Source organism: Pseudomonas sp. NS1(2017), from assembly GCF_002269425.1.
Taxonomy (GTDB): Bacteria; Pseudomonadota; Gammaproteobacteria; order Pseudomonadales; family Pseudomonadaceae; genus Aquipseudomonas; species Aquipseudomonas reactans.
Map to the genome: position 1 here is coordinate 6,315,611 of NZ_CP022960.1, position 56,900 is coordinate 6,372,510.

Annotated in this window: 54 protein-coding genes, 1 tRNA gene and 1 pseudogene; 27 read left to right on the forward strand and 29 right to left on the reverse strand. The window is 60.0% G+C overall.

From position 1 onward, the window contains the following. Positions 1–48: 48 nt before the first annotated feature. Positions 49–1,473, reverse strand: coding sequence for a PLP-dependent aminotransferase family protein (locus CI807_RS29320; protein ID WP_095017244.1), 1,425 nt, complete (start codon positions 1,471–1,473; stop codon positions 49–51). 160 nt (positions 1,474–1,633) lie between these two features. Between CI807_RS29320 and CI807_RS29325 the strand changes: the two genes are divergently transcribed. Genes CI807_RS29325 through CI807_RS29345 form a run of 5 tightly spaced genes read left to right on the forward strand, consistent with a single transcriptional unit; the run spans position 1,634 to position 7,122 of the window. Next, the gene (locus CI807_RS29325) at positions 1,634–2,527 is read left to right on the forward strand and encodes a DMT family transporter (protein ID WP_177409649.1); all 894 of its coding nucleotides are present in this window, start codon (positions 1,634–1,636) and stop codon (positions 2,525–2,527) included. Between the two features lie 41 nt (positions 2,528–2,568). Then, positions 2,569–4,431 carry a molybdopterin-synthase adenylyltransferase MoeB gene (gene moeB / locus CI807_RS29330; protein ID WP_095017246.1) on the forward strand — a complete coding sequence of 621 codons (1,863 nt, stop codon included), beginning with the start codon at positions 2,569–2,571 and terminating at the stop codon, positions 4,429–4,431. 15 nt (positions 4,432–4,446) lie between these two features. Further along, positions 4,447–5,361, forward strand: coding sequence for a PLP-dependent cysteine synthase family protein (locus CI807_RS29335; RefSeq protein WP_025999978.1), 915 nt, complete (start codon positions 4,447–4,449; stop codon positions 5,359–5,361). Positions 5,362–5,398: 37 nt separating this feature from the next. Beyond that, positions 5,399–6,391: a serine O-acetyltransferase gene (locus CI807_RS29340; RefSeq protein WP_016979255.1), complete on the forward strand. Its 993-nt coding sequence runs from the start codon at positions 5,399–5,401 to the stop codon at positions 6,389–6,391. 2 nt (positions 6,392–6,393) lie between these two features. Next, complete coding sequence (locus CI807_RS29345; protein ID WP_095017247.1) at positions 6,394–7,122, forward strand: alanyl-tRNA editing protein; 729 nt, start codon at positions 6,394–6,396, stop codon at positions 7,120–7,122. Positions 7,123–7,196: 74 nt separating this feature from the next. Here CI807_RS29345 and CI807_RS29350 read toward each other — a convergent pair whose 3' ends face one another. The 7 genes from CI807_RS29350 to CI807_RS29380 all read right to left on the reverse strand — a co-directional run bounded on the left by CI807_RS29350 (position 7,197) and on the right by CI807_RS29380 (position 16,588). Continuing rightward, positions 7,197–8,108 carry a hypothetical protein gene (locus tag CI807_RS29350; RefSeq protein ID WP_157742089.1) on the reverse strand — a complete coding sequence of 304 codons (912 nt, stop codon included), beginning with the start codon at positions 8,106–8,108 and terminating at the stop codon, positions 7,197–7,199. 156 nt (positions 8,109–8,264) lie between these two features. After that, positions 8,265–9,749 (reverse strand): 2-methylcitrate dehydratase, encoded by a 1,485-nt coding sequence (prpD, locus tag CI807_RS29355; RefSeq protein ID WP_095017249.1) that lies wholly within the window; start codon positions 9,747–9,749, stop codon positions 8,265–8,267. Positions 9,750–9,824: 75 nt separating this feature from the next. Continuing rightward, the gene (gene prpF / locus CI807_RS29360; protein ID WP_095017250.1) at positions 9,825–11,015 is read right to left on the reverse strand and encodes a 2-methylaconitate cis-trans isomerase PrpF; all 1,191 of its coding nucleotides are present in this window, start codon (positions 11,013–11,015) and stop codon (positions 9,825–9,827) included. A 9-nt stretch (positions 11,016–11,024) separates the two neighbouring features. Next, complete coding sequence (acnD, locus tag CI807_RS29365) at positions 11,025–13,619, reverse strand: Fe/S-dependent 2-methylisocitrate dehydratase AcnD (protein ID WP_095017251.1); 2,595 nt, start codon at positions 13,617–13,619, stop codon at positions 11,025–11,027. Between the two features lie 197 nt (positions 13,620–13,816). After that, complete coding sequence (gene prpC / locus CI807_RS29370; RefSeq protein WP_095017252.1) at positions 13,817–14,944, reverse strand: 2-methylcitrate synthase; 1,128 nt, start codon at positions 14,942–14,944, stop codon at positions 13,817–13,819. A gap of 40 nt (positions 14,945–14,984) precedes the next feature. After that, the gene (prpB, locus tag CI807_RS29375) at positions 14,985–15,878 is read right to left on the reverse strand and encodes a methylisocitrate lyase (protein ID WP_028617524.1); all 894 of its coding nucleotides are present in this window, start codon (positions 15,876–15,878) and stop codon (positions 14,985–14,987) included. Continuing rightward, the gene (locus tag CI807_RS29380; RefSeq protein ID WP_095017253.1) at positions 15,878–16,588 is read right to left on the reverse strand and encodes a GntR family transcriptional regulator; all 711 of its coding nucleotides are present in this window, start codon (positions 16,586–16,588) and stop codon (positions 15,878–15,880) included. Before CI807_RS29380 ends, prpB begins: the two co-directional genes overlap by 1 nt. Positions 16,589–16,860: 272 nt before the next feature. On the opposite strand from CI807_RS29380, the gene CI807_RS29385 reads away from it, so the two are divergent. The 6 genes from CI807_RS29385 to CI807_RS29410 all read left to right on the forward strand — a co-directional run bounded on the left by CI807_RS29385 (position 16,861) and on the right by CI807_RS29410 (position 22,240). Continuing rightward, positions 16,861–17,397, forward strand: coding sequence for an ATP-dependent zinc protease (locus tag CI807_RS29385; RefSeq protein ID WP_028617525.1), 537 nt, complete (start codon positions 16,861–16,863; stop codon positions 17,395–17,397). A 5-nt stretch (positions 17,398–17,402) separates the two neighbouring features. Next, positions 17,403–18,938, forward strand: a complete 1,536-nt coding sequence (locus CI807_RS29390; protein WP_095017254.1) for an inactive transglutaminase family protein — start codon at positions 17,403–17,405, stop codon at positions 18,936–18,938. Continuing rightward, the gene (locus CI807_RS29395; protein ID WP_016979244.1) at positions 18,938–19,924 is read left to right on the forward strand and encodes an alpha-L-glutamate ligase-like protein; all 987 of its coding nucleotides are present in this window, start codon (positions 18,938–18,940) and stop codon (positions 19,922–19,924) included. The genes CI807_RS29390 and CI807_RS29395 overlap by 1 nt, the downstream gene beginning before the upstream one ends. 84 nt (positions 19,925–20,008) lie before the next feature. Continuing rightward, a complete protein-coding gene (pabB, locus tag CI807_RS29400; RefSeq protein ID WP_095017255.1) occupies positions 20,009–21,352 on the forward strand; it encodes an aminodeoxychorismate synthase component I in 1,344 nt (447 codons plus the stop codon). Between the two features lie 229 nt (positions 21,353–21,581). Further along, the gene (locus CI807_RS29405; RefSeq protein WP_095017256.1) at positions 21,582–21,884 is read left to right on the forward strand and encodes a type II toxin-antitoxin system HigB family toxin; all 303 of its coding nucleotides are present in this window, start codon (positions 21,582–21,584) and stop codon (positions 21,882–21,884) included. Further along, positions 21,884–22,240: a type II toxin-antitoxin system HigA family antitoxin gene (locus CI807_RS29410; protein WP_095017257.1), complete on the forward strand. Its 357-nt coding sequence runs from the start codon at positions 21,884–21,886 to the stop codon at positions 22,238–22,240. The genes CI807_RS29405 and CI807_RS29410 overlap by 1 nt, the downstream gene beginning before the upstream one ends. Before the next feature lie 12 nt (positions 22,241–22,252). Here CI807_RS29410 and thrH read toward each other — a convergent pair whose 3' ends face one another. After that, complete coding sequence (gene thrH, locus CI807_RS29415) at positions 22,253–22,870, reverse strand: bifunctional phosphoserine phosphatase/homoserine phosphotransferase ThrH (protein WP_095017258.1); 618 nt, start codon at positions 22,868–22,870, stop codon at positions 22,253–22,255. A gap of 153 nt (positions 22,871–23,023) precedes the next feature. Between thrH and CI807_RS29420 the strand changes: the two genes are divergently transcribed. From CI807_RS29420 to CI807_RS29430, 3 genes are all read left to right on the forward strand, one after another. Then, positions 23,024–23,758, forward strand: coding sequence for a phosphoadenylyl-sulfate reductase (locus CI807_RS29420; RefSeq protein WP_095017259.1), 735 nt, complete (start codon positions 23,024–23,026; stop codon positions 23,756–23,758). A gap of 344 nt (positions 23,759–24,102) precedes the next feature. Next, entirely contained in the window at positions 24,103–25,629 is a 1,527-nt protein-coding gene (locus tag CI807_RS29425; protein WP_095017640.1) for an NCS1 family nucleobase:cation symporter-1, read from the forward strand. A gap of 14 nt (positions 25,630–25,643) precedes the next feature. After that, a complete protein-coding gene (locus tag CI807_RS29430) occupies positions 25,644–26,372 on the forward strand; it encodes an aspartate/glutamate racemase family protein (protein ID WP_095017260.1) in 729 nt (242 codons plus the stop codon). A 54-nt stretch (positions 26,373–26,426) separates the two neighbouring features. Here CI807_RS29430 and CI807_RS29435 read toward each other — a convergent pair whose 3' ends face one another. Then, positions 26,427–27,353, reverse strand: a complete 927-nt coding sequence (locus CI807_RS29435) for a LysR family transcriptional regulator (RefSeq protein ID WP_095017261.1) — start codon at positions 27,351–27,353, stop codon at positions 26,427–26,429. 126 nt (positions 27,354–27,479) lie between these two features. Between CI807_RS29435 and CI807_RS29440 the strand changes: the two genes are divergently transcribed. Further along, the gene (locus CI807_RS29440) at positions 27,480–28,226 is read left to right on the forward strand and encodes a 3-oxoacyl-ACP reductase family protein (RefSeq protein WP_033901224.1); all 747 of its coding nucleotides are present in this window, start codon (positions 27,480–27,482) and stop codon (positions 28,224–28,226) included. Positions 28,227–28,314: 88 nt separating this feature from the next. On the opposite strand, the gene CI807_RS29445 is transcribed toward CI807_RS29440, so the two are convergent. After that, the gene (locus CI807_RS29445; protein ID WP_095017262.1) at positions 28,315–29,001 is read right to left on the reverse strand and encodes an HAD-IA family hydrolase; all 687 of its coding nucleotides are present in this window, start codon (positions 28,999–29,001) and stop codon (positions 28,315–28,317) included. Between the two features lie 153 nt (positions 29,002–29,154). Here CI807_RS29445 and CI807_RS29450 point away from each other — a divergent pair, with 153 nt between their 5' ends. The 8 genes and pseudogenes from CI807_RS29450 to CI807_RS29485 all read left to right on the forward strand — a co-directional run bounded on the left by CI807_RS29450 (position 29,155) and on the right by CI807_RS29485 (position 36,162). After that, positions 29,155–29,682 carry a sigma-70 family RNA polymerase sigma factor gene (locus tag CI807_RS29450; RefSeq protein WP_095017263.1) on the forward strand — a complete coding sequence of 176 codons (528 nt, stop codon included), beginning with the start codon at positions 29,155–29,157 and terminating at the stop codon, positions 29,680–29,682. Further along, complete coding sequence (locus tag CI807_RS29455) at positions 29,675–30,616, forward strand: FecR family protein (protein WP_095017264.1); 942 nt, start codon at positions 29,675–29,677, stop codon at positions 30,614–30,616. Before CI807_RS29450 ends, CI807_RS29455 begins: the two co-directional genes overlap by 8 nt. A 94-nt stretch (positions 30,617–30,710) precedes the next feature. Further along, positions 30,711–33,449, forward strand: coding sequence for a TonB-dependent receptor (locus CI807_RS29460; protein ID WP_095017265.1), 2,739 nt, complete (start codon positions 30,711–30,713; stop codon positions 33,447–33,449). A gap of 72 nt (positions 33,450–33,521) precedes the next feature. Further along, on the forward strand, positions 33,522–34,316 hold the full coding sequence (locus CI807_RS29465) for an energy transducer TonB (RefSeq protein WP_095017266.1): 795 nt from the start codon (positions 33,522–33,524) through the stop codon (positions 34,314–34,316). A gap of 216 nt (positions 34,317–34,532) precedes the next feature. Next, complete coding sequence (locus CI807_RS29470) at positions 34,533–34,859, forward strand: helix-turn-helix domain-containing protein (protein WP_095017267.1); 327 nt, start codon at positions 34,533–34,535, stop codon at positions 34,857–34,859. 123 nt (positions 34,860–34,982) lie between these two features. Further along, positions 34,983–35,561, forward strand: a complete 579-nt coding sequence (locus CI807_RS29475; protein ID WP_095017268.1) for a DUF4337 domain-containing protein — start codon at positions 34,983–34,985, stop codon at positions 35,559–35,561. Between the two features lie 118 nt (positions 35,562–35,679). Then, positions 35,680–35,799, forward strand: a pseudogene (locus tag CI807_RS31990) ((Fe-S)-binding protein); the annotation flags it as partial. 9 nt (positions 35,800–35,808) lie between these two features. Next, positions 35,809–36,162, forward strand: coding sequence for a gamma-glutamylcyclotransferase family protein (locus CI807_RS29485; protein WP_016979229.1), 354 nt, complete (start codon positions 35,809–35,811; stop codon positions 36,160–36,162). A gap of 82 nt (positions 36,163–36,244) precedes the next feature. On the opposite strand, the gene CI807_RS29490 is transcribed toward CI807_RS29485, so the two are convergent. Beyond that, positions 36,245–36,334, reverse strand: a tRNA-Ser gene (locus CI807_RS29490). A 336-nt stretch (positions 36,335–36,670) separates the two neighbouring features. Here CI807_RS29490 and CI807_RS29495 point away from each other — a divergent pair. From CI807_RS29495 to CI807_RS29505, 3 genes are all read left to right on the forward strand, one after another. Then, positions 36,671–37,363, forward strand: coding sequence for a crotonase/enoyl-CoA hydratase family protein (locus tag CI807_RS29495; RefSeq protein WP_015885385.1), 693 nt, complete (start codon positions 36,671–36,673; stop codon positions 37,361–37,363). 212 nt (positions 37,364–37,575) lie between these two features. Next, entirely contained in the window at positions 37,576–38,322 is a 747-nt protein-coding gene (locus tag CI807_RS29500) for a 1-acylglycerol-3-phosphate O-acyltransferase (protein ID WP_095017269.1), read from the forward strand. A 42-nt stretch (positions 38,323–38,364) separates the two neighbouring features. Then, entirely contained in the window at positions 38,365–39,336 is a 972-nt protein-coding gene (locus CI807_RS29505) for a magnesium and cobalt transport protein CorA (RefSeq protein ID WP_016979227.1), read from the forward strand. On the opposite strand, the gene CI807_RS29510 is transcribed toward CI807_RS29505, so the two are convergent. The 3 genes from CI807_RS29510 to CI807_RS29520 form a co-directional block, all read right to left on the reverse strand. Continuing rightward, positions 39,333–40,058, reverse strand: a complete 726-nt coding sequence (locus CI807_RS29510; RefSeq protein WP_095017270.1) for an amidotransferase — start codon at positions 40,056–40,058, stop codon at positions 39,333–39,335. The two genes, CI807_RS29505 and CI807_RS29510, sit on opposite strands and share 4 nt — an antisense overlap. An 83-nt stretch (positions 40,059–40,141) precedes the next feature. After that, complete coding sequence (locus CI807_RS29515; RefSeq protein WP_095017271.1) at positions 40,142–42,289, reverse strand: 3-hydroxyacyl-CoA dehydrogenase NAD-binding domain-containing protein; 2,148 nt, start codon at positions 42,287–42,289, stop codon at positions 40,142–40,144. Between the two features lie 16 nt (positions 42,290–42,305). Then, entirely contained in the window at positions 42,306–43,511 is a 1,206-nt protein-coding gene (locus CI807_RS29520; RefSeq protein WP_095017272.1) for an acetyl-CoA C-acetyltransferase, read from the reverse strand. Positions 43,512–44,158: 647 nt separating this feature from the next. Between CI807_RS29520 and CI807_RS29525 the strand changes: the two genes are divergently transcribed. Continuing rightward, positions 44,159–44,965, forward strand: a complete 807-nt coding sequence (locus CI807_RS29525) for a cytochrome c (RefSeq protein WP_095017641.1) — start codon at positions 44,159–44,161, stop codon at positions 44,963–44,965. Between the two features lie 96 nt (positions 44,966–45,061). Here the strand turns inward: CI807_RS29525 and CI807_RS29530 are convergent, their stop codons facing one another. From CI807_RS29530 to CI807_RS29595, 14 genes are all read right to left on the reverse strand, one after another. Next, positions 45,062–45,844 (reverse strand): transglutaminase family protein, encoded by a 783-nt coding sequence (locus CI807_RS29530; RefSeq protein WP_095017273.1) that lies wholly within the window; start codon positions 45,842–45,844, stop codon positions 45,062–45,064. Beyond that, positions 45,841–46,791, reverse strand: a complete 951-nt coding sequence (locus tag CI807_RS29535; protein WP_095017274.1) for an alpha-E domain-containing protein — start codon at positions 46,789–46,791, stop codon at positions 45,841–45,843. Before CI807_RS29535 ends, CI807_RS29530 begins: the two co-directional genes overlap by 4 nt. A 4-nt stretch (positions 46,792–46,795) precedes the next feature. After that, entirely contained in the window at positions 46,796–48,205 is a 1,410-nt protein-coding gene (locus CI807_RS29540; protein WP_034108288.1) for a circularly permuted type 2 ATP-grasp protein, read from the reverse strand. 415 nt (positions 48,206–48,620) lie between these two features. Next, positions 48,621–48,962, reverse strand: coding sequence for a ribonuclease E inhibitor RraB (locus CI807_RS29545; RefSeq protein WP_010208429.1), 342 nt, complete (start codon positions 48,960–48,962; stop codon positions 48,621–48,623). 212 nt (positions 48,963–49,174) lie between these two features. After that, positions 49,175–49,411, reverse strand: coding sequence for a hypothetical protein (locus CI807_RS29550; protein ID WP_025999984.1), 237 nt, complete (start codon positions 49,409–49,411; stop codon positions 49,175–49,177). 103 nt (positions 49,412–49,514) lie between these two features. Beyond that, positions 49,515–50,120 (reverse strand): START domain-containing protein, encoded by a 606-nt coding sequence (locus CI807_RS29555; RefSeq protein ID WP_095017275.1) that lies wholly within the window; start codon positions 50,118–50,120, stop codon positions 49,515–49,517. Between the two features lie 55 nt (positions 50,121–50,175). Next, positions 50,176–50,430: a YkgJ family cysteine cluster protein gene (locus CI807_RS29560; protein ID WP_016979374.1), complete on the reverse strand. Its 255-nt coding sequence runs from the start codon at positions 50,428–50,430 to the stop codon at positions 50,176–50,178. A gap of 162 nt (positions 50,431–50,592) precedes the next feature. Next, on the reverse strand, positions 50,593–51,078 hold the full coding sequence (locus CI807_RS29565; RefSeq protein WP_095017276.1) for a translation initiation factor 2: 486 nt from the start codon (positions 51,076–51,078) through the stop codon (positions 50,593–50,595). A 104-nt stretch (positions 51,079–51,182) separates the two neighbouring features. Then, on the reverse strand, positions 51,183–52,622 hold the full coding sequence (locus CI807_RS29570) for a PLP-dependent aminotransferase family protein (RefSeq protein WP_015885400.1): 1,440 nt from the start codon (positions 52,620–52,622) through the stop codon (positions 51,183–51,185). A gap of 276 nt (positions 52,623–52,898) precedes the next feature. Further along, positions 52,899–53,714: an OmpA family protein gene (locus CI807_RS29575; RefSeq protein ID WP_095017277.1), complete on the reverse strand. Its 816-nt coding sequence runs from the start codon at positions 53,712–53,714 to the stop codon at positions 52,899–52,901. Further along, positions 53,711–54,073, reverse strand: coding sequence for a DUF4398 domain-containing protein (locus tag CI807_RS29580; protein ID WP_095017278.1), 363 nt, complete (start codon positions 54,071–54,073; stop codon positions 53,711–53,713). The genes CI807_RS29575 and CI807_RS29580 overlap by 4 nt, the downstream gene beginning before the upstream one ends. Positions 54,074–54,082: 9 nt before the next feature. Further along, positions 54,083–54,898, reverse strand: coding sequence for an ABC transporter substrate-binding protein (locus CI807_RS29585; RefSeq protein ID WP_095017279.1), 816 nt, complete (start codon positions 54,896–54,898; stop codon positions 54,083–54,085). A gap of 70 nt (positions 54,899–54,968) precedes the next feature. Next, positions 54,969–55,898, reverse strand: a complete 930-nt coding sequence (locus CI807_RS29590; RefSeq protein WP_016980004.1) for an electron transfer flavoprotein subunit alpha/FixB family protein — start codon at positions 55,896–55,898, stop codon at positions 54,969–54,971. 2 nt (positions 55,899–55,900) lie between these two features. Next, complete coding sequence (locus CI807_RS29595; RefSeq protein ID WP_028617555.1) at positions 55,901–56,650, reverse strand: electron transfer flavoprotein subunit beta/FixA family protein; 750 nt, start codon at positions 56,648–56,650, stop codon at positions 55,901–55,903. Positions 56,651–56,900: the final 250 nt, after the last annotated feature.

The window sequence follows — 56,900 nt, forward strand, 5'->3', positions numbered from 1 at the left end:
GCTTCGCAGCCCAACGCGGGGCAAGCCCGCTCGCCACAACAAACCCTGCTACAGCTGAAACCGCCCCCCACCCTGCCCCAGCGCCGTGGCCAACGCATCAAACCCCGCCCGCAGCAACTGATCATCCCCCGACGTATTGCAGATGCTCGCCCGAATAAATTGCGGCACGGCCGTCTGGCCCACGGCAAACGCTTCGGCGGTGGCGATCAGGTAATTATTCTGCTTGAGCTCCGCCTCGATTTCCGACGCCCGCCACGGCTCCGGTACTTCAATCCAGAAATGTGGGCTGTTGAGGTGGGTGCGGTACTCCAGGCCAATCAGTAGGTCACGGACCAGGGCCTTGCGCCGGCTGATTTCATTGATCTGCTGACGCAGCAGGTACTCCGCCGTGCCGTTTTCGATCCACTGGGTAGCAAGCTCCAAGGTGACGGGCGTAGCCATCCAGCAAGTCGAACGCAGCGCCGCCGAAATACGGCTGACCAACGCCGGCGGCGCATGTACATAGCCCACACGCAAGCCGGCCGACACGGCTTTGCTGAGGCTACTGATCAAAATCGTACGCTCGGGGGCGAAATGGCTGAGGGGCGGCGGTCGGTCCTCGACCAGTACACCGTGGGCCTCGTCCTCAAGAATCAGCAGGTTGTGCTCGCGACACACTTTGACCAAGGCTTCGCGGTGCGCCACCGAAAGTACCGCCGTGGTCGGATTCTGGATCGTCGGTGTGCAGTACAGCGCTGAAACCCGGTGATTTCGACAGACTTCGTCCAGCGCGCTCGGCAGAACGCCCTCTTCGTCCATCTCCAGGCCGATCAACCGAATCCCCAGCATCCGCGCGGCGGTAATCAGGCCGGGGTACGTCAGTTGCTCGGTGACCACCGTGTCGCCGGCCCGCAACAGCGCCATCATCGAGCACAGCAAGCCGTGCTGGCCGCCATTGACGCAGATGACCTGCTCGGGGATCGGATGAAAATCACGCTGCACCAGCCATTGCGCGCCCGCTTCACGGTAGCGCGGCAGGCCGGCGTCCGGGGTGTAGGCGCTGATGTCCTGGAGGAATTTGGCGTTGGTCGACAGGGTCTGGAAGCTCTGGGCCAGGAACACGGTTTCCTGTCCGGGGATGTGCATATTGCGGCTCATGTCGAAGTACTGGCGCGGCTCTTCGCTGAAGTTGCGAAAACCTTCATCGCGCTGGCGCTCCATCCCACGTTTGCGTACGAACGTGCCGTCACCGACTCGCGCCACCACCAGCCCAAGGCGTTCCAGTTCACCGTAGGCCCGGCTGATGGTGCCGATGGTCACGCCCAGATTGTCGGAAAGCACCCGATGGGGCGGCAGTTTTCGTCCTGGCTCAATCAAGCCTTCGAGGATGCCCCGTTCCATGACATCGGACAGCCGCTTGTACTTCACGCCCTGACCGTTGGACAACCCCTCACGCATAATTGACACCATGTCAATATTTGTTTTGACAGCCATCTTTCGCCCTAATAGTGTGCTTTTACGGGTTCAATCGCCGGATTTTACAACTCATTACAAGCTCAATATAGAGTTCAATTTCGGCTCAGGGAAGCAATAAACGATGCCAATGTCCGCCGTTCTCGAAAACACCACCAAGACAAAAAACCAAAAACAGTGGCTGGCCGGGCTGATCACCAGCGTGATGTTCCTGATCGTGTGCCTGAGTTGGGGCACCACGTGGCTGGGGATCAAGATTGCCGTGGAGAGCGTGCCACCATTGACGTCCGCCGGCCTGCGCTTCCTGATCGCCTTCCCGCTGTTCCTGTGTTTTGCCATGGTGCGCCGCGAGCCCATCCTGTTTCCCCGTGAGAGCCGCTGGTTCTTCGTGTTCGTGACCCTGTCCTACTTCAGCGTGCCCTACTACCTGCTCAACTACGGCGAGATGCATGTCTCGTCCGGCCTGACCGCGCTGCTGTTCAGTTGCATGCCGGTGTTCATCCTGATTTTCTCCGCGCTGTTCCTGCGCGAGCGCATCTACTTTTCCCAGGTGGTCGGCATCGGCATCGGTTTCGGCAGCCTCTACATGATCATCAAGAGCCAGGGCCTGCACCTGGACCACGCGGAGTTCTTCGGCGTATTGGCGATTCTGACCGCAGCGATCATGCATGCCTTGTGCTACGTGATTACCAAGCAGAAAGGCAGCGCCATCAGCGTGATCACCTACAACACCCTGCCCATCGGCATTGCCGGGCTGATGCTGTTCGTCGCCGGGCTGTGGTTTGAAACACCGACCTTCGAAACCATCACCCTGCGCTCCTGGGGTGCGCTGCTCTACCTGGGCCTGGTGGCTTCGGTAGGCGGGTTCATCGTGTACTTCATGCTGCTCAAGCGCTTGAGCCCGATCATCCTGTCGTTCGTGTTCATCATCTTCCCGGTGTTCGCGGTGATCATTGGCGCCTGGTACGAAGGCGTGTCGATTTCCCGCGACCTGATGCTGTACTCGGCCATCCTGCTGGCCGGTTTTGCGATTACCAAGTTGCCGGTTGAAAAACTGCTGGCCAAGAAAAATTGACCCTTGCCCTGCCCCATCAACTTCAGCCACGCGAGAGAAACATGGACGTCCTCCGCCCCAAAGCCCTGGAACAGATCTACGCCCACGCCAGCCGCAGCTACCCCGAGGAATGCTGTGGTTTTGTCTTCGCCGACGGCAGCGTGTACCTGGGCAGCAATATCCAGAATGAACTGCACCACAAGAACCCCGAGATGTACCCGCGCAGCGCGGCCAACGGCTACACCTTCTCGGTGGCCGACACACTGCTGATGAACAAGGCGTTGCGCAGCGACAACCCGGTGGTGGTGATCTACCACTCGCACCCGGATGTGGGTGCCTATTTCAGCGATGAGGACCAGGACAAGGCGCTGTTCATGGGCGAGCCGATCTACCCCGTCAGCTACCTGGTGGTCGACGTTCGCCAGGGCCAGCCCCTGGGTTCCAAGCTGTTTGCCTGGGATGGCAAGCATTTCGCCCTTCAACCTTTCAACGACCTGCACACGGAGTTGTCCATGAACGCTGTCTCTTTCCCCGACATTCTGGTTCGCGTGGCCAAGCTGCCGGAATCGACCCTCGAGGGCACCGGATCGACATTGCGCGAACTCATTGAAAACCTCTGCAGCAGTCACCCCCAGTTGCGCCCGCACCTGTTTCACGAGAAGAACAACCAGCTCAAGGAGCACTTCCTGTTTACCGCCGAGGAAGAGCTGGTTGGCGCGGATGACCCTCTGCCCGAGAAAGCCAGAATCGAGGTGCTGCTGGCTACGTCCGGCGGCATGGATGTCGACGCGCTGAGCAACGAAGAAGTACAACGCTACGTGCGCCACATCACCCTGCCCGGCGTGGGTCGCGAAGGTCAGTTGAACCTCAAGAAAGCCAAGGTGCTGATCATCGGCACTGGTGGCCTGGGTTCGCCGATCAGCCTGTATCTGGCGGCTGCCGGGGTCGGCACCCTGGGGCTGGTGGACTTCGATGTGGTGGAAAGCAGCAACCTGCAACGCCAGATCGTCCACGGCAACAGCACCCTCGGCATGCCCAAGGTAGAGTCCGCCAAGCAGCGCCTGCAAGACCTCAACCGCCATATCCAGATCAACGCCCACGACACCGCCCTGAACGCCGACAACGCCCTGGAGTTGGTGGGCGCCTACGACCTGGTGATCGACGGCACCGACAACTTCGATACACGCTACCTGGTCAACGACGCTTGCGTGCAACTGGGCAAGCCCCTGGTGTACGGCGCGATCTACCGCTTCGACGGGCAGATCAGCGTGCTCAACTACAAAGGCGGGCCGTGCTACCGCTGCCTGTTCCCCAGCGCGCCGCCCGCAGAACTTGCGCCTAATTGCAGCGCCGGTGGCGTGATCGGTGTGCTGCCGGGTGTGGTCGGGATGATCCAGGCCACCGAGGCGATCAAACTATTGATCGGCATTGGTGAACCGTTATCCGGCCGTCTGATGCGCTTCGATGCGCTGGCGATGAAGTTCAGCGAGATCCGTTTCAAGCGCCGCGCCGATTGCCCATGCTGCTCCGAGGCGCGCCACAGCGAAACCCTGGCACCGACCGCCTGCGCGGATGCCGTGCCGAGCCAACCGTCGCTGGCCGAAGAACGCTACATCAAGCCGCGCGTACTCAAGCAAGTACTCGAACACCCCAGCAGCGCCGATGTGCTGCTGGATGTGCGCGACGCCAGCGAACTGGAAGTGTGCAAATTGCCGGGCGTGGTGCATATCCCCCTTGCCGAACTGGACGGCCACCTCCACAGCCTCAGCCGGGACAATACCCATTACCTGATCTGCTACGCCGGCACCCGCGCGGAGCAAGCCGCCAGTACCTTGCTAGCGGCAGGTTTCGCCAACACCAAAGTCCTGCAGGGCGGCATGAAACATTGGGTTCGTGACGTCGAACCCGACATGCCGTTGTATTGAGCCGGGGGCTGAACGATGTTGCATAACTCCATCCTCGACGTGATCGGCCAAACGCCGATCGTGCGTCTAGCGCAGTTCTCCGAAGATCTCGGCATCGAGGTCTACGCCAAGCTCGAATCGCTCAACCCAGGCGGAAGCCACAAGGCGCGCATCGCCCTGGGCATGATCCTCGACGCCGAGCGCCGAGGCGTGCTGATCCGTGATTCCGGGCAGACCATCATCGAACCCAGCGGCGGCAACACCGGCATCGGCTTGGTGATGGCGGGCAATGTATTGGGCTACAAAGTGGTGCTGGTGATCCCCGACAACTACAGCCCGGAAAAACAGAAGCTGCTGCGTTTATATGGGGCCAAGGTGGTGCTGTCGGACAGTCGTCTGGGCAACAACTCCCATGGCGAGAAATGCATGGAATTGCAGCTGGAAAACCCCAGCTACGTGATGCTCAACCAACAGCGCAACGGCGCCAACCCACAGACCCATCGCGACACCACCGCACCGGAAATCCTGCGTGCCTTCGGTGAGCTGCGCGCCGACTACTTTGTCAGCGGCATCGGCACCGGGGGGCATATCACTGGCATCGGTGAAACCCTGAAAGCCGCCTGGCCGCAGTTGCGCGTCATGGGCGTGGAACCGGAAGAGTGCGACCTGCTGAAAAACCAGCACGCACCGCATCACATCCAAGGCCTGTCGATCGGTTTGATCCCGAGCATTCTCAACCTGGACGTGATCGACGGCATGCTCAAGGTCTCGCGCCAGGACTGCATCGACATGATGAAACGCATCATGCGCACCGACGCGATCAGCCTGGGCCTGTCGTCCGCCGCCAACATGGTGGCGATCGCCAAGCTCGCCCCCGAACTGCCGCCCGAAACGGTGGTGCTGACCATGGTCTACGACAATGCCGACAGCTACCTGCCCAGTTTCGAATAAACGGGTTTCCAGCCAACCAGAATGCAGGGGTGCCTCCATGGGCGGTTTTATCGACATGCAACAGTTGCACGATGAGTTGATCACTCACCTCATCAAAACCCTTACGCCCCTACAGATGAAGCAGCTGGAACCGCATCTGGCGCCCCTGATCCAGAATGCTGCCCAGGCAGTAGCCGAAGACCTGATCGCCTACGCCTACCGTGATCCGGCCTCACGCGGGCGCGGCGAGTTGATCCTGGAGTCCTACGCCTCGTTCAAGGCAGTTCTGTATTACCGCCTGGCGCACCTGGTGTGGAATTTCCCCGACCAGACCAACGGCGTGTTTTCACGTATTGCCCTCAAGCTGAGCAATCAAGGCAAGGTGCTTTCCGGTGCCGAGATTCACCCGGCGGCGCGCATCGGCCGACGCTTCGTACTGGACCATGGCTACGGCACGGTGATCGGCGAAACCTGCGAAATTGGCAACGACTGTTACATCCTCTGCGGCGTGACCCTGGGCGCCCGAGGCATCGCCAACAACCCCGACGGCAAGCGCCATCCGCGCCTGGGCAACAACGTCGAGGTCGGCTCCGGGGCCCGCGTGCTGGGTTACGTGCTGATTGGCGACAACGTGTTTATCAGCCCGTCCTGCGTGATCACCCAGGACGTCCCCGCCGGCACCAAAGTGAAGGTGGTGAACCAGATCCAGCTGCAAAAAAACGATGAATCGGACCACAGCAACTACCTCGGTGCCTTCGCCCTTGATGAGCGATTGCACGTGGTGGGCGAAATCAACGCCAGCCATAAGGTGACCGTACTGGACGCCGACTTCCACCCCTTGCCGAGTTTGATGCTGGAGCCCACGGTCAAGGAGCGCCACCACCTGCAATTTCGCCTGCACCGTATCGAGTCGGGCAGCCCATTGCCGCGCTTGCCGCTGAACCTGAAAGTCTGCGGGCCGGAATTCGAAATCACCCTGCTCTCCCCCCCTGGCCTGAGTGCAATGGTGCGCTCCCTGCTGCAAGCCAGCCCACTGATCGTCGGAGGTTGAACATGTCCGTGCACACCATGGAAACCCTGGCGCTGTTCGACAGCGCGCCCTACCAGAACGCTTTCAGCGCCCGGGTGATTGCCGTCAGCGAACACGGCATCGCCCTGGAGCACACGCTGTTTTATCCCACCGGTGGCGGACAACCGGGAGACACGGGGCACCTCACACTGGCAGACGGAACGCGGGTCGAAGTGACCGGCACCGTGCGCGACCCGGTGCTGCGCTCAATCATCTGGCACCAGGTGGAACACTGCCCCGCGCAACTGACCGCCGGGGTACAGGTGGATGCCGGCCTCGATTGGGACCGGCGCTACCAGCACATGAAAATGCACACCTGCCTGCACCTGCTGTGCTCGATCATCGACGCACCGGTCACCGGATGCAGCATCAGTGCGGACAAAGGTCGCCTGGATTTCGACCTGCCGGAAATGACCCTCGATAAAGACAGCATCACCCGCGACCTCAATGCGCTGATCGAACAGGCTCACGCGGTGAAAACCCTGTCGATGCCAGCTTCCGAATATTCGACTTTGCTACAGATCACCCGTACACAGGCAGTGGCTCCGCCGGTCATTCAAGGCTCGGTAAGGGTGATTGAAATCGCCGGCATCGATATCCAGCCATGTGGGGGTACCCATGTGATCAACACCGAGGAAATCGGCCGGGTGTTTTGCGAGAAGATCGAGAAGAAGAGCAAGCATAACCGCAGGGTGATTTTGCGGTTCGAATGAAGCTGTAAACAGGTCGCGATCAATATGGGGCTGGCGCGGCCTTTTCCATATTGACCCGACTGTCACCTGTGACGTTACGCCGCCTGGCTTTGAACTCGGGCACTCAGCTGTTCTATTTGCTGCTTGAGTTGTGAGATGACCTGTGTGAACTGAGCCATCATTTGATCCAGACGAGTGCGTAGTTGCTCATTGTCGCGTATGAGATCGTCAATTGTGCGGGCCTCGGACGAAGTCGTCTCATTTTCCTGGGTGGGCGGCGTGGCTTCACGGGTATCGGGCGCCATTGCAACCGCAGAGTCCGAAGGCATGCTGGCGCTAGCGTCCGGGTCTGAGGTCTCGGACGCAGCCTGATTTGATGGGGTACCTGTCCCGCCCACCTTTTCACTCAACGCCTGTATTTGCTCTTGAAGCTGGGTGACGACTGCGGTGAACTGGGTTTGCAGTCGATCAACTGTCACACGCAGTTGGTTGTTTTCGGCAGTCAACTGCTGAAGGCTATGAGGCGCGCTCTGCCCTGACATCGGCGTATTTTCTGCTGGAGCATTCGATTCAGGCGACGCGCTGCTCTTGGAATCACCACTAACACCTGAAGTCGACGGGGAGTCGTCTTGTGCAGGCTCCCTGGTCTTGTTGAGTTGTTGGGTAAGGTCAGTCACTTGCTGTCGAAGTTGCATGATTATCGGCCTGAACTGAGCAACCATCTGGTTAAGCTTGTCACGGAGTTGATTGTTTTCCTGAGAAAGCTGTGCAAGCCGACCGGGGTCGGCTTGTGGCGTGGATGCCGGCGAGTTGACCAGCCTGTGATGTGACGAAAGTTGCCCGCGCTGCTCGGCAGTCATCGGCTGGCGCGATGCAGCTGAATTTGATTGGGTGTTGGAAGGTTCGCGTGCTTCGGCACTGTCTTCGTACCGAATGGGCGTCGGCTTTGGGGACATTTCATAGCTGGCGTTAGGGGGCGCGTACTGTCGGGTGCTTACGCTGGTCATAGAGTGCCTCTCAGATTCAGGTGTTAATTGCTTGCCAGACAACCTGATAAAACAGGCCATCTGGCTACCTGATTGGCAATTATCCGAAACCGGTTCCGCAAATGTAGGACACATGGATAGCAAAGTGTGTCGGCGTCATCCGTCGAAACCGGTATTTCAGATCACCCACGCATCCACAAACCGATTGACCGGTGTGGCTTCAAGCCGTGCCTGATCCTTGCACAGCGCAAAAATCTCGGCACTGCGCAGCGCGGTAAATCGCGTCGCCAGATTGGCCTTGAACTTGTCTTCCAGCAACGGAATGCCCTCCACCCGACGCCGACGATGGCCAATCGGGTACTCCACCGCCACTTGCTCGGTGCTGCTGCCATCCTTGAAGAACACCTGCACGGCATTGGCGATTGAGCGCTTGTCGGCCTCCAGGTATTCGCGGCTGTAGCGCGGGTCTTCGACGATGACCATTTTGTCGCGCAACTGATCGATGATCGGGTGGGCGGCGTGGAATTCATCCTCGTACTGCTCGGCCACCAGGTTGCCGAATGCCAACGGCACGGCGGTCATGTATTGCAGGCAGTGATCGCGGTCAGCGGCGTTGGCCAGTTGCCCGACTTTGGAAATGATGCGGATCGCCGACTCATGGGTGGTGATCACGATGCGCTCGATTTCCTGCAGGCGATCTTTCACCAGCGGATGCAGCGTCACCGCGGCCTCGCAGGCGGTTTGCGCGTGGAATTCGGCGGGGAAGCTGATCTTGAACAGCACGTTTTCCATCACATAGGTGCCGTAGGGTTGAGACAGGCTGAACGCGCGCTTGTCCTCCGGCTTGAGGGCCAGGTCCTTGTTGGTGTGGCTGAACAGCACGTCGTAGAAACCCCATTGCGGCGCGCTCAAGACACCCGGAATACCCATCTCGCCACGCAAGGCGATATCCGCCAGGCGCACGCCTCGGCTCGACGCGTCCCCCGCCGCCCAGGACTTGCGCGAACCGGCATTCGGCGCATGCCGGTAGGTGCGCAATGCCTGCCCATCGACAAACGCATGGGACAGCGCCGCCAGCAACTGCTCACGGTTGGCACCCATCAGCTTGGCGGTGACCGCTGTGGAGGCGACTTTCACCAGCAGCACGTGATCGAGGCCCACCCGGTTGAAGGAGTTTTCCAGGGCAATCACGCCCTGGATTTCGTGGGCCATGATCATCGCTTCCAGCACTGCACGCATGGTCAACGGCGCGTCGCCATTGGCCACGCGTTTCTGCGACAGGTGATCGGCCACGGCGAGGATGCCGCCGAGATTGTCCGAGGGGTGACCCCATTCGGCAGCGAGCCAGGTGTCGTTGTAGTCAAGCCAACGCACGATGCAACCGATGTCCCACGCGGCCTTGACCGGGTCCAAACGAAACGACGTGCCCGGCACCCGCGCGCCAAATGGCACCACCGTGCCCTCGACAATCGGCCCCAGGTGCTTGGTGCACTCGGGGAAACGCAGGGCCAGCAGGCCACAGCCCAAGGTGTCCATCAGGCAGTTGCGGGCGGTGTCCAGTGCATCCCGAGAGTCGATCCGGTAGTTGAGGACATAGTCAGCAATGTCCTGCAGGACCTGATCGTAGTCCGGGCGGTTGTTCTGGTCGACGTTGGCGCTCATGGCAGTACTCCAAAAAGGGGTTGGGGTCAGTCCTCGGGCTCACGGTTGTAGGGGGCAGATCTTGACTGTCTGCCTTTAAAAGGAATCACCTGGCACGCGGACGAAACCTTCCATCAGCACTCGCGCGCTGCGGCTCATGATGGCTTTCTTCACCACCCATTCGCCGTTTACCTGGGTGGCTTCTGCACCCACACGCAAGGTGCCGGACGGGTGCCCGAAGCGCACCGCATTGCGTTCAATACCACCCGCCGCCAGGTTGACCAAAGTCCCGGAAATCGCCGCCGCCGTGCCAATCGCCACCGCCGCCGTGCCCATCATCGCGTGGTGCAACTTACCCATGGACAGCGCGCGCACCAGCAGGTCGACATCACCGGCCTTGATCGCTTTGCCACTCGACGCCACGTAGTCCGCAGGCTTGGCCACAAACGCCACCTTCGGCGTGTGCTGACGCTGGGCGGCTTCGTCCAGGTGCTTGATCAGGCCCATGCGCAACGCGCCATAAGCTCGCACCGTCTCGAACATCGCCAGGGCTTTCGGGTCGCTATTGATCGCAGCTTGCAGCTCGGTGCCGGTGTAGCCGAGGTCTTCGGCGTTGATGAAGATGGTCGGGATGCCGGCGTTGATCAGCGTGGCCTTGAAGGTACCGACGCCGGGCACTTCCAGGTCGTCGACCAGGTTGCCGGTGGGGAACATCGAACCACCGCCGCCCTCTTCTTCCGCCGCCGGGTCCATGAACTCCAACTGCACTTCGGCGGCTGGGAAGGTCACGCCGTCCAGTTCGAAATCACCGGTTTCCTGTACCGCACCGTCGGTGATGGGCACGTGGGCGATGATGGTCTTGCCGATATTGGCCTGCCACACCCGCACCACAGCCACGCCGTTGTGCGGGACGCGGGCCGGGTCGACCAGGCCGGCGCTGATGGCAAAGGAACCGACCGCCGCCGACAGGTTGCCGCAGTTGCCACTCCAGTCCACGAACGGCTTGTCGATGGAGACCTGGCCAAACAGGTAGTCCACGTCATGCTCGGCGCGGGTACTTTTGGCCAGGATCACCGTCTTGCTGGTGCTGGAGGTCGCGCCACCCATGCCATCGATCTGTTTGTCGTAAGGGTCGGGACTGCCGATCACCCGTAACAGCAAGGCGTCGCGTGCGGCGCCCGGCACCTGCGCCGAAAGGGGCAGGTCCTTGAGGCTGAAAAACACGCCCTTGCTGGTGCCGCCACGCATGTAGGTGGCGGGGATCTTGATTTGCGCTACATGTGCCATGGTGCCCCCTCAGGCTGTCGCCGCCGATTCCAGGAAGTCCTGGGCAAAGCGTTGCAACACGCCGCCCGCCTCGTAGATCGACACTTCTTCGGCGGTGTCGAGGCGGCAGGTCACCGGCACCTCGACACGTTCGCCATTCTTGCGGTTGATCACCAGCGTCAACTGCGCCCGCGGAGTACGCGCGCCGACCACATCATAGGTCTCGCTGCCATCGATCTTCAGGGTGTTGCGGTCGGTGCCCGGCAGAAACTCCAGCGGCAACACGCCCATGCCCACCAGGTTGGTGCGGTGGATGCGCTCGAAACCTTCGGCCGCAATCGCCTCCACACCGGCCAGGCGCACGCCTTTGGCCGCCCAGTCGCGGGACGAGCCTTGGCCGTAGTCGGCACCGGCAATAATGATCAGCGGCTGCTTGCGCTCCATGTAGGTCTCGATAGCTTCCCACATGCGCGTGACCTGGCCTTCAGGCTCGATGCGCGCCAGGGAACCCTGCTTGACTTTGCCGTTTTCAACCACCATTTCGTTGAACAGTTTCGGGTTCGCGAAGGTCGCGCGCTGCGCCGTCAAATGGTCGCCGCGATGCGTCGCGTAAGAGTTGAAATCGACTTCAGGCAAGCCCATTTTCGCCAGGTATTCGCCGGCGGCACTGTCGAGCATGATTGCGTTGGACGGCGACAGGTGGTCGGTGGTGATGTTGTCCGGCAGCACCGCCAGCGGGCGCATGCCCTTGAGCGGTCGCGCCCCGGCCAGCGCGCCTTCCCAGTAAGGTGGGCGGCGGATGTAAGTGCTTTGTGGGCGCCAGTCATACAGCGGCGCGACTTTCGGGCCGGTGTCTTCGTGGATGGCGAACATCGGGATATACACTGCGCGGAACTGCTCCGGCTTGACCGAGGCCTTGACCACCGCGTCGATCTCTTCGTCGCTCGGCCAGATGTCCTGCAGGCGGATTTCCTTGCCGTTGGCGTCCAGGCCAAGCACGTCCTTTTCGATATCAAAACGGATGGTGCCAGCAATCGCGTAGGCCACTACCAGCGGCGGCGATGCCAGGAACGCTTGCTTGGCATACGGGTGGATGCGCCCGTCGAAGTTGCGGTTACCCGACAGCACTGCGGTGGCGTACAGGTCGCGCTCGATGATTTCCTGCTGGATCACTGGGTCGAGCGCGCCGGACATGCCGTTGCAAGTGGTGCAGGCAAACGCGACCACGCCAAAGCCGAGTTTTTCCAGCTCATGGCCCAGGCCCGCTTCCTCCAGGTACATGGCCACGGTTTTCGAACCGGGTGCCAGGGAGGATTTGACCCAAGGTTTACGCGTCAGCCCCAGTTTGTTGGCATTGCGTGCCAGCAGGCCTGCGGCAATCACGTTGCGTGGGTTACTGGTGTTGGTGCAACTGGTGATGGCCGCGATAATCACCGCGCCGTCGGGCATTTGCCCCGGCACTTCGTCCCACTGGCCGGAGATGCCCTTGGACGCCAGGTCGCTGGTGGCAACGCGGGCATGCGGGTTGCTCGGGCCGGCCATGTTGCGCACGACGCTGGACAGGTCGAAGGTAAGGCCGCGCTCGTATTGCGCGCCATTGAGGTCATCTGCCCACAGGCCGGTGTGGCGAGCATATTGCTCCACCAGGGTGACTTGTTCGTCTTCGCGGCCGGTGAGTTTCAGGTAAGCGATAGTTTGCTGGTCGATATAGAACATCGCCGCCGTGGCGCCGTATTCCGGGGCCATGTTGGAGATCGTCGCGCGGTCGCCCAGGGTCAGTGCCGAAGCCCCTTCGCCGAAGAACTCCAGCCAGGCGCCGACCACTTTCTGCTTACGCAGGAACTCGGTCAGCGCCAGCACCATGTCGGTGGCGGTGATGCCCGGCAGCAGTTTGCCCGTCAGCTCCACGCCAACGCTTTCCGGCAGGCGCATCCACGAGGCACGGCCGAGCATTACGCTCTCTGCCTCAAGGCCACCGACGCCGATGGCGATCACGCCCAGGGCATCCACGTGTGGGGTGTGACTGTCGGTGCCGACGCAGGTGTCCGGGAACGCCACGCCATCGCGCACCTGGATCACCGGGGACATTTTCTCCAGATTGATCTGGTGCATGATGCCGTTGCCGGGCGGTATCACGTCGACGTTCTTGAAAGCCTTTTTGGTCCACTCGATAAAGTGGAAACGGTCTTCATTGCGACGGTCTTCGATGGCACGGTTTTTCTCGAACGCGTCCGGGTCGAAACCACCGGCTTCGACGGCCAGGGAGTGGTCGACGATCAGTTGGGTCGGCACCACCGGGTTGACCTGGGCCGGGTCGCCGCCTTGCTGGGCGATGGCATCGCGCAGGCCGGCGAGGTCTACCAGTGCGGTCTGGCCGAGAATGTCATGGCACACAACACGCGCCGGGAACCATGGAAAGTCGAGGTCGCGTTTGCGTTCGATCAGTTGGCTCAGGGACGCGTTGAGGGTGGCCGGGTCGCAGCGACGCACCAGGTTTTCGGCGAGCACGCGGGAGGTGTAAGGCAAGGTGGCGTAGGCGCCGGGGGTGATTGCCTCGACGGCCGCGCGGGCGTCGAAGTAGTCCAGGCGGCTGCCGGGGAGCGGTTTGCGAAATTCAGTGTTCATCGTCAGGACTCGGTCACGGTGGTTGCAAAAGGAGCCCACGGATCCTGGGAGAGAATGCGATCAAAAGGTGGGAGCGGGCTTGCTCGCGAAGGCGGTTTAACAGTCGCCATGTGTGTTGAATGACACACCGCTTTCGCGAGCAAGCCCGCTCCCACATTTTTGATCCGGTTTCACCCCGGGTTCAGCGGTTTCTCCATTCAGCGACGTTCGATTGGCACGAACTTGCGCTGTTCTACGCCGGTGTATTCGGCGCTTGGACGGATGATGCGGTTGTTGGCGCGCTGCTCGAACACATGCGCGGCCCAGCCAGTCAGGCGCGAGCACACGAAGATCGGCGTGAACAGCTTGGTCGGGATGCCCATGAAGTGGTACGCCGAGGCATGGTAGAAGTCGGCGTTGGGGAACAGTTTCTTCTGCTCCCACATGGTCTTGTCGATGGCTTCGGAGACCGGGAACAGCACCTTGTCGCCTACTTCGTCAGCGAGTTTTTTCGACCAGCCCTTGATCACCTCATTACGCGGGTCGCTGTCTTTGTAGATCGCGTGGCCGAAGCCCATGATCTTGTCTTTGCGCGCCAGCATGCCGAGGGTGCCTTCGACTGCTTCTTCAGCGGACGAGAAGCGCTCGATCATTTCCATCGCTGCTTCGTTGGCACCGCCATGCAGCGGGCCACGCAGGGAGCCGATGGCGGCGGTGACGCAGGAATACAGGTCGGACAGGGTCGAGGCACACACCCGGGCGGTGAAGGTCGAGGCGTTGAATTCGTGCTCGGCGTAGAGGATCAACGAAACGTTCATGACCTTGACGTGCAACTCGCTCGGCTTCTTACCGTGCAGCAGGTGCAGGAAGTGGCCGCCGATGGAAGGCTCGTCGGTCACGCAATCGATGCGCTTGCCGTCATGGCTGAAGCGATACCAATAGCACATGATCGCCGGGAAGGCGGCGAGCAGCCGATCGGTGACGTCGCGCTGCACGCTGAAGTCTTGCTCGGGCTCGATATTGCCCAGGAACGAGCAACCGGTGCGCATCACGTCCATCGGGTGGGCGTCGGCGGGGATGCGTTCCAGCACTTCTTTCAGCGCTTGCGGCAGGTCGCGCAGCTTGCTCAGCTTGGCGCTGTAGGCGGCTAGCTCTGTCTTGGTCGGCAATTCGCCGTACAGCAGCAGGTAGGCGACTTCTTCAAACTGCGCATCGGCGGCCAGTTCGCGCACGTCATAGCCGCGATAGGTCAGGCCGGCGCCCGCTTGGCCCACGGTGGACAATGCGGTCTGCCCGGCCACCTGGCCACGCAGGCCGGCACCACTCAGTACTTTTGCTTCAGCCATGTCGGTTCTCCAATCTTGAATTTATTAGGGAGGCTGTTCTTTACTTCTTGGCTGCGAACAGCGCGTCGAGCTTCTGCTCGAAGGTGTGGTAGTCGATGCGATCGTAAAGCTCCATGCGGGTCTGCATGGTGTCGATGACGTTTTGCTGGGTGCCGTCGCGGCGGATCGCGGTGTAGACGTTTTCGGCGGCCTTGTTCATGGCGCGGAAGGCCGAAAGCGGGTACAGCACGATGGAAACATCGGCAGATTTCAACTGTTCGGTGGTGTACAGCGGCGTGGCGCCAAACTCAGTGATGTTGGCCAGGATCGGGGCCTTCACCTTTGACGCAAAGAGCTTGTACATCTCAAGTTCGGTGATGGCTTCCGGGAACACCATGTCGGCGCCAGCTTCGATGCAAGCGGCGGCACGCTCCAGGGCCGACTCCAGACCTTCCACCGCCAGGGCGTCGGTACGCGCCATGATCACGAAGCTGTCATCGGTGCGCGCATCCACGGCGGCCTTGATGCGGTCGACCATTTCCTGCTGGGACACGATTTCCTTGTTCGGGCGGTGACCGCAGCGCTTGGCGCCGACCTGGTCTTCGATATGGATCGCGGCCGCGCCGAACTTGATCATCGACTTGACGGTACGCGCCACGTTGAACGCCGAGGAGCCGAAACCGGTGTCCACATCCACCAGCAGCGGCAGGTCGCAGACGTCAGTGATGCGGCGCACGTCAGTCAGCACGTCATCCAGGCCAGTAATCCCCAGGTCCGGCACGCCGAGGGAACCGGCAGCCACACCGCCACCCGACAGGTAGATCGCCTTGAAACCGGCGCGCTTGGCCAGCAGCGCGTGGTTGGCGTTGATCGCACCGACCACCTGCAAAGGATGCTCGCTGGCGACCGCGTCACGGAAACGCTGGCCGGGAGTCGTCTTGTTATTGGAACTCATCATTCACCTCGTGATTGGGCAGTGCCGTCCGGGAAGTGACGGGCAATGTTGCGTTTGGATGCGCCGATATGCCGGCGCATCAACAGTTCGGCCAGTTCACCGTCGCGATCGGCAATCGCGTCAAGGATGCGGTGGTGCTCGGCAAAGGCCTGGCGTGGACGATTGGGGGTGGCGGAGAACTGGATGCGGTACATGCGCACCAATTGGTACAGCTCGCCGCAGAGCATTTGGGTCAGGGTGCGGTTGCCGGCGCCTTGAATGATCCGGTAATGAAAATCGAAGTCGCCCTCTTGCTGGTAGTAACCCAGGCCGGCCTGGAAGGCTTCATCGCGCTCATGGGTATGCAGCACCTGGCGCAGCTCTTCGATTTCCGCATCGGTCATGCGCTCGGCGGCCAGGCGACAGGCCATGCCTTCGAGGGATTCGCGGATTTCATAGAGCTCGATCAGCTCGGCATGGCTTAACGAAACCACCCGCGCACCGACATGCGGCACGCGCACCAGCAGGCGCTGGCCTTCGAGCCGATGGATCGCCTCGCGCAGCGGGCCACGGCTGATGCCATAGGTGCGCGCCAGTTCCGGCTCGGAGATCTTGCTGCCGGGGGCAATCTCGCCCTTGACGATGGCGGCCTGGATACGCCGGAAGACATTCTCGGACATGGTCTGGGAATCGTCTTGCGCCACCACTGGGGATTCCAGCTGCTCCAGCATATTGTCGACACCTTTAAAAGCAATGTCGCAAAAACTAGCCAATCAGCCCTGGATAGTCAAAGAATAAATCCATATTGTCGACAATCGTCTAATAACCGCCGATGCACCCTTGCAGGGCATGGCCGCCTGCCAGCGCTGGCGCCAAAAAAGCATCATGTTAGAATGCCCGCCACTTTTGCCTGACATCGCGAGATGAAACGGCGCACGAGGGAGCTTGCGCAGTAATGCCAGTCGCCTTGAATTGAACATCGCACTGCACCGCCTCGGGATTTATGAGACTCAAGCCCTTCCTTCTATTGATTTGCCTCCTGGCTGCACCGGGCCTTGGCGTCGCCGCCGAGAAGACCGTGTACGGCCTCAACGAATACGCCCAGTTGGCCGGGATCGACCTGGAAGTCGCCGCCAAACTGGACACCGGTGCCAAGACCGCCTCCCTCAGTGCCCGTGATATCAAGCGCTTCAAGCGCAACGGCGAATCCTGGGTGCGCTTCTACCTGGCCATCGACACCGCCCATTCCCACCCCATCGAACGCCCTCTGGCCCGCGTCAGCAAGATCAAGCGCCGCGCCGGTGACTACGACCCCGATGAGGACAAGAACTACACCGCCCGTCCGGTGATTGCCCTGGATATCTGCATGGGCACCGCTTTACGCAGCATCGAAGTGAACTTGACTGACCGCAGCGCATTCCAATACCCGCTGCTGATCGGCTCCGAAGCGTTGAAACGCTTTGATGCGCTGGTCGACCCCAGTCTTAAATACGCAGCAGGCAAACCCGCCTGCGCCGCCGACGCTCATACCGCCGAGTAAACCGAATGCGCTCTCTGACCCTGCACCTGAAAATCCTGATCGCCATCCTGGTGGTGTTGGGTATTTCGGTCACCGCCTACCAGATCTTCGTGCTGGGGATCCCCATCACCGAGGACGCCACCGACGACTTGTGGAACATCGACGCCAAGGTCGAGTTCGTCGCCAACCCGAAAGACCCGGTGAAGATCCAGATGTTCGTGCCACCCTTGAGCCGCGACTTCGTCAGCCTCAACGAGAGCTTTATCTCGAACAACTACGGCGTGAGCGTCAACCGCACCGATGGCAACCGCAAGGTGACCTGGTCGGCACGCCGCGCCAAGGGCAACCAGACCCTGTACTACCGCCTGGTCCTCACCAAGCGTTACAGCGGTGAAAAGGTCAAGGTCAAGGGCCCGACCTTCCGCGACAGCATTGCCGTGGAAGGCCCGGAGAAAATTGCTGCCGAAGCCTTGCTGGCGCCGATCCGCCAGCACTCGGCCGACGTCGAGACCTTTATCAGCGAAGCCATCAAGCGCACCAACAACCTCAATGACGACAATGTGAAGCTGCTGCTGGCGGGCGACCCCTCCATCCCGCACAAGGCCAAGATCGTCGAGTTGCTGCTGTCCATCGCCCACGTACCGGTGGAAAAGGTCCACACCATCCGACTGGTCGCCGACCAGCCGCAAACCCCGGAACTCTGGCTGCGCAGCTTCAATGGCAATGACTGGTTGTACTTCAACCCGGAAACCGGCGAACAGGGCCTGCCCACCGACCGCCTGCTGTGGTGGACCGGTGATGAAAACCTGATCACCGTCGATGGCGGCAAGAAGGCCATGGTGACCTTCAGCCTGAACAACAGCGAAATGAACGCCATCCGCCTGGCCAAGCTGACCGACGAGAACACCGACGCCAACTTCCTCGAATACTCGCTGTACGGCCTGCCGCTGCAAACCCAGCAGACCTTCATGATCATGGTGATGATCCCGATTGGCGTGCTGGTGATTCTGATCCTGCGCAACCTGATCGGTCTGCAGACCCTGGGCACGTTCACGCCGGTGCTGATCGCCCTGGCGTTCCGTGAAACGCAGTTGGGCTTCGGGATTGTGCTGTTTACGATTATCACGGCGCTGGGGCTGTCCCTCAGGTCGTACCTGGAACACCTGAAGTTGCAGATGCTGCCGAGGCTATCGGTGGTGCTGACGTTCGTGGTGGTGCTGATCGCGGCCATCAGCCTGTTCAGCCATAAACTGGGGCTGGAGCGCGGGCTGTCGGTGGCGCTGTTCCCGATGGTGATCCTGACCATGACCATCGAACGCCTGTCGATCACCTGGGAAGAACGCGGCGCCAACCACGCGCTGAAAGTCGCGATTGGTACGCTGTTCGCCGCGTCCTTGGCCCACATCATCATGAGCGTACCGGAGCTGATCTACTTCGTGTTCACCTTCCCGGCGATCCTGCTGATCCTGGTGGGCTTCATGCTGGCCATGGGTCGTTATCGCGGCTACCGCCTGACCGAGCTGGTGCGTTTCAAGGCTTTCCTCAAGAAGGCTGACCAGTAATGTTCGGCTTCTGGAAGACCTGGAAAGCCCTGGAAGCGCGGGGGATCATGGGCATCAACCGGCGTAATGCCGACTACGTGCTCAAGTACAACAAGCGCAGCCTGTACCCGATCGTGGATGACAAGATCATCACCAAGGAGCGCGCCCTCGCCGCCGGTATTCATGTGCCGGAGATGTACGGGGTGATTTCCACCGAAAAGGAAATCGACAAGCTCGACGACATCATCGGCGGGCGCAGCGATTTCGTGATCAAACCGGCCCAGGGCGCCGGCGGCGATGGCATCCTGGTGGTGGCGGACCGTTTTGAAGGGCGCTATCGCACGGTGTCCGGCAAGATCATCAGCCATGAAGAAATTGAGCATCAGATCTCCAGCATCCTCACCGGCCTGTACTCGCTCGGCGGCCACCGCGACCGCGCGCTGATCGAGTACCGCGTGGTGCCTGACCAGATCTTCAAGAGCATCAGCTATGAAGGCGTGCCGGACATCCGCATCATTGTGCTGATGGGCTACCCGGTAATGGCCATGCTGCGCTTGCCAACGCGTCAGTCGGGCGGCAAGGCCAACCTGCACCAGGGCGCCATCGGCGTGGGCGTGGACCTTGCTACTGGCCTGACTTTGCGCGGCACCTGGCTGAACAACATCATCACCAAACACCCCGATACCACCAACGCGGTGGATGGCGTGCAACTGCCCAACTGGGACGGTTTCATGAAGCTCGCGGCGGGTTGCTATGAGCTGTGTGGATTGGGCTATATCGGCGTGGACATGGTGCTGGACCAGGAGAAAGGCCCGCTGATTCTTGAGTTGAATGCGCGGCCAGGGCTGAATATTCAGATTGCCAACGACTGCGGTTTGACCCTGCGTACGCATGCGGTGGAGGCACGGCTGGAAGAGCTGAAAGCCGCCGGTGTGACGGAAACGCCGGAGGAGCGGGTGAAGTTCGTGCAGGAAATGTTTGGGCATATTCCGCCTGTGGAAGGCTGAAGATCGCATCGCCGGTAAGCCGGCTCCTACAGTGGAATGCGGTACAATTGCCGCCTCTCTATGCCCATAGCTGATTCACCTCGCATGCCGACCTGCTCTGTATACCCACTGCCTTACGAGGCCAACCCCGCTGCGTATTTTGCGGCGATTCGCCATGCACCGGGTGCGGTGCTGCTGGATAGCGGGCGACCGGCAGCCGAGCGCGGGCGTTATGACCTGCTCAGCGCCTGGCCGCAGGCGACGTTGACGGTATCGCCGGACGAAAGCGGCAATGACTTCCTGCAACGTCTTCGGGAAAACCTGACGCATCTGGGCGAAGCGGACCTGCCTGCGGGTTATAAGCTGCCGTTCGCCGGTGGTTTGATCGGCTACCTGAGCTATGACTTTGGTCGGCACCTGGAACAGATGCCGCACCTTGCCGCAAATGACCTGCACCTGCCGGATGCACGGTTCGGGCTATATGCCTGGGCGTTGATCAGTGATCATCAGGCGCAGACCAGCCAGCTTGTGTTTCATCCGGCACTGGCCGAGAGCGAGCAGCAACGCTTGATCACTCTGTTCGGCCAGCCAATTGCCGACAACTCCGCGACCTTCAAGCTGAGTGGCCCCATGGCCCCAGACCTCACCGCCGAAGCCTACCGCCAGGCCATCGTGCGCATCCAGGACTACATCCAGGCCGGCGACTGCTATCAGGTCAACTTTGCCCAGCGCTTCCGTGCGTCGTGCGCAGGCGATCCCTGGGTTGCCTACTGCGCCCTGCGCGAAGCCTGCCCGACGCCATTCTCGGGCTTCCAGAGCCTGCCGGACGACGGCGCGGTGCTGAGCCTGTCGCCCGAGCGTTTTGTGCATATCAGCAAGCGCCGCGTCGAAACCCGGCCGATCAAAGGCACCCGCCCGCGCGGCCTGACGCCCGAAGACGATGCCGCCAACGCCGCCGAACTGCTGGCCAGCCCCAAGGATCGCGCCGAAAACCTGATGATCGTCGACCTGCTGCGCAACGACCTCGGCCGCACCTGCCGCACCGGCTCGGTGAGCGTGCCGGAGCTGTTCAGCCTGGAGAGCTACCCCAACGTGCACCACCTGGTGAGCAGCGTCATCGGCGAATTGGCCGATGGCAAAGACGCCCTCGACCTGATCGCCGGCAGCTTCCCCGGCGGCTCCATCACCGGCGCACCGAAGATCCGCGCGATGCAGATCATCGACGAACTGGAGCCGACGCGACGCGGGTTGTACTGCGGGTCGCTGGTGTATCTGGACGTGCGGGGCGAGATGGACAGCTCCATCGCCATTCGCAGTTTGCTGGTCAAGGATGGGCAGGTGTGCTGCTGGGGCGGCGGCGGGATTGTGGCGGACTCGCAATGGGAGGCGGAGTATCAGGAGTCGCTGACCAAGGTGCGGGTGTTGTTACAAACTCTGGAAAACCTGTAGTCCCCAGGCTACTCCTGGCTCTGCAACATAGGACCAGGCAGCGAGAAAGATCCTGATTCAGAACGCGTGTGGACGATGAGTGAACTGGAAGATAGCGTCCAGCTCCGACCGTCCACCCGCCGTTTGTGAGGGATCACATGAAGCGTCTGCTTACTCGTCAGAATTTGTTTCCGAGATTGCATCTCAACCCAACCACACCTATCATCTCCCAAATTGGGAGGCTGCAGCGATGCGGATAATCGCGCTCTCTACCTTAAGAATATTCTGGGAAAGCCTCTCAGCTTATTCCGACGCCAAAACACCCTTGGTCGAACTGTATCGCCATATGGAAAAGGCGAATTACCCGACGCCGCAAGCGCTTAAAGCAGAGCTTAGAACAGCAAGCATTCTTAAAAGTGGCAGGGTTGTCTTCAACGTGGGCGGCAACAAGTATCGAGTGATCATGGCGATCGACTATCAGCGACAGCTTGGGTTTATACGTTTCGTGGGGACTCATGCCCAGTACGATCAGATCAACGCGGAGACCGTGTGATGAACATCAAACCTATACATTCCCATGAGGATCTAACCGCTGCGCTTGCGCGCGTGGAGCAGATATGGGAAGCGGAGATCGGCTCACCCGAGGGTGACGAGCTGGAAATCCTCGCCATTCTCATCGAGAAATACGAGGCCGAGCATTTTCCAATGCCTCCTTCAGATCCAGTGGAGGCAATCAAATTCCGCATGGAACAACTGGGCATGACCGCCCGCGATCTGGAACCGTTTATCGGCACCAGTGGGCGGGTGTCAGAGGTGTTGAACCATAAGCGCAAGTTGAGCTTGTCGATGATCAAGCGGCTGCATGAAGGCTTGCGTATTCCTTATGAGCGTTTGCTGGCAGGCGTTTGATCACGCGAAGGGTTAAAGGCTCAACGCCCGATTCGACGCTTTTATGAACTCTTTCTTCAAGTCCTCAAAGGTATGAACCGCCGGGAACTGCGGGAACTCGCGGATCACGTTCTCCGGCGCATGGAACAGAATCCCACGGTCGGCCTCGCCCAGCATGGTGGTGTCGTTGTAGGAATCACCGGCGGCGATCACTCGGTAGTAGAGGGTCTTGAAGGCCAATACCGACTGGCGCTTCGGGTCTTTCTGACGCAGTTGGTAACTGACCACGCGATCGGTTTCGTCAGTGATCAGGCGGTGGCACAGCAAGGTCGGGAAACCCAGTTGGCGCATCAGCGGCTGGGAGAACTCATAGAAGGTGTCGGACAGGATCACCACCTGGAAGCGCTCGCGCAGCCAGTTGACGAATTCGACGGCGCCGTCCAGCGGCTTGAGGGTCGCGATGACTGCCTGGATGTCGGCGAGCTTGAGCCCGTGTTCATCGAGGATGCGCAGGCGCTGCTTCATCAGCACGTCGTAGTCGGGAATGTCCCGAGTGGTGGCCCGCAGGGATTCAATACCGGTTTTTTCGGCGAAGGCGATCCAGATTTCCGGAACCAGCACCCCTTCCAGGTCGAGACAGGCAATTTCCACAAGACACTCCCATTGTTGATGTTGTCGGTTGAGCGAGCAAAAGGACTGCCGAACTCTAGCGATTCAAGCTCGCCGCCGCAACGCAGAGCGGATTTTGATACCATCGCTCCCCTATAGAGCGCTCAGCGCCACTGACCTGTAGGAACCGTCCTGATGAACCAAGCCTTCGACGTCGCTGAACTCGCCGCGACTTATGCCAACAAATCTGCCCAGGACATTCTCAAACTGGCGTTCAGCCAGTTCGGTGATGACCTGTGGATTTCCTTCAGCGGCGCCGAGGACGTGGTGCTGGTGGACATGGCCTGGAAGCTGAACAAGAACGTCAAGGTGTTCAGCCTCGACACCGGCCGCCTGCACCCGGAGACCTATCGGTTCATCGAGCAGGTGCGCGAGTTCTATAAAATCGACATCGAACTGATCTCGCCGGACCAGAGCAAACTGGAACCCTTCGTCAAAGAAAAGGGCCTGTTCAGCTTCTACAAGGACGGCCATGGCGAATGCTGCGGCGTACGCAAGATCGAGCCGCTGCGCCGCAAGCTCTCCGGCGTCAGCGCCTGGGCCACCGGCCAGCGCCGTGACCAGAGCCCGGGCACCCGCAGCCAGGTGGCGGCGCTGGAAATCGACACAGCCTTCTCCACCCCGGAACACACCCTGTACAAGTTCAACCCGCTGGCGCAGATGACCAGTGAGGAAGTCTGGGGTTACATCCGCATGCTGGAGCTGCCGTACAACAGCCTGCATGAGCGCGGCTTTATCAGCATCGGCTGCGAGCCCTGCACACGCCCGGTGCTGCCGAACCAGCACGAACGCGAAGGCCGCTGGTGGTGGGAAGAAGCCACGCAGAAGGAATGTGGGCTGCATGCGGGGAATATCATCAGCAAGGCATGACCCTCGACCTGTACACAAGAATGTCACCATTAGTGCCATTCTTGTGTGCACTTATAAAATTACGCACCGAAACGTTACATTCTTCCCCGCCTCAATACCCTCGTTGTTTTGCACACACTTGACCCAACAAAATAAATAGCTGTTCAAACGGTCAATTTATATCGCTTTGAATTCAGCTAGTTATTTCCTTTGCCTATAAAAACGAAATTACACACAGTTTTCATAGATCAAAAACTGGCACGCAAGTGGCTTAAGGTGAAATGCGCTTTGTATACAATAAATACAAAACCTACATACACTTTGCCATCTGCGGCTTGGCTGCCGATGCGCTGGAGCCTGCCGGAATGCGTACAAGCCTCTCGAATAACATCGCACTGGATCTGCCCTCCTCCCTGAAGCCCGAAGCCATCGAGCCCGGTCCGCTGGTGCTCAGCCCCCGCCTGCACAACAAGGACCTGGCGCCCACCAAAGTCGAAGGCCGGCGCTGGGGGCGTTACAGCATCTTTGCGCTGTGGACCAATGACGTGCACAACATCGCCAACTATTCCTTCGCCATTGGCTTGTATGCCTTGGGCCTGGGCGGCTGGCAGATTCTGTTGTCCTTAGGGATTGGCGCGGCGCTGGTGTACTTCTTCATGAACCTGTCGGGATACATGGGCCAGAAGACCGGTGTGCCGTTCCCGGTAATCAGCCGTATCAGTTTCGGCATTCATGGCGCGCAGATTCCGGCGTTGATTCGCGCGGTGATTGCGATTGCCTGGTTCGGTATCCAGACCTACCTGGCTTCGGTAGTTTTCCGCGTGCTTTTGACGGCCATTCATCCGGGTTTTGCCGACTACGACCACAACTCAATCCTCGGCCTGTCGTCGCTCGGCTGGGCCTGTTTTGTGGCGATCTGGCTGGTGCAGTTGGTGATCCTGGCCTACGGCATGGAGATGGTGCGCCGCTACGAAGGCTTCGCCGGGCCGGTGATTCTGCTGACGGTGGCCTCACTGGCCGGTTGGATGTATTTCCAGACCGGCGGCAACATCGCCTGGTCGATCCGTGAACCGCTGAGCGGCGGCGAGATGTGGCGCAATATCTTTGCCGGTGGCGCGCTGTGGCTGGCGATCTACGGCACGCTGATCCTCAATTTCTGCGACTTCGCCCGCTCTTCGCCGTGCCGCAAGACCATCCAGGTCGGCAACTTCTGGGGCCTGCCGGTGAATATCCTGGTGTTTGCCGCGATCACCGTGCTGCTGTGCGGCGGTCAGTTCCAGCTCAATGGCCGGGTGATCGAAAGCCCTACTGAAATCATCGCGGCGATTCCCAGCACCTTTTTCCTGGTGCTCGGTTGCCTGGCGTTCCTGATCGTCACCGTGGCCGTGAACATCATGGCCAACTTCGTCGCACCGGCCTTTGTGCTGAGCAACCTGGCGCCCAAGTACCTGAACTTCCGCCGCGCCGGTTTGATCAGCGCCACCGTGGCGGTGCTGATTCTGCCGTGGAACCTCTACAACAGCCCGTTGGTGATCGTGTATTTCCTTTCCGGCCTGGGCGCCCTGCTGGGGCCACTGTATGGGGTGATCATGGTCGATTACTGGTTGATCCGTAAAAGCCGGGTGGACGTGTTGCAGCTGTATAGCGAAGACCCGAATGGCGCTTATTACTACAGCCGTGGGGTCAATTTACGCGCAGTGGCGGCGTTCATTCCCGCAGCGGTGATTGCCATTCTCCTGGCGCTGCTGCCCGGTTTTGCCAGCGTGTCACCGTTTTCCTGGATGTTTGGCGCCGGTATTGCAGGGGTGCTGTACCGGCTGATCGCCAAGCGCCAGCCGTTCTACGCCGATGTCAGCGGCGAAAGCATTGCAGTCGATAACGTCAGTCATTAATCAAAGGACATTCCATGCGTATCCTCGTGGTCAACGTCAACACCACCGAATCCATCACTGAAACCATCGCCCAGCAGGCACGCGCCGTGGCTGCGCCCGGCACTGAGATTGTCGGGCTCACGCCCTACTTCGGCGCGGAGTCGGTGGAGGGCAACTTTGAAAGCTACCTGGCGGCCATCGCGGTGATGGACCGAGTGATGGCCTACGACCAGCCGTTCGACGCGGTGATCCAGGCCGGCTACGGCGAGCACGGCCGTGAAGGCTTGCAGGAACTGCTCAACGTGCCGGTGGTGGATATCACCGAAGCCGCCGCCAGCACCGCAATGTTCCTGGGCCACGCCTACTCGGTGGTGACCACCCTGGACCGCACCGTGCCGTTGATCGAAGACCGCCTGAAACTGGCCGGCCTGTACCAGCGTTGCGCCTCGGTACGGGCCAGTGGCATGGCGGTGCTGGAGTTGGAAGAGAACCCGCTGGCAGCGATGGAAGCCATCGTGCGCCAGGCCGAACTGGCCATCAGCGACGACAAGGCCGAGGTGATCTGCCTGGGCTGCGGCGGCATGGCCGGGCTGGATGAGCAGATTCGCCAGCGCACCGGTGTGCCGGTGGTAGACGGTGTAACCGCTGCGGTAACCATCGCGGAGTCGCTGGTGCGGTTGGGGTTGTCGACGTCGAAGATCAGGACGTATGCGACGCCGAGGGCGAAAAAGGTCATTGGTTGGCCGGGCCAGTTCGGCCGATAGACCGAGTCGCGGCCATCGCGGGCAAGCCCGGCTCCCACATTGGAACGTGGGCGCCTACAGGGTTGCGTTGAATCGGTTACTGAGCTGCTGTTCGGCAAATTGCTCGATGATGAAATCCACGAACGCGCGGGTCTTGCCAGGTAGCAGCTTGTGTTCGGCATAGTAGATGGAGATGTTGCCGTCGTCGACGTACCAGTCGGGCAGCACGCGTACCAACTTGCCGCTTGCGAGCCAGGGCACGGCGAACGGCATGCTCACCAGAGCGACGCCCAACGCTTGGTCGGCAGCGACGCAGGCCGCCTGCGAATCGCTCATGGTCATGCGTGCCTTGAGGTTCAGCGGGCCATGTGCGCCGTTGCGACCGGTGAGTTGCCAGGAACGCACGCGACCGGTTTGCGGTGAGCGGATCAAAATACCGTCACAGGACTCAAGGTCTGCCGGCTGCCCTATCGCAGCACGCGCTGCCAGGTAATCGGGCGACGCCACCAACACCCGATGGGCCGGCGCGAGCTTGCGCGCCACCACCCCTTGGGGCAGTTCAAAACCGCCACCCAGCGCCGCATCGAACCCCTGGCCAATCAGGTCAACCTGGCGATTGTCGAAGTGCCAGTCGGGGCTGATATCTGGAAAGCGTTTTAAAAACTCACCCAGCAGCGGCACGATGTACAAGCACCCGACCACCGTGCCCATGCTCACTTTCAGGGTTCCCACCGGCCGTCCTTCGGCGCTGGCGAGGTTGGCCATGGCGTTCTGGATGGTGGTGAGGCTGCCGCTGACCTCTTCCAGAAACAGTTTTCCGGCTTCGGTCAGAGTGAGACGCCGAGTGCTACGCTGGAACAACCTGACACCCAGGCGCGCCTCCAGCTTGGCGACACTTTTGCCGACGGCTGCAGGGGTCAGGCTCAGGTGCCGCGCAGCCTCCGCAAAGCTACCGCCTTCGGCACTGCGCACGAAGCATTCGATACTGCCAAAGCTTTCCATATCGACCCACTCTAAACTTTTGGTTTACACAGACTATAGCAATCACGGTCTACCGGGAGGGGCTGCCGAGGTCGATACTCGGTTCCAACAACAAGGCACCCCGCCTTGAACAGCTAGGAGATCGACATGACCACACAGAACCTCAGCGGCAAAGTCGCCTTGATTCAAGGCGGTTCTCGCGGCATCGGCGCCGCTATCGTCAAACGCCTCGCAGCACAGGGCGCAGCGGTTGCCTTTACCTACGTCAGCTCGGCCGCCAAGGCTGAAGAATTGCAGAACAGCGTGATCAGCGAAGGCGGCAAAGCCCTGGCGATCCACGCCGACAGCGCCGATGCCGGTGCGATCCGCAACGCGGTCAACGCCACGGTCGAAGCTTTTGGCCGCCTGGATATCCTGGTAAACAACGCCGGTGTGCTGGCCATCGCGCCGCTGGAAGATTTCAAGCTGGAAGATTTTGACCAGACCCTGGCGATCAACGTACGCAGCGTGTTTATCGCCACTCAGGAAGCGGCCAAGCATATGGGTGAAGGGGGTCGGGTGATCAACATTGGCAGCACCAATGCCGAGCGCATGCCGTTTGGCGGTGGTGGCCCGTATGCCATGAGCAAGGCGGCGCTGGTCGGGTTGACCAAGGGCCTGGCGCGGGATTTGGGGCCACGGGGCATCACGATCAACAATGTGCAGCCAGGGCCGGTGGATACCGATATGAACCCGGCGAACAGTGATTTTGCCGAGAGTTTGATTGGGTTGATGGCGGTGGGTCGGTATGGGCATGTCGAGGAAATTGCCAGCTTTGTGGCTTACCTTGCGGGGCCGGAAGCGGGCTACATCACTGGTGCAAGCTTGACCATTGATGGTGGTTTCAGCGCATAACGAATGTGGGAGCTGGCTTGCCTGCGATGGCGATCTTGAGGACGCAATCGCAGGCAAGCCAGCTCCTACAGTTTTTTACCGCGTTTGTTCAACGAATGGGTGGCAGGCCGTAGGCTGCCAGATCGAAGTCCGCGAGTTTGCGGATGATCTGGTCGGCATGGTGGTATTTGCTATCGGCCATGGCTTCATCCGGCACGGCGATGGCGGTCATGTGCGCGGCTTTGGCGGCGGTGACGCCAAACGGCGAATCCTCGAACACCAGGCAATCCTCGGGCGCAACGCCCAGGCGGCGGGCGGCCGTGAGGAAGATGTCCGGCGCGGGCTTGGCGGCGCCGACTTCCGGGTCGTCAGCGGTAACGATGGTGTCGAACAGGCCAAACCATTCGCGGTGCAAGGTGGTCTTGTGGCCAAACGAATTGCGCGACGAACTGGTGCCCACGGCAATCGGGATATTGTGCGCCTTCAAGTGCCGCACCAAGGCTTCAGCGCCGGGCATGCCCAGGGCTTTTGGGAAGCGCTCGCTCATCAGTGGTTCACGGATCGTCAGGAATTCGGCGGGCGTGATCGGCAGGTCCAACGCCTTCACCACGTAGTCAGCCAGGTCCTGGGCTCCGCGCCCGATGATGTGCTGCTTGATACCCCAATCGTAGGTGCGGCCATAGCGTTCGGCGATGATCTGTGTCACTTCGGTGTAGATGCCTTCAGTATCCAGCAACAACCCGTCCATATCGAAAATCACAGCCTTGATCGGGACAGCAGTACGTGGTGCATTCATCACAACAGATCCTTGGGGGAAGGACTAAAAGGATTCAGCACAATAGCGGTCCACCTTGCCTGCAAGCAACCGTTGCGACTCGGTATTGATAATTACTCTCAATTAAATTAACGTCGCGGCGCTCCAGGCTCTGATCTCTTTTCGAGTTTCGCTGTGACCGACAACGCCGCCAGGCTGCAACTCTACCTCGACCATCGCCCCGCACTGATCAACTACGCAAAGGTTGTGGTGGGCGACCACGCACGCGCCGAAGATGTGGTGCAAGACGCGTTCCTGCGCTTTTGCGGCAACACGGATGACCCGGTCGAGCAACCGCTGGCCTACCTTTACAGAATCGTGCGTAACCTGGCGCTGGACGCCGTGCGCCGCCAGGCCACCGAGAAACGCCAGCAGAAAATGCCCGCGCAATGGATGCGTCCCGGCAAGGAGTTGTCGCCGGAACAGCGGGTGGTACATGGCGACGACGCCAGCCGCATCGCCGCGACCCTGGCCAACCTGCCGGAACAAATGCGCATCGCCGTAGAGATGCATCGCCTTGGTGGTTTCACGTTGCAGCAAACCGCCGATCATCTCAATATTTCGCTTTCCACCGCCCATCGCCTGGTCAAGGACGCCATCGTTCACCTGGCTTCGAGCGTCGCCACCCAGGGCGCGCACAGTAAGGAACGCCCGTATGCATGATGCCCACCCGCCCAGGAATGTCTCGGCACGCAGCCTCGAAGACGCCGGCCAGTGGTTGCTGGACCTGCAAGCCCAACCCGAACGCTTCGAGGAATTCGACCGCTGGCTGCACAGTGACAACGAACATTTCGAGGCTTGGGCACAGGTCAATCGAGCCATGGATGCACTGGACGAACAAGCGCCCACAACCCAGGAGCACTGGCCACGCGCGACGCGTTCACGCCTGCCCTGGTTGGCGGCTGCGTGTATCAGCGCCTTCGCGGTAGGCGCAGCGCTGGTAGCCAACCCTGTCTGGCGCGCGGATTACAGCACTGCCACCGCCGAAACCCGCGAGATCACCCTAAGCGACGGCAGCCGCCTGACGCTGGCACCGCAAAGCGCGATCAACGTGAGCTTTAACGGCCCTCTGCGCCAAGTCACGCTGATGCAGGGTGAGGTGTTTTTCGATGTCGTCCATGATGCGCAAAAACCTTTCGAAGTGCGCAGCGACGAAACCGTGGTACGCGTGCTGGGCACCGCCTTCGATGTGGCCCGCCGCGAAGGCGGCCTGGCGGTGGAAGTGCGTGACGGCACCGTGGGCGTGAACACAGCGTATCGACTCACGGCCGGGCAACGACTGTGGCTCGACCGCCAAAGCGGCAAGGCCACGCAATCGTCAGTGGCGCCCTCGGAGGTCGCGGGCTGGATCAATGGCGCGCAATTCTTTGAGAACGTCAGCGTTGCCCAGGTCGTCGAGCAACTGGAGCGCTACCAGCGGGGCTGGATCGTGATCAACGACCCGGCCCTGGCCAACAAACGCATCACCGGCCTCTACGACATGCGCGATACCCGGCGTGCGCTACAGGCGTTGGTTGCGCCGATTGGAGGCGAGGTGCACGAGTACTCGCCGTTCCTCATGGTCATCGGCCACAACAAAAAGATTGTAGAAAAATAAATACAGTGCACTGAAAAAAAACGCGCTGGTGTTCGTCTTTGTAGCTCCTTGTATTGCGAATGAATCGTAATACCAAACACTAAGGCGACGAAACATGGGTCACCGATCACCTGCACCGTTGGCATTGGCCATCCTCTGTGCTGCTATCCACAGCGCGATTTTCCAGCCGTCCCAGGCATTGGCCGCAGAGGCCAGCGGCGCGCCGAGTGATCAGGCGACGCGTTTCTTCGACATTCCTGCGCAACCGCTGACCACCGCACTCAGCGCATTCGCCCGCCAGGCCAACCTGCAACTGGGCCTGGAAGCCGGGCTAGTGGATGGACTGCAAGCCTCAGCCTTGCGCGGCAACTTCACCCTGGAGCAAGCCCTGCAACGTCTGCTCGGCAATGCACCGGTGAACTGGAAAATCGACAACCAACGCAGCTTGATTCTCAGCCATCGCGATGGCACCAATGCAGGTATCAACGACCTCGACGATTCCGAAATGCTCGGTCCCGTGACCATCAAGGGCGGCGAGACCAGCCGCTTGACCGGTGCCGCCGCGCAGGTCTACACCAAGGCAGGCTCCAGCGTGTTTATCTCGGGCGAGACCATCAACCGCTTCCGTGGCTCCTCCCCCGCCGATATCCTCAAGGGTGTGCCCGGCGTACAAACCGGCGATGCCCGCAATGGCGGCGCGCTGGACGTGAACATCCGAGGTATCCAGGGCCAAAGCCGAGTGCCGGTGACCATCGACGGCAGCCAGCAGGCCATCGATGCCTACCGTGGCTACAGCGGCATGCAACAGCGCAGCTATATCGACCCCGACCTGATCAGCGAAATCAGCGTGGACAAAGGCCCCAGTCTCGGCGCCGACGCGGCGGGCGCCATTGGCGGCATGGTCAAGATGAAGACCTTGCAACCCAAAGACATCCTCAAGGACGGCGAAACCTACGGCGTGCGCCTCAAGGGCGACTTGTCGAGCAACAGCGTGGATGCACCCGGCACCTACAAGGCCACGCCGCACCATGGCAGCAATGGCCTGGGCGGTTCCCCTGCGCATTCCGGCAGCGTGGCATTCGCCAGCACCGGCGAGACGGTGGATTTCGTCGCGGCCTATTCCCAGCGCCAAAGCGGCAACTATTACGCGGGTAAAAAGGGCTTCAAGAAGTACCAGGTGTTTCAGCAAGTGCGTAAATACGACCCGAAAACCAGGAAGTACATTTACGTCACCCAAGAGGCCAACACCGCCGCCAAATTCTTCAAGCCCGACAGCGAAGTGTTCAACACCTCGAGCGACGCGGAGTCGGTACTGCTCAAGGCGATCCTCAAGCCGGCGACGGACCAGAAACTGGAGCTGACCTACCGCTACACCGATGGCCACTACGGCGAAGTGATGCCCTCGCAGATCATCCGCAATACCAGCGGCAGCGTGCCGCAATGGGACCCGGGAAGCATGCGCATCAACGCGTACACCGCGCGCTATACCTACAAGCCCGAAGACAACCCGCTAATCGATTTGAGCGCCAACGTCTGGGCCACCAAAGCCCAGAGCGAAGCCTTCAACGGCTTGGTAACGGTGACGCCACTCTACGGCCATGAAGACGATGCCGACCCGCTCGGCGATACCTACAAGGACGCCCTGCGCAACCGCACCAAGGACAAACGCTGGGGCGTGGACCTGAGCAACACCTCGCGTTTTGACACCCGCGCCGGCAAGTTCGCCTGGACCTACGGCGGCTCTTACCAGACCGAAAACCTGGGCCCCGATGACAACTCGCCAGTGCTGCTGTCGGACCTGCAAAAGAACCGTTTCATCCGCAGTGGTGAACGCGAGGAAAGCAGCCTGGTGACATCGCTTGAATGGTCACCGATCAAACGCCTGACGTTTACGGCGGGTGGGCGCTACAGCGAATTCAGCAGCAAGGACCACAACCGCAAGGCCAGCCCAGCCACGTTCGGCCCGGACCGCAAGCCGACCAGCTACACGTTCGCGCCGCCCATTGAACGGCAGGACCAGGCCTTCGCACCGTCCTTCGGCGTAAAGCTGAACGTGACCGACAACAGCTTCGTCTACCTCAACTACAACGAAGGCGTGCGCATGCCGAGCCTGTTCGAGTCGACCCTGGGCCTGTTCACGGCCGCCGTGCCGACCGAGGGCATCAAGCCCGAGCGCAGCAAGAATTGGGAATTCGGCGCCAGCACCTTGCAAAACAGCGTACTGGTTGACGGCGACACCGCCGCCGCCAAACTCGCCTATTTCAACAACGAGATCGAAAACTACATCACCCGTGACTACACCGACATCTTTGCCGGCAACCTGCAGAACGTCGACAGCTTCACGGTCAAGGGTATCGAGCTGCAAACCAGCTATGACATGGGCCGGGTGTTCACCGACATCTCCGCCACCTATTACCTGAATGCCAAGACCTGCGCGCCGGACATCGCGAAGAAACTACGCGAAGAAGACAACCCTTCCACACCCAATTGTGTGGACGGCGGCTTCCCGGGCTCCTACACCAACACCCAGAACCCACCCAAATACTCTGTGAACACCACTCTGGGCAGCCGCTGGTTTGATAACCGTCTCGTCCTCGGCGGACGCATGGTCTACAACAGCGCACCCACCGCCAAACTGGACAAGTCGTGGAATAACGGCATCACCACTAACCAGATGTACTACCGAAAGTCGGCGATCTACGACCTGTTCGCCAGTTTCGAAATCGTCAAAGGCACCCAGTTGGACTTCTCGGTACAGAACCTCACCAACGTCTACTACCTGGACCCGCTGGCCCAAAGCTTCATGCCCGCGCCAGGGCGAACGTTGCGCACGGGGCTGACCGTCAAGTTCTGACATTACCGTTGAGTTGAATCGCGGGATGCCCTCTTGGCATCCCGTTTTACGTTGATCCCTATTGATGACCCCATGATTTCCAACACAGCCCCGGACTACCTCAACCCACCGCGCAAGGCCCTGTGGAGTGTTGCCACACTGATCACCCTGAGCGTCTATGCCGGCCTTATCGCATGGTGGCTGCATACGCCCAGCGTGACAGTCGCCGAAGCCGCCCCCGCAGCGATGATGATCGAATTGGCCGCCGCCCCCGTGGCCCAGGCGGTGGAAGAAGACCTGCAAGTGGCGCCAGATAAAGTGGTGCAGAAACAGCTGAATACGCCGTCGGAAAAACCGCCAAGGGAAGTGCCCAGGAAAATAGTCGCCGCAACTCGGCCGAGTATGGCGAAAACCGCGACGTCCCCGCTTCAGGACACAGCCCGAGGCACTTACTCGTCCGCACCGAATCACGCTGCCGAGTTCGAGACCGCGCCAAAAAAACAGGACGAACAACCGGCACCTTCCACCACCACAGCACCGCCCAAACTGGACACGCACACGGCCGACACCACCGCCGCCAATCAATCTTCACGCGGTGCGGCCGACCCGGCGCAAAAGGTGCAATGGGAAGCCGAACTGCTGGCCCACCTGGAACGCTACAAGCGTTATCCGCAAAACGCCCGCGATCGAGGCGACCGGGGCGTGGCGTATCTGCGCTTCGAGATCGACAGCAACGGCAAGGTGCTCAGCGCCAGCATCGTGCGCTCGGCCGGTTTTACCGAACTGGACACTGCAACGCTGGACATGATCAACCGTGCCTCCCCTGTTCCGCGCCCGCCGGAGGGCGGCAAGACGCGGTTTACGGTGCCGGTGGTCTTTGCAAAGTGAAAGCAAAGTGAAGCCAACGTGAGGGCGAAGTGAGGGCAGAGTGAGCGTTGTTTGCAAAGAGAGAATTACATGCAGCAACAGCTTTTGATCAATCGCCCTCGGAGCCTACGCTAACGTCAGGAGGCGCCGGGCGTGAGGTATTCCGAAAAAAGCCCGAAAAAACTCATAAAAGACTTATAAAAAAATAAGCTTTGAATAAGCCTTCAAGGGGAAATCTTGAATAGCACATCACCCCACGTTCAGTTCATCAATGACACCGAAGGGAAACCCGTTTTTGTAGTGATTCCCTATGCACAATATTTCGCAATGCAAGGTCGTGGGCACCTTATTCCTCATCAAGTTGTCAGCCTGATTGTCGACGGTTTACCTCCCGTCCGTGCCTGGCGCGAGTACCTCAACCTGACGCAAAAAGAAGCCGCTGAACGTCTGGGGATTTCCCAATCTGCGTTTGCCCAACAAGAGACGGTGAAAAAACTTCGCCGGGCAACGCGAGAGAAAATAGCCAAGGCATTCGGCATCAACGCTCGTCAGTTGGAGCTATAGGGTCACTCTGCGAAGTCCGCCCCTCAGTCCGTGCGTCCGCATGCCCACTAGCGTTACGTACAGGATTGAGACAGCTTCATTGGTAAAGAATCAGACTCCCTCATTCCCTTCACAGACGCCCCCATGTCCGAAGCCTTCGAAGTCCCCAGCCCCCACGAAAAACACATCGAACACACCACCGAACACGCCCACGGCCGTGGCGATAATTTCGCCAGCCGCATCGCCGTGATGACCGCCCTCATGGCCACCCTGGGCGCCATGCTCAGCTATCAGGCCGGCTCCACCGAAAGCGAAGCGGCGATGGACAAGAACAACGCCGCCATCTTCAAGACCGAAGCCGCTAACCAATGGAACTACTACCAGGCCAAATCCAGCCGGCAGAACCTCGCGGAACTGGCCACCCACATTCCCGGTGTGGACGCGGTGCATTACAAGGAAGAAATCGAGCGCTACAAGAGCCAGAAGGAAGACGTGCGCAAACAGGCCGAGAAGCTTGAAGCCACGTCAAAGGAATGGGATGAAAAATCGGAACAGGCGCTGCACCAGCATCATCGCTGGGCCCAGGCAATGACCGCGATCCAGATCGCGATTTCGTTGGCAGCGATCACCTTGCTGACGCGGCGGGAGTGGTTGAAGCGGATGTCGTATGCAGCAGGCGGTATGGCAGTGTTATTGGGTAGCCTGGCCTGGCTGCATTTCTAGCAAATTCCCTTGGGTGCCCTGCCCTATCGCTATATAGTAAATAGCATAACGCTGCTCAAGGAGATATCGGCACCACCTTCACCACTGGCAACGACCCGGACATGCTCTCCTGTGCCAGCGCAGCGGCGACCTGGGTGATTTCGAGCACTACCCGAATGTCGGGCTATGGACTCCCGAAATCCAGATCGCCCACCCGAGCAAACCCTACGGTGCTTTCTACGAAGACCTCCTCGCTTAAGGAACTGCAATGAACCGCTCCACCGAACACCCCGTGCTGCTGTTTTCCTACGGCACGCTGCAAGACAAATCCGTACAACTGGCCAACTTCGGCCGCGAACTGACCGGCCAGCAGGACGCGATGCTGGGTTACTCGCAGAGCTGGGTGGAGATTACTGACCCACAGGTGCTGGCGAGCAGCGGCAAGACGCATCATCCGATTGTGGCGCCGAGCGCTGAGGCAGGCGCCAGGGTTGAGGGGATGGTCTTTCAGATTTCGGATCAGGAACTGGCAGCAGCGGATGCGTATGAGGTGGCGGACTACAAGCGGGTGGAGGTGGGATTGGCTTCGGGGATGAGGGCTTGGGTGTACGTGCAGGCCTGAAGCGTTGAGCTTGCTGCCTAACCCCTGAAACAACAAAACCCCTGGCTTCTCTCGAAACCAGGGGTTTTGTTTACATCGAATTTGGCGGTGAAGGAGAGATTCGAACTCTCGATACAATTTCTTGTATACACACTTTCCAGGCGTGCTCCTTAAGCCACTCGGACACTTCACCGTATCTCGTCAAACCAGTTCAGTCTGTCGAGGCGCGCTAATGTAGTCGAAAGCCTTTCTGATGGCAAAGGTTTTTTTCAGAATTTTCATGCGGTTAGCCGGTTATGCCGATCCGCGTCCGGCAAGGGGCGGTGATTGTGCCATTCTCAGGCATCGCCAGGATGGGTCTGGGGCGGCGATTGCGCCCTGCCCCAGGCTTTCCCAACGCCTGTGTGCGGGAAAAGTCTGACTGGGTAGTCAGTCACGGCGCTTTACCGGGGCGGACGTGGTGGGTAACGTCTGCGCATGCACTGCTATTAACAAGCCTTCTATAACAAATCCTACAAGGAACCGCGTCATGAGTGAGTTGATTGCCTACCACCTCGAAGACGGTATCGCGACCCTGACCTTGAGCAACGGCAAGGTGAATGCCATTTCTCCGGCGGTGGTCAGTGCCTTTAATGAAGCACTGGATCAGGCCGAGAAGGACCGGGCGGTGGTGGTGATCACCGGCACGCCGGGGATTTTGTCGGGGGGTTATGATTTGAAGGTGATGACCGCCGGCCCTAAAGAGGCGATCGGTCTGGTGACGTCGGGTTCTACGTTGGCGCGTCGCCTGTTGTCGCACCCTTTCCCGGTGATTGTGGCGTGCCCTGGGCATGCGGTGGCCAAGGGTGCGTTTCTGCTGTTGTCGGCGGATTATCGGATCGGGGTGGAAGGCCCGTTTAGCATCGGCCTGAACGAAGTGGCGATCGGCATGACCATGCACCACGCCGGTATCGAGTTGGCGCGGGATCGTCTGCGTAAGTCGGCGTTCCATCGTTCGGTGATCAATGCCGAGATGTTTGACCCGCAGGGCGCGTTGCAAGCCGGCTTCCTTGACAAGGTGGTGGCACCGGAAGAATTGCATGCCGCGGCGCTGGAAGCGGCGCGTCAGTTAAAGAAGCTGAACATGAATGCCCACAAGCATACCAAGTTGAAGGTACGTAAAGAGCTGCTGGAGGCCTTGGACGATGCAATCATCCAGGACCAAGGCCATATCCTGAGCTAAGTCCTACCCCAGCTACATCAGAGCCCGACCTTGAGTCGGGCTTTTTCTTACAAATAAATCAGAATCCTCTTTAGCCGCTCTAGCCTGCCCGTGCCGGTAGATGTTGAAACATGCTCTTAAACATCGGCCATCTCCTACCTCTACAGGGGTAATTGCCGAATACAGTGCACATCCGTACACTGCGCCACCTTTTGTCCGGATAGGCCGTGTCGATGCTTTTTTTGCTGCGTATGTTGTTGATGGGCCTGCACTTTATGCTCGCCGGTGTACTGGGCGTGCTGGTCGGTCTGTGTCGGCCATTCAATCCGGACAACAGTCGCCTGTGTGCTCGCCTCTACGCGCTCCCAGCCATGTGGATTTTGCGGCTGAACGTGAAGGCCGATGTGGACTCGCTGCGCTACAAGCCTGGCACCTGCGTGATCATCGCCAACCACCAGTCCAACTATGACCTGTTTGTGTTCGGCAACGTGGTGCCCTACCGCACGGTATGCATCGCCAAGAAAAGCCTGAAATGGGTGCCGCTGTTCGGTCAATTGTTCTGGCTGGCGGGCAACGTGCTGATCGACCGAGGCAATGCGCACAAGGCGCGCCGCGCGATGCTTACCACGACTCATACCTTGCAGCATGAAGACACGTCTATCTGGGTGTTCCCGGAGGGCACGCGCAATCTGGGCAAAGGTTTGCTGCCATTCAAGAAAGGCGCGTTTCACATGGCGATTGCGGCCGGTGTGCCGATTGTGCAGGTGTGTGTCAGCAATTACGTCACTCACATGCAACTCAATCGCTGGAACAGTGGGGATGTGCTCATACGGTCGTTGCCGCCGATTCCTACCACTGGGATGACTGCGGATGACATCCCTATGTTGATGCAGGCCTGTCATGTGCAAATGGATGAATGCATTGCAGAGATGGACCGCGAATTGCAAAGTCCCGCAACAATAGAACTCCCTTCCAGCTAAGCTGCCCAACACCTGTCCTCCCAATAAGAAGCGATCAGCACCATGGGTAGAGTTGTTGCGGCCGCCGTCTACAGCGCCGGTAAGAAAGTCACGGATATCACCCTCGATGAAGGCGCGGCCTGGGCCGCCAAACCCGATCACTTTGTATGGATCGGCCTGGAAGAACCCGACGCCCAGGAACTGGCCAACCTGCAACGCCAGTTCAACCTGCATGAATTGGCCATCGAAGACGCCCTGGAAAAACACAGCCGTCCGAAGCTGGAAACCTTCGGCGATGCGCTGTTTATCGTCACCTATTCACCGGTGCGTGAGAACGGCAAGCTGGAGTTTATCGAGACGCATATCTTTGCCGGCAACGGCTACATCATTACCGCCCGCAACGGTCACTCGGCGTCCTACGGTTTTGTGCGCCAGCGCTGTGAGGCGCGGCCACTGTTGTTGGAGCATGGGGAAGATTTCGTACTTTATGCGCTGCTGGATTTCGTCACCGAGAACTACCAGCCGGTAAGCGAAGCGATCCATGCCGAGATCGATGAGCTGGAGCGCAATGTGCTGTGCAGTTCGTTGAGCGAGCGGGACATTCAGAAGATTCATGGCCTGCGTCGCGACGTATTGCGGCTCAAGCGTTATGTGGCGCCGATGGTGGAGATCAGCCAGGAGCTGCAAAAACTCAGCTTTCCTTTTATCGACAAGAACATGCGCCCGTACTTCCGTGATGTGCAGATCCACGTGACGCGGCAGATGGAAGACCTGACCACCCTGCGCGATATCGCCAGCCAGACCATCGAGATCGGTGTGCTGCTGGAGGCGTCGCGCCAGAGTGTGGTGCAGCGCAAGTTCGCCGCATGGGCGGCGATCCTGGCGTTCCCCACCGCAGTGGCAGGGATTTACGGGATGAACTTCCAGAACATGCCCGAGCTGCAATGGCACTACGGCTACTTTGCGGTGCTCGGGTTTATCGCGGTGGGTTGCACCAGCCTGTGGGCCAGTTTCAAGCGTTCGGGCTGGCTTTAAACCTGAGCCTCTGGCTTGTGCGCGACGAAACGCATCATCCATTCAGCCACGGTGGCGCCGTGGTGGTCGCGCTCAAGGCTGGCCACGCCGTTCGTGTAGACCTTTTCGCCCAACGTCGTCTGAAGAATCTCCAGCAACTCGCGGGAATAGTCGTGAATAAATTCCGGGTGCCCCTGGAAGCACAGGACCTGGTCGCCGATGTGGTACGCCGCAAACGGACAAAAGGCGCTGGAGGCAATGACCGTGGCATTGTCCGGCAGCGTAGTGACTTGGTCTTGGTGACTGATCAGTAGCGTCAGTTCTTCCACTTCCGGGCTCATCCACGGCGTCTTGGCATCGAGCTTGTAGTCGTGGATGCCCATGCCCCAGCCCTGGCCGGCGCGTTCGGTCTTGCCGCCGAGCAACAGTGCCAGCAGTTGGTGACCGAAGCAGATGCCGAGCAGCTTGTCGCCGCGCTCGTAACGTTCAAGCAGGTAGGTCTTGAGGGTCTGGATCCACGGGTCGGTGCCAAAGGAGTCGGCCTTGCTGCCGGTCACCAGGTAGGCGTCGAACACTTCATCGTCCGACGGGTACTCGCCGTTCACCACGTTGTACACGACAAACTCGGCGGGAATGGGCTGCTTGGCGAACAGGCGCTTGAACATCTGCCCGTACCCTTGGTATTGATCGATCAAGCCTGGACGCAGGATATCGGTTTCCAGGATACAGACGCGTAGCGACATAAAAAATACCTGACACGGTGATGGGAATATTGCACACCCCAGAGCCTGCCTTGAAATACCCCTTCAAGGCAAGCCCCCTTTAATCACCTGAACGTGTCACCTTGCGCCGCTTTTTCGAGCAGTAACGCCGGTGGCGTGAAGCGTTCGCCATATTGCTCAGCCAAGTAGCGAGCGCGGGCAATGAAGTCGTTTAACCCATATTGGTTGATGAACTGCAACGCGCCGCCGCTCCAGGCCGCGAACCCAATGCCGAAGATCGACCCCACGTTCGCGTCCGCCGTAGACATCAACACACCCTCCTCCACGCAACGCACGGTCTCGATGGCCTGGATAAACAGCAGGCGGTCGCGCACATCCTGGGGCGAGATACGTTGGTCGGGCCGTTCAAAGCGGCTTTTCAGCTCTGGCCAAAGGTATTTCTGGCCACCGTTGGGATATTCATAGAAACCGCCCCCCGCCGCCTTGCCCACGCGTTTGTATTCGTTGACCAACAGATCGATGACCGCCGTCGCCGGATGTGTCGGCGCAGCCTTGCCTTCCGCCTGCAGATCCTTGGCCGTCTGCTGCCTGATATGGCTCATCAGGCTGAGGGAAACTTCATCCGACACCGCCAGCGGCCCCACCGGCATGCCGGCTTTGCGCGCTTCAGTCTCGATCATCGGCGCGGCAACACCTTCGCCCAGCATGGCGATGCCTTCGTTGGTAAAGGTGCCAAACACCCGCGAGGTGAAGAAGCCACGGCTGTCGTTGACCACAATCGGGGTTTTCTTGATTTGCAGGACGAAATCGAAACCTCGGGCCAGGGTTTCGTCGCTGGTACGCGCGCCTTTGATGATTTCCACCAGCGGCATCTTGTCCACCGGGCTGAAGAAATGCAGGCCAATGAATTTGCCTTGATCCGGCACCGCCGTAGCTAGGCCGCTGATGGGCAAGGTGGAGGTGTTGGAGGCAATCACAGCGTCAGCGCCGACCACGCTGTGTGCGGCGGCGGAGACCTTGGCCTTGAGTTCCCGGTCTTCGAACACCGCCTCGATGATCAGGTCGCAACCGGCCAGATCGTCATCGCTGGCCGTAGGAAGAATCCGCGCCAGGATGGTTTCCCGCTGTTCGGCGGTCAGTTGCCCACGGCTGACTTTCTTGTCCAGCAACGCCGCCGAATGCGCCTTGCCCTTCTCGGCGGCCGCAAGATTGATGTCCTTGAGCACCACCTCAATTCCCGCGCTGGCGCTGACGTAGGCGATGCCTGCGCCCATCATCCCTGCGCCGAGCACACCGACCTTGCGCGTGACGTAAGGCGCGAAACCTTGCGGCCGCGAACTGCCTGCATTGATCTCGTTAAGCTGGAACCAAAAGGTGCCGATCATGTTCTTCGCCACTTGCCCCGTCACCAGCTCGGTGAAATAGCGCGTTTCGATCAGGTGCGCGGTGTCGAAATCCACTTGGGCGCCTTCGACGGCGGCGCAGAGGATTTTTTCGGGCGCGGGGAAACAGCCCTGGGTCTTACTGCGCAGAATCGAAGGCGCAATCGCCAGCATCTGCGCAACTTTCGGGCTCGATGGTGTACCACCGGGAATCTGGTAGGCCTTGTTGTCCCACGGTTGCTTGGCGTCCGGATTGGCCAGGATCCAGGCGCGGGACTTGGCCAGCAGTTCATCGCGATCCGCCGCCAGCTCATTCACCAGCCCGGCTTGCAGCGCCTGTTGCGGCCGCACCTTCTTGCCTTCGAGCAGATACGGCAAGGCCTTTTCCAACCCGAGCATGCGCACCATGCGCACCACCCCGCCGCCGCCCGGCAGCAGGCCCAAGGTGACTTCCGGCAAGCCAAGCTGCACCGATTTGTCGTCCAGCGCCACGCGGTAATGGCAGGCCAGGCAAATCTCCCAGCCGCCCCCCAGCGCCGCGCCATTGATCGCGGCCACCACGGGTTTGCCGAGGGTTTCCAGGCGGCGCAGTTGCGCTTTCAACACCAGCACGCCGTCGTAGAAATCCTTGGCGTGGGCCTTGTCGACCGCGATCAGTTCATTGAGGTCGCCGCCGGCAAAAAATGTCTTCTTGGCCGAAGTGATCACCACGCCTGCAAGGCTATCTTTTTCCGCCTCCAGACGTTCGACCGTGGCCGCCATGGCCTCGCGGTACACGCCATTCATGGTATTGGCGCTCTGGCCGGGCATGTCGAGGGTCAGCACCACGATGCCGTCCTGGCCTTTTTCGTAACGAATAGCTTGGGTCATGACAAATTCCTTGGGCTCAGAGGCGTTCGATAATGGTGGCGATGCCCATGCCACCGCCGACACACAGGGTGGCCAGGCCGTAGCGCTGCTGACGCACCTCCAGCTCGTCGAGCAAGGTGCCGAGGATGGCGCAACCGGTGGCACCCAGCGGGTGGCCCATGGCGATGGAGCCGCCATTCACGTTGACCCGCGCCGCGTCGATGCCCATGTCCTTGATGAACTTGAGCACCACCGAGGCGAAGGCTTCGTTGACCTCAAACAGGTCGATGTCTTCGACGCGCAACCCAGCCTTGGCCAGGGCCTTGCGCGTGGCGGGCGCGGGGCCGGTGAGCATGATGGTCGGATCGGTACTGGTGACCGCCGTGGCGACGATACGCGCACGGGGTTGCAGGCCCAGTTCCCGCCCCTTGGCCTCAGAGCCGATCAACATCAACGCGGCACCATCGACGATCCCGGAGCTGTTGCCCGGTGTGTGCACATGCTGGATGCGCTCCACATGGCTGTAGACCCGCAGCGCGGTGGCGTCGAAGCCCATCTGGCCCATCATTTCAAAGCTGGGCTTGAGCTTGCCAAGGCCTTCCAGGGTCGAGTCGCTCCGGATGAATTCGTCATGGTCCAGCAGCACAATGCCGTTCTGGTCCTGCACCGCGATCAGCGATTTGTTGAAGGAACCGTCCGCACGCGCCCTGGCCGCTTTCTGTTGGGAGTGTAGGGCGAAAGTGTCGACGTCCTCACGGGTGAAACCTTCCAGGGTGGCAATCAGGTCCGCGCCGATGCCCTGGGGAGTGAAGTGGCTGTGCATATTGGTCTGCGGATCGAGCACCCACGCGCCACCGTCACTGCCCATGGGCACGCGGGACATGGACTCGACGCCACCGACCACCACCAGGTCTTCGAAGCCGGAACGCACCTTCATCGCGCCCAGGTTGACGGCTTCCAGGCCCGACGCGCAGAAGCGGTTGATCTGCACACCGGCGACGCTGATGTCCCAGTCCGCGACTAAGGCGGCGGTCTTGGCGATGTCAGCGCCTTGGTCGCCTACTGGGGTCACGCAGCCGAGCACGATGTCGTCTACGTGGTGTGTGTCGAGGTCGCTGCGCCGGGCCAGCGCCGTGAGCAGGCCGGCCACCAGGTTTACCGGCTTGACGCTGTGCAAGGCACCGTCGGCCTTGCCTTTGCCACGGGGCGTGCGTATCGCATCAAAGATCAAAGCTTGGGTCATGACGTCCTCGAACCGCTGTGCATGTGTGCCTCTACCTTAGGCCCGATTGACACGGTTTCAATGACGGATGCGCTCATTGCTTTTGACCCCCTCGCTCGGACGAACGGTAGTCTCCTAAGCTAATCGCCGGGTTAATCGTTTTAGCTGTCTAGCCAAGGCATTGGCGCCAAGATGGCGATATGCCTCATGCCTTTTTAAGCTGAAATATTCATTAGCTGATATGAAATGAGTCTAAGCCACGAAGAACGAGGGCTCTAAGGTTGAATCAGTAGGAAGCCACTGCCGGGTTTTGCTGGAGCGGCTGTAAGAAAAGCGACACGTCATCTCGCCATACTGAAATAAAACCGGCACGCATTTGACGCTCAGGAATAACAACAAAAGGCAGTCAGCCATGTTCAAACATTCGAAAGTACGTCAGGCGGGACTCATTCTGTTCGCCACCACACTGATTCTGATCTTGCCCAACTTGACCAAGGTCATTGGGTGACCCCCCAACGCCCACATTCCGTGCCTTCACAGCACCGGGTTTGCAGCTTTTGGCAGCACCTGCCGGGACATTGCGCATAGCGGTCCTGCAGGGGCTGCCTTTTTGCGCGCCAATTTCCGGTATCGTGAGCGCCATCGCCACCTCACACCGGGCCTCCCTCTTGAAACCGATCTTCGCCCTCCTCGCCTTGCTGATCGCGCTTCCCGCTTCGGCAGCACAATTGACCATCGAACTCGACCACACCCGCAAGACGTGGCAGACCGCTGACCTGCTCAAGCACCCGCAGGCGCAAACGGTGCAGATTGTCGATGACGTTTCCTACAAGCGCACCATGAGCTATCGCGCAGTGCCCTTGGCCGCGCTCCTACCGGGGCTAAAACCTGAAAGCCACTTGCAGGCTGTTGCCCTGGATGGTTTCGCTGCCGAACTCACCGCTGCGCCGCTGCTGGAAACCCAAGGATCACGCGCCTGGCTGGCGGTGGAGGATCCTGCCCAGCCATGGCCTGCACTGGCGGAAGGCAAACCGAGTGCCGGGCCGTTCTACCTGGTGTGGACCGACCCACAAGCCGGGCACATCAGCCCTGAGCAGTGGCCGTTCCAGATCTCCGGGATCAAACAGTTGAAGACGGTTGCCGAGCGCTTTCCCGCACTGTTGCCGGATCCAAAGCTGGCAGCGAATGACCCGATCAACCAAGGCTTTGTTCTGTTCCAGAAAAACTGCCTGGCTTGCCATCGCCTAAATGGCGCCGGCGACGCGCAGGTGGGGCCGGATTTGAACATTCCGTATAACCCCACCGAGTATTTTGGCGGTGATTTTCTCAAGCGCTATATTCGCGACCCGCAGAGCTTGCGGCATTGGCCGCAGGCGAAGATGCCGGCATTTTCTGCCAGCGTGTTGCCGGACGGCGAGCTGGATTTGTTGGTGGGCTACTTGAAGCATATGGCGGGCCGTAAACATCCTCTGTAGGAGCGAGCTTGCTCGCGAAGAACCTTCAGACACCGCGGGCGATCATAAGCGCTGCGTTAGCGATGACGTTTTTCGCGAGCACGCTCGCTCCTACAGTCATTGCTGCGGCGCCACAAACACCTTGGCATGCATCTGCTCATGCCCCCCGCCACGCCGCATCCCACGAACTGGGCAGGCGTCGAGGTAATCCAACCCCACCGCCAGCTTCAAATGCCGCTCCGGCCGTGCGAGCTGGTTGGTCACATCAAAGCTGTACCACGCGTCATCCAGCCAGGCTTCAGCCCAAGCGTGGCTGGCCAGGTGCGTGCTGTCCTCCGAGTACAAATACCCCGACACATACCGCGCTGGAATCCCCAGGCTGCGCGCGCACGCCAGGAACGCATGCGTGTGGTCCTGGCACACGCCCGCACGGCCGGCGAAGGCCTGGGCGGCGCAGGTGTCGACTTCGGTGGCGCCGGGCGTGTAGACCATCGCCTGGTTGAGCGCGTGCATCAGGTCGATCAACGCGGTGCGATCGCGACGTTGACGGCATTGCTGGTCGGCAAAACCGCGCAAGGCTTCGTCAGGTTCGGTCAGGCGGGTGCAACGCAGAAACGGGAATGCGGATTGGTGCTCATGTTCGGCCTCGCGCAACTCGTCGATATCCACCTGACCACGGGCGCCGATGATGATGGCATCGTGGGGTTCATCCAAAGTCAGCACATGCAGGATGTTGCCGAACGGGTCCACCTGCGCCCGCACCGGGCGTGGCAGGTCGAGCTGCCAGCTGAGTACGTGCTGGCGTTCGCTGTCGTGGGGCGTCAGGCGCAGGTACTGGATGCTGGCGCGCACTTGGTCTTCGTAGTGGTAGGTGGTTTCGTGGCTGATGGAGAGTCTCATGCCGCCTCCAGGTAGGAACTGTAGATGGCGTCGCCCAACTGGCGGACCAAGGGGATAAAGTCGGTCAGCCAGGCGTGCAGGCCTTCCTCAAGGATTTCATCGATGGCGGTGAAGCGCAGGCGCGCATCCAACTCGGCCGCCAGACGCTGGGCCGGTCGACCATTAAGGCCGGGCAGGCTGGCAAGGATCTGGTCGATCTCTTCGCTGCAGGCACGCAGTGAGCGCGGTACATCGGCGCGTAACAGCAGCAACTCCGCCACTTGCCGCGCGCCGGGGGCATCGCGGTAAATCTCGGTGTAGGCCTCGAACGACGACAGCGCACGCAACAAGGCACTCCACTGATAGTAGGCGTGGGCGGTGCCATCGGTGACGGCTTCGGCGCGATCGCCCGCCATCTCGTAGCGGGCGTCCAGCAAGCGCAGCGTGTTGTCGGCACGCTCGATAAAAGTGCCCAGGCGAATGAAGCGAAACGCATCGTTACGCATGATGGTGCCGTAGGTGGCGCCGCGAAACAGATGGGAACGCTCTTTTACCCACTCGCAGAAACGGCTCATGCCATAGCGGCTCAAGCCCTGCTGGGCGATATCGCGAATATCCAGCCAGGTGGCGTTGATGTTTTCCCACATGTCGGCGGTAATTCGCCCACGCACCGCATGGGCGCTGGCCCGCGCGGCGCCGAGACAACTGTAGATGCTGGCCGGATTGGCAGCATCCAGCGCAAAGAAGTGCAACAGGCGTTCGGCGTGCAGCTCGCCGTGACGTTCGTGGTAATCCTCCAGGGTGCCGGTGATCAACAGCGGCATGGCCAGTTCATGCAGGCCATCGCCGCGCCCGTCCTGGGGCATCAGCGACAGCGAATAGCTGACATCAAGCATGCGTGCGAGGTTTTCCGCACGTTCCAGGTAGCGCGACATCCAGTACAGATCTGAAGCAGTTCGACTCAACATGGCATCAGTCCTCGACCACCCAGGTGTCTTTGGTGCCGCCGCCCTGGGACGAGTTGACCACCAGCGAGCCCTCACGCAACGCCACGCGGGTCAAGCCACCGGGGACCACACGGGTTTCCTTGCCGGACAACACGAACGGACGCAGGTCAATATGGCGCGGCGCAATACCGTTTTCGACAAAGGTCGGACAGGTGGATAAACACAAGGTCGGCTGGGCGATATAGGCGTGGGGCTTGGCCTTGATGCGGGCGCGAAAGGCTTCGATTTCCGCGGCGGTAGACGCCGGACCGACCAGCATGCCGTAGCCGCCGGAGCCCTGGGTTTCCTTTACCACCAGGTCGGGCAGGTTGGCCAGCACGTGGGACAATTCGTCGGGCTTACGGCACTGGAAGGTCGGAACATTCTTCAGAATCGGCTCTTCGTCCAGGTAAAAACGGATCATCTCGGTGACGAAGGGGTACACCGACTTGTCATCCGCCACGCCGGTGCCGATGGCATTGGCCAATACCACATTGCCAGAGCGATAGGCTGCGAGCAGGCCGGGCACGCCGAGCATGGAGTCCGGGTTGAAGGCTAACGGATCGAGGAACGCGTCATCCAGGCGACGGTAGATCACATCCACGGCCTTGGGCCCGTCGGTGGTGCGCATGAAGACGCGGTCATCACGCACGAACAGATCGGCGCCTTCCACCAGTTCCACGCCCATTTCTCGGGCGAGAAAGGCATGCTCGAAGAACGCACTGTTGAAGCGACCTGGCGTCAGTACAACCACGCTGGGGTTATCCAGGGGGCTTGAGCTTTTCAGGGTATCCAGCAGCAGATTGGGGTAGTGGTCGATGGGCGCGATGCGCTGGGCAGCGAACAGTTCGGGGAACAGGCGCATCATCATCTTGCGGTCTTCGAGCATGTAGCTGACGCCGCTCGGCGTACGTAAATTGTCTTCGAGCACGTAGTACGTGCCGTCACCATCGCGTACGAGGTCGACGCCGGAGATGTGGGAATAGAGGTCGCGGTGCAGGTCCAGCCCCTGCATCGCCAACTGGTATTGCTCGTTGGCCAGCACCTGTTCAGCAGGAATGATTCCGGCCTTGATGATGCGCTGTTCGTGATACAGGTCGGCGAGAAACATGTTCAGCGCCTTGACCCGCTGGATACAGCCGCGCTCGACAATCCGCCATTCGCTGGCGGGGATGCTGCGCGGGATGGTGTCGAAGGGAATCAACCGTTCCGTACCCTGCTCATCCCCGTAGAGCGTGAAGGTGATCCCGGCGCGGTGAAACAGCAAATCGGCTTCACGCCGGCGCTGGGCCAGTAATTCGGCAGGGGTTTCAGCCAACCAACGGGCGAACTCGCGGTAATGCGGCCGGACCTGGCCTGCCCCATCGTACATTTCATCGTAATAAGTGCGGATCATGCCGAACTCCTTGTCACCCGGGCGCTAGAACCATCGCAAGGCCCGTGCCAGCGGCATAAACACTTAAAAATCAGTGAGTTGAATTACAACCAGAATCCAGCCGCACCGTCCTGGTGCGCAGAATGCCCGGTGCATGGCCCGACGCTTCATCGCAATGCGGGCTTTGACTATCAACAGCATAGTCAGAGTTGATTTCACTGCCTGGCCAAGCCTGCGGATAATCGGCCCCATCTGCTGAACAGGACGCGTCCTACAGTTCCAGCGAACCGCTCTTCCCTTTAAGCCACCCTCTCGGGTGGCCTTTTTTTTGGTGCGCAAAAATAGCGCGCAAGTTCCGAATATTTTTCCACGGCACAAACAAAATCGGCCGACCCAAAGGTCAGCCGATACGCTGCGTTTCTCATACTTCAAGCTGCTACATGGGTAACCCACGCACCTCCTGCTTCACGCCCCATCCCTCGATGATCCCGCCCAGCGGCTCGACCACCGCCCCAAAGTCTTGCTCGAAGTCTCCTATGCCATCGTAGGTAGCGGACATGATCTTGCTCAGTTCCAGGTACCAGGCGCCATCGTCGCGCGCACTGACCTGGGCATTCAGGGATTCCCCACGAAACTCACCCGCAGCCCGGCGCGCCCGTTCCTCATCCGGGAAAATGGCGTAGAACTCGATGGGGTGGAAACGCGAGAAGTCGAAACCGCCTTCTTTCATGCGGCGCAGAACGTTGGTGCTGATGTCTTCTTGATAGGCTGTGCTCATGAAAAGTGCTCCTCGAATTGATGGATAGACTTTCCGTGCTTCCCGAAGCCCACGCCTTACTGGCGTGGGAACTACGGCAACAACATCACCGCTGGAAAACAAGCATGTAGCTGACAAGACCAGAACTAGCGATTCATTCGCTGATCTCACTTGCAGAGTAGCGCGAAGCTATCACCTCCACCAGAGGTGCTTGAAGGGTGGACAGGGAATGTTCAGGCGGCGGGAGAGATGTCGAGGATCTGGATACTGTTCTGGTCTTTGAGGATCTTGACCGTAGGTTCGGGCTTGCGGCCCTCAAGGTCATTGAGGTCCAATTCGGCGGCAACGGGCACCAGCTTGTTGCGGATCATGTGTGCCGCATCTTCGAGGCTGGGCTTCTGCTCGCAGGTGAACTGCTCGACGGACTTCACGCCGTGATCATCAACGAAGGTAATCTGCCACTTTTGCATCGGTGCCTCCTCGATAAAACCCATGTGTGGGCTTACCTCTATCTGGACCTTGGGGGCTCGGCAAACGTTCCACCCAAGGCAGGAGACACCTGATCAGCTGCGCTTACTTTTCAGCGTGTTGTTTCAACGCTTTCAAGGTGTTGAACGGCGCATCCACCACGAACTTGTTGGCCAGCCACGAGGGCACGCTGCCGCCTGGTTCGGTGTGCACCTGGTAGGTGACCTCGGTCTGGTTGTCGCCTTTAGGCACCAGTTTCCAGAAACCGTCGACCTGGGCGACACGTACGTAGCCTTTTTCTTCGGGCTTGTAGGTCGGCACGCCTTCCAGCTTACGGGTCAGCGTGCCATCGGCCGCTTTGGTGGTGGTGATGTGCAGGTAGGAATCACGATCCGTCACGGGGAACGGGGCTTTGAATTGGGTGTAGGTCCAACTCTCGTCGCCTTTCTTGTCGACCAGCTTCTGGGATTTGCACTCGTGGATCCAGGCACAGGCACCGGCGACGTCTTCTTGGAGGGCAACAATCTTGGCCACCGGCGCCTTGATCACGGTCACACCGCGATACGCCTTGTATTTGGAGCCGGCAATTTCGCTCAGGGACACCTTGATACCGTCTTCGTCCTTGGCGACTTGCCAATCCTCAGCCTGGGCAGTGGCAGCAAACAACACCGTAAAACCGCACAACACAGCCATTCGTTTCAGCGAACCCATTGTTGTATTCCTTATTGTCGAAGTTCCGAAAAAAAAGTTCCGATAGTAAAGCCCATCAAGCCGCCGTCATCTGCTCCCACCAGCCGATCAAGCGGATCGCATCGGCCTGGTCGGTGCCGCAGACCTCGAGATCCGCCTTGAAATCACTGCACACCGCCGGGCGCTCCGGCTGGCCGAAAATCTGGCATAACAGTTCGACCGACAGGTGCACGCAGCGAACGCCTGCCGGTTTGCCCTGTGGCATTCCGGGTAATGGCGAACTGATGGACGGGGCGATGCAGCATGCGCCACAGCCTTCACGGCAATTCATGACCAGCAGGTCCTCGACGACTCAATGTGGATGGCCGAGCTAGAGTACGCCCTAAAACAGCCGTTTTAAAATGGTCTAACAGGGGTTTTTCGCAGAAAACAAAAGTGACTGACCAGTCTCCGACACGTGGTCGGCGATCCACGTCACCTTTGTGGGAAAAGTTTACTGCTTGAATTCAAATTCCAATGCTGCACCTTCCACTTCGCGCCGTTCTTCGTTGCGCAACTGCAGCTTCATTTCATTGCTGAGCAGGCGGCCGTTGATCTGGAAGGCGCTGTTGTCGGCGGGCTTCTCGCCAAACATCGGCGGCAACAGTGGCACACTCTTGGGTTTTGGCATGGTGCCGATGGGCTGCAAGTGCCTGACCATGTCGGATGGCAGCGACAGGTCCAACTGTGCCGGTGGCAATTGTGTCTGCGCCACTTCGCGCGACGCCTTGGACTTACTGGCCGCACGTTTTTTGGCGGCAGCAGTGGGTTTCTTCACCGCTGGCGCTTTTTTTACAGGGGCCGGCTTTTTCGCGGGGGGCTTCTGCTCGGTACTGGCGGCGGGCTTCGTTTCGCTCACAGGGGCTGCCGCCAGCGATGTGCCGACGTTGCACAGGCTTAACAAGCCAATCACCAAAACCGCGCGAACAATCGAAGTCATATTGCCTACAGCATTAACGGCAGAGGGCCATATGCTCGCTTGTTGTGCGCGGCATGACAAGCGCGGTGATTAGCGTGCTATAGGATTTGTCCCCTTTCTGAGCGTCACAGTCCGGCTGCCGTCTCCTGGCACAACTGGCTCGCCAGCATCCCCAAAGTCATCAGCGCCCGCTCTGCCTCGCGGTTCCACGGCGTGCCGCAGTTGAGGCGAATACAATGGTTGAACTGCTCGGTATTACTGAAAATCAGCCCCGGCGCGATGCTGATGCCCTGTTGCAGTGCACGTACGTGCAGTTCCTGGGTATTGACCCGTCCGGGCAAACTGACCCACAGGATGAAACCGCCGGTCGGACGCGTCATCTGGGTGCCTTCCGGGAAATATTGCTGCACCGCCAGCTGGAAGGCGCTGAGGTTCTTGCGGTATTCCTGGCGGATGTAACGCAGGTGCCGGTCGTAACCGCCGTTTTCCAAGTACGCAGCGACGCCCATCTGCGTAACACTGCAAGCGGAGTGGGTACTGAACATCTGCAAGCGCTGGATTTCCTGCTGATACTTGCCGGCGATCATCCAGCCGATGCGCACGCCGGGAGACAGCGTCTTGGAAAAGCTGGAGCAATAGATCACCCGATCCAGGCGGTCATAAGCCTTCAAGGCCTTGGTGCGGCCCAGTTCGAACATCAGCTCGCCGTAGATATCGTCCTCGACAATCTGGATATCGAAGTCCGACGCCAGGCGCAGCAACTGTTTCTGCCGCTCTTCGGGCATGGTGCCGCCCAGCGGGTTGCTCAGCCGCGTGGTCAGCACCAGCGCCTTGATCGACCACTGGTTGGCCGCCAGTTGCAGGGCTTCCAGGCTCATGCCGGTGGACGGGTCGCTGGGGATCTCAATGACCTTGAGGCCCAACAGGTCAGCCAGTTGCAGCAAACCGTAATAGGTCGGTGACTCTGCGGCAATCAGGTCGCCCGGCCGCGTCAGCACGCGCAGCGACATCTGCAAGGCATCGACGCAACCGTGGGTGATCACCACTTCGGAAGGGTCCACCACCACGCCCGCATCGCGCATGCGGATCGCCACCTGACGGCGCAGCGGCTCAAAACCGGGGCTGAACATGTAACTGAATGCCCGTGGACTCTGGAACCGCGTGACCTTGGCCAACTGCTGGTGCAGCGCGCGTACCGGCAAGTAGTCCACGCTCGGCACGGCGGCACCCAGCGGGAACACGCCTTCACGGCGCGACTCGCCCAATACCTGCTGGATGATACTGCTGCGGGTAACCAACCCCGGACGCTCGACCCGTGCAATATCCGGCGTCGGCGCGGTGAGTGCTGGCGTCTGGTGCACGTAATAGCCGGACTGCGGCCGCGCCCGGATCAGCCCCTGGTCTTCCAGGTTGGCGTAGGCCTGCAACACCGTGGCGTGGCTCACGTTCAACTGCGAGCTCATCTTGCGCACCGAAGGCACGCGCTCGCCCGGTTGATAGACACCGCGCCGGATATCCTCAGCCAGTTGCTGGGCGATACGTTGGTAAAGCAACAGATTGGTCATGACGCAGCACTCGATTTCACGGGTATTTTATTTTTGTGTGAAACATACCGGCACAGTTTAGAAGTGTACGGGGACAGTTGCCACAATAGTCGAGCGCGGGCGGGAGTGACAGTAAAAACTGTAATGCTAAGGCGCATAAAAAACCGATCATTGACCGGCTTACGCCACCTGTAGGAGCTGGCTTGCCAGCGATGCAGGCAACTCGGTCTATCAGGTAAACCGAAGCGATGCTATCGCTGGCAAGCCAGCTCCTACAGGTTGATCTGTGTCAGCTGCCTAACGGGCGGCGCCGAGTTGGCCTTTTTCGTCGGAGAAAACGATTTCAACGCGACGGTTCTGCGCCCTGCCCCGCTCGGAAGCATTGGCCTCCACCGGGTACTGGTCGCCATAACCCTCGACCTGGATGCGTTTTTCGTCGATCCCAAGGTCAACCAGCACATCCGCCACCGACTGTGCGCGGTCCCGCGACAGTTTGAGGTTTTCGCGCTCGCCGCCAGTGTTGTCGGCATACCCCTCGATGCGCACCACGCGCTTGGGGTTGAGTTGCAGGAACTGTACGATTTTCAGCACCGTGCGGTTGGCCGAGTTTTTCAGCTCTGCTTCACCGGTATCGAACAGCACATCGCCCAGGGTCATCACCAGGCCGCGATCGGTCTGGGTAGTGGCCAGGCTGGCGATCTGTTCTTCAAGCCACTTGCCCTGCTGCTGCACACTGGTCAGCTTGTTTTCCCGCAGGGCCAATTGCAGGCGCTGGCGCTCCAGTTCGAGCTTGACGCGGCGTTCTTCATTGAGCCCCTGCTCGCTGTGTTCGCGAGCAATCGCACTGTAGCGCTGGCTCAGGTAGGCGTAATGCACCACATCGGCGCCACTGCCCCAGTAGCTGGACAAACGGTCGGCACGGGCCAGGGACTCACCGGCGCGGATCACGTCCTTGGGCGCAAAGCGCAACACGTTGGCATCTTCCTTGACCTGCTGGAAGTCGTTGCCCGCCTGTTGCAAGGCCTGCTCGCTGTCGGGATGGCTGGCGCAACCGCCCAACACGGCGGTGCCCAACAGCACCGCACAGCTCAAACTACGGATCATCGGGCTCATTGGGCTTCCCCCAACTGCAATTGCTTGCGCAGGCGGGTAATACGGGTGTTGAGCACGTTCAGTTGTTCCTGGCTCTTGCGCGTCAGCACCTTGGCTTCGGCCAGGCGTGCGTCCAGCTCGGATTGCTCGAAACGCATACGGGCGTTTTTGTAGGATTGGTCGGCCATGCTCGACTTGGCCCGGGCGAACTTGGCTTCGGCCAGTTTCAATTCAGGCGATTCATCCGCGTTGGCCCCCACGGCACTGGCTTGCTCCAGGGCTTGCTGGGTGAGGCGCATTTGTTCATTCGGCGCAGGATCGGCTGCACATCCCGCCAGAGCGACAACGGCGAGGGCCGCGAAAAGAGGTCGAAGAGTCACTGAAAATCCCTACTTTGTTGGGGTGCCGACGGGTTGCTGCAATTGCGCTTTCCAGCGCTCCAGATTGCTCTGCAACGCAGCTTGCGCCACACCGGACGCGGGCAATTCTGTCATCTTTTTGGCCAGCTGTCCGCGTAGCCACGGATCATTGCAGGCCGAGTTGTGGGAAATCGCCAGGTACAGGCCCGGCTGGTCGATGGGGATATCGCGCGCGATCAAGTCATTGCTCATGCCCAAGGTCTGCGCCATGGCCATGCCGGAATAACGCCCGGCCAGCACGTAGTCCACTTCACCCAGCAGTAGCTTCTGAAACGTTGGTGTCAGCGACGGCAGGCGTTGCAGGCTCAGTTGCTCACCGGCGAAGGTTTCGAAGGCCGCGCTCAAACGCGCACGCTCTGACACCGCGCCTTTGTGCCCGTGCAGGTCGGCGGCCGTGGCATAGGCCAGCGCCGAATCCTTACGCGTCCACACCAGGTAGTCGAGTTGCACCAAGGCAGGATGGATGTAATCGAGGGTTTCCAGCTCGCCCAGGTTCAGCGGCGCGTCGGCAAGGATGTCCATGCGCCCGCTGCGCACTTCCTCCAGGGCCAGGGAACGCTTACCGCCGTAGAGCAGGTCGACTTTCAAGCCGAGGTCCTTGCCCACTTGTTGCAACACATCGGCGGTGGCGCCGATCAGGTGCGTGGGGTCTTGCGGGTCGCGCCAGAGCAACGGCGGTGCGTCCGGGCTGCCGGTGATCACCAGGCGATCGCATTTGCCGGCGGCCAGCGACAGCGTCGGCAGCAATGTGAGGCCCAGCAGTAGAGCCCAAGGGCGCAATTCCATGGCGTGTGTCTCCAAGTCAAAAAAAAGCCCGGTCACAAGGACCGGGCTCTTTATAAGTGAAGCGACTGGATTAGACCAGCTTCTCCAACTCAGGGACGGCTTCGAACAAGTCCGCCACCAGGCCGTAATCAGCCACCTGGAAGATCGGTGCTTCTTCGTCCTTGTTGATCGCAACGATCACTTTGGAGTCTTTCATACCGGCCAAGTGCTGGATCGCGCCGGAGATACCGACGGCGATGTACAGCTGTGGCGCAACGATCTTGCCGGTCTGGCCGACCTGCATGTCGTTGGGTACGAAACCTGCGTCAACGGCCGCGCGCGAAGCGCCGACCGCAGCACCCAGCTTGTCGGCCAGGGCGTACAGGTGCTTGAAGTTGTCACCGTTCTGCATGCCACGGCCGCCGGAAACGACGATCTTGGCAGCGGTCAGCTCAGGACGATCCGACTTGGCCAGCTCTTCGCCTACGAAGCTGGAAGTGCCAGCGTCGTGGGCAGCCGCAACGGCTTCAACGGCAGCCGAACCACCTTCAGCGGCAACCGGGTCGAAACCGGTGGCACGCACGGTGATGACTTTGACCGAAGCGTTGGACTGTACGGTCGCGATGGCGTTACCGGCGTAGATCGGGCGCTTGAAGGTGTCGGCGCTTTCAACCGAGATGATCTCGGAGATCTGGTCAACGTCCAGCTGCGCGGCAACGCGCGGCAGGATGTTTTTGCCGTTGGAGGTAGCAGCAGCCAGGATGTGGCTGTAGCCAGCGCCCAGCTCAGCAACGAGCGGAGCAACGTTTTCCGGCAACTGGTGAGCGTAAGCGGCGTTGTCGGCCAGCAGGACTTTGCTCACGCCAGCGATTTTCGCTGCGGCTTCAGCCACGGCACCAGCGCCTTGGCCTGCTACCAGCACGTGAATGTCGCCACCGATTTTAGCGGCAGCGGCCACGGTGTTCAGGGTGGCCGGGGCCACAACCTTGTTGTCGTGTTCTGCGATTACCAAGATAGTCATGGTTAGATTACCTTCGCTTCGTTTTTCAGTTTCTCGACCAGTTCGGCCACCGACTTGACCTTGATGCCCGCGCTGCGTGCAGCCGGTGCTTCAACCTTGACGGTCTTGTTGGTAGAGGCGGTGGAAACGCCCAAAGCTTCAGGAGTGACCGACTCAAGCGGCTTCTTCTTGGCTTTCATGATGTTTGGCAGGGACGCGTAGCGCGGCTCGTTCAAACGCAGGTCGGTGGTGACGATGGCCGGCAGCTTCAGGGAAACGGTCTGCGCGCCGCCGTCGATTTCACGGGTTACAGCTACGCTGTCGCCGCTCACTTCGACTTTGGAGGCGAAGGTGCCCTGGCCGTAACCGGTCAGTGCAGCCAGCATCTGGCCAGTCTGGTTGTTGTCGCTGTCGATGGCCTGTTTGCCGAGGATCACCAGCTGAGGCTGTTCCTTGTCGACAACGGCTTTGAGCAGCTTGGCCACGGCCAGAGAGGTCAGCTCTTCAGCGGACTCGACCAGGATGGCACGGTCTGCACCCAGTGCCAGGGCGGTACGCAGCTGCTCTTGAGCAGTGGTAGGGCCGATGGAAACCACGACGATTTCAGTCGCCACGCCTTTCTCTTTCAGGCGGACGGCTTCTTCCACAGCGATTTCGCAGAAAGGGTTCATCGACATCTTGACGTTAGCAAGGTCGACGCCGGAATTGTCCGCCTTGACGCGAACTTTCACGTTGTAATCGACAACGCGTTTGACAGCTACAAGAACCTTCATGGATTCCTCGTTACTCTCCGGTGAAAAGAAAGTCGCCTAGGCGAACCTGGCGGTTGATGCTCATCGGCACACAAGGGCACCTCCAAAAACGCAGGCGGCGACCTTGCTCACGGGAAATGATGACCGTTCGTCAGTGGTGACTGAGAGGTCATTCTTTATCGCAGCGTGTAAACTGCGCGCCATTGTCTGGACGCGCGCCACCTGTCTTGCTTTTGGACGTGCTCTTGAAACCTGCAGTCTGCCTACGGTT

Bases quoted from the DNA above. Each gene is read 5' to 3' on its own strand.
- prpB (WP_028617524.1), bottom strand. From the start codon at position 15,878: ATGAGTTCCAATAACAAGACGACTCCCGGCCAGCGTTTCCGTGACGCG.
- CI807_RS29540 (WP_034108288.1), bottom strand. From the start codon at position 48,205: ATGATCCGCACTTATTACGATGAAATGTACGATGGGGCAGGCCAGGTC.
- CI807_RS29555 (WP_095017275.1), bottom strand. From the start codon at position 50,120: ATGGGTTCGCTGAAACGAATGGCTGTGTTGTGCGGTTTTACGGTGTTG.
- CI807_RS29445 (WP_095017262.1), bottom strand. From the start codon at position 29,001: ATGAATGCACCACGTACTGCTGTCCCGATCAAGGCTGTGATTTTCGAT.
- prpC (WP_095017252.1), bottom strand. From the start codon at position 14,944: ATGGCTGAAGCAAAAGTACTGAGTGGTGCCGGCCTGCGTGGCCAGGTG.
- CI807_RS29545 (WP_010208429.1), bottom strand. From the start codon at position 48,962: ATGAGCACAGCCTATCAAGAAGACATCAGCACCAACGTTCTGCGCCGC.
- pabB (WP_095017255.1), top strand. From the start codon at position 20,009: ATGCCGACCTGCTCTGTATACCCACTGCCTTACGAGGCCAACCCCGCT.
- CI807_RS29340 (WP_016979255.1), top strand. From the start codon at position 5,399: ATGGGCGGTTTTATCGACATGCAACAGTTGCACGATGAGTTGATCACT.
- CI807_RS29530 (WP_095017273.1), bottom strand. From the start codon at position 45,844: ATGAGACTCTCCATCAGCCACGAAACCACCTACCACTACGAAGACCAA.
- CI807_RS29460 (WP_095017265.1), top strand. From the start codon at position 30,711: ATGGGTCACCGATCACCTGCACCGTTGGCATTGGCCATCCTCTGTGCT.
- CI807_RS29425 (WP_095017640.1), top strand. From the start codon at position 24,103: ATGCGTACAAGCCTCTCGAATAACATCGCACTGGATCTGCCCTCCTCC.
- prpF (WP_095017250.1), bottom strand. From the start codon at position 11,015: ATGGCACATGTAGCGCAAATCAAGATCCCCGCCACCTACATGCGTGGC.
- CI807_RS29520 (WP_095017272.1), bottom strand. From the start codon at position 43,511: ATGACCCAAGCTTTGATCTTTGATGCGATACGCACGCCCCGTGGCAAA.
- CI807_RS29455 (WP_095017264.1), top strand. From the start codon at position 29,675: ATGCATGATGCCCACCCGCCCAGGAATGTCTCGGCACGCAGCCTCGAA.
- CI807_RS29430 (WP_095017260.1), top strand. From the start codon at position 25,644: ATGCGTATCCTCGTGGTCAACGTCAACACCACCGAATCCATCACTGAA.
- CI807_RS29335 (WP_025999978.1), top strand. From the start codon at position 4,447: ATGTTGCATAACTCCATCCTCGACGTGATCGGCCAAACGCCGATCGTG.
- CI807_RS29560 (WP_016979374.1), bottom strand. From the start codon at position 50,430: ATGAATTGCCGTGAAGGCTGTGGCGCATGCTGCATCGCCCCGTCCATC.
- CI807_RS29410 (WP_095017257.1), top strand. From the start codon at position 21,884: ATGAACATCAAACCTATACATTCCCATGAGGATCTAACCGCTGCGCTT.
- CI807_RS29350 (WP_157742089.1), bottom strand. From the start codon at position 8,108: ATGACCAGCGTAAGCACCCGACAGTACGCGCCCCCTAACGCCAGCTAT.
- CI807_RS29380 (WP_095017253.1), bottom strand. From the start codon at position 16,588: ATGCTGGAGCAGCTGGAATCCCCAGTGGTGGCGCAAGACGATTCCCAG.
- CI807_RS29500 (WP_095017269.1), top strand. From the start codon at position 37,576: ATGCTTTTTTTGCTGCGTATGTTGTTGATGGGCCTGCACTTTATGCTC.
- CI807_RS29505 (WP_016979227.1), top strand. From the start codon at position 38,365: ATGGGTAGAGTTGTTGCGGCCGCCGTCTACAGCGCCGGTAAGAAAGTC.
- CI807_RS29565 (WP_095017276.1), bottom strand. From the start codon at position 51,078: ATGACTTCGATTGTTCGCGCGGTTTTGGTGATTGGCTTGTTAAGCCTG.
- CI807_RS29495 (WP_015885385.1), top strand. From the start codon at position 36,671: ATGAGTGAGTTGATTGCCTACCACCTCGAAGACGGTATCGCGACCCTG.
- prpD (WP_095017249.1), bottom strand. From the start codon at position 9,749: ATGAGCGCCAACGTCGACCAGAACAACCGCCCGGACTACGATCAGGTC.
- CI807_RS29345 (WP_095017247.1), top strand. From the start codon at position 6,394: ATGTCCGTGCACACCATGGAAACCCTGGCGCTGTTCGACAGCGCGCCC.
- acnD (WP_095017251.1), bottom strand. From the start codon at position 13,619: ATGAACACTGAATTTCGCAAACCGCTCCCCGGCAGCCGCCTGGACTAC.
- CI807_RS29575 (WP_095017277.1), bottom strand. From the start codon at position 53,714: ATGAGCCCGATGATCCGTAGTTTGAGCTGTGCGGTGCTGTTGGGCACC.
- CI807_RS29570 (WP_015885400.1), bottom strand. From the start codon at position 52,622: ATGACCAATCTGTTGCTTTACCAACGTATCGCCCAGCAACTGGCTGAG.
- CI807_RS29595 (WP_028617555.1), bottom strand. From the start codon at position 56,650: ATGAAGGTTCTTGTAGCTGTCAAACGCGTTGTCGATTACAACGTGAAA.
- CI807_RS29320 (WP_095017244.1), bottom strand. From the start codon at position 1,473: ATGGCTGTCAAAACAAATATTGACATGGTGTCAATTATGCGTGAGGGG.
- CI807_RS29510 (WP_095017270.1), bottom strand. From the start codon at position 40,058: ATGTCGCTACGCGTCTGTATCCTGGAAACCGATATCCTGCGTCCAGGC.
- CI807_RS29585 (WP_095017279.1), bottom strand. From the start codon at position 54,898: ATGGAATTGCGCCCTTGGGCTCTACTGCTGGGCCTCACATTGCTGCCG.
- CI807_RS29440 (WP_033901224.1), top strand. From the start codon at position 27,480: ATGACCACACAGAACCTCAGCGGCAAAGTCGCCTTGATTCAAGGCGGT.
- CI807_RS29535 (WP_095017274.1), bottom strand. From the start codon at position 46,791: ATGTTGAGTCGAACTGCTTCAGATCTGTACTGGATGTCGCGCTACCTG.
- CI807_RS29465 (WP_095017266.1), top strand. From the start codon at position 33,522: ATGATTTCCAACACAGCCCCGGACTACCTCAACCCACCGCGCAAGGCC.
- CI807_RS29405 (WP_095017256.1), top strand. From the start codon at position 21,582: ATGCGGATAATCGCGCTCTCTACCTTAAGAATATTCTGGGAAAGCCTC.
- CI807_RS29515 (WP_095017271.1), bottom strand. From the start codon at position 42,289: ATGACCCAAGCTATTCGTTACGAAAAAGGCCAGGACGGCATCGTGGTG.
- CI807_RS29590 (WP_016980004.1), bottom strand. From the start codon at position 55,898: ATGACTATCTTGGTAATCGCAGAACACGACAACAAGGTTGTGGCCCCG.
- CI807_RS29395 (WP_016979244.1), top strand. From the start codon at position 18,938: ATGTTCGGCTTCTGGAAGACCTGGAAAGCCCTGGAAGCGCGGGGGATC.
- moeB (WP_095017246.1), top strand. From the start codon at position 2,569: ATGGACGTCCTCCGCCCCAAAGCCCTGGAACAGATCTACGCCCACGCC.
- CI807_RS29435 (WP_095017261.1), bottom strand. From the start codon at position 27,353: ATGGAAAGCTTTGGCAGTATCGAATGCTTCGTGCGCAGTGCCGAAGGC.
- CI807_RS29475 (WP_095017268.1), top strand. From the start codon at position 34,983: ATGTCCGAAGCCTTCGAAGTCCCCAGCCCCCACGAAAAACACATCGAA.
- CI807_RS29390 (WP_095017254.1), top strand. From the start codon at position 17,403: ATGCGCTCTCTGACCCTGCACCTGAAAATCCTGATCGCCATCCTGGTG.
- CI807_RS29485 (WP_016979229.1), top strand. From the start codon at position 35,809: ATGAACCGCTCCACCGAACACCCCGTGCTGCTGTTTTCCTACGGCACG.
- CI807_RS29420 (WP_095017259.1), top strand. From the start codon at position 23,024: ATGAACCAAGCCTTCGACGTCGCTGAACTCGCCGCGACTTATGCCAAC.
- CI807_RS29385 (WP_028617525.1), top strand. From the start codon at position 16,861: ATGAGACTCAAGCCCTTCCTTCTATTGATTTGCCTCCTGGCTGCACCG.
- CI807_RS29550 (WP_025999984.1), bottom strand. From the start codon at position 49,411: ATGCAAAAGTGGCAGATTACCTTCGTTGATGATCACGGCGTGAAGTCC.